Genomic DNA, 57,479 nt, shown 5'->3' on the forward strand with positions numbered 1-57,479 from the left:
ACGCCTTGACGAGGGCGAGCGTCGCGCGAGGACTGGCTCCGACTTCGACGAGCGGATGAAGTCGTGTCTCTTGGATGAGGGCGAGCAGATAGGTGACGACGTCGTCATGGATACGGACCTCCTCAACTGCTCGCTGCGCTGCTAAAAACGTTTCGGACGACATGAGGGCATGAACGATGTGGCGTGTCTTAGAAATTGTCTGAAGAATCAACTGTCGCTCCTCTCCTGCTTCAGGATATCCGACTTGAAGGGACATCAAGAAACGGTCGAGTTGAGCGTCGGGCAAGGCGAACGTCCCTGCCGATTCGATCGGGTTTTGCGTCGCGATAACGAAGAACGGTTCCGGCAGTTGATACGTGACTCCGCCGATCGAGACTTGCCGCTCTTCCATCGCCTCGAGCAAGGCGGATTGTGTCCGGGGGACGGCTCGGTTCACTTCATCAATCAATAAGATGTTGGTAAAGATCGGTCCTGTCCGATTTTCGAACGTCTGTGTCTGCACGTTGAAGAAGTCAGAACCGATGATATCGGTCGGAAGCAAATCGGCCGTGAATTGGATGCGCGTGAAATCAGCTTCAAAACTCTTGGCAATACTTTTGGCAAGTAACGTTTTCCCGGTACCCGGGACGTCCTCTAACAAGATGTGCCCGTTCGCGAGTAGCGCCGTGCAGCAGAGGCGCGTGATTTCAGGTTTTCCGAGATAGATTTGGTCCAATTGTTCCAATACACGTTTGATGGTCATAAGGGTGGCTCCTTTTCTAAACGAAGTAAATAGGCATCAAGCTGTTGTTTGAACGCTTCTTCACGTTGTGGCGTGATCTCGACTTTGTCATAACGGGTCTCTAAATAGCTCCGAAGCGAGGCGTCGAGTTGAATGCGGCTCGCCCAGGCGGATAACGTCTCGAACGTCCGTCGACGTTTTTCTGGCGGTAGCGCTTGTTCGAATTGAATCAAATGTTGCCGCAACGGGGAATCTGGTAGCGGATGAGCGGAGCGTTTTGCCTCTTCGAACGTTTCGTCTGTCTCTTGCCTTGAGTGGATCCTCTCGTCTATCGGAACGGCTTCCCTCCCCTTTTTGTGGAAGGGTCTACGCCACATCCATACACCAATCAAAAGAAGGAGGAAAGCGCTGACAGTGTAAGGCAACAGGGAAAGGCGATCGGATTCGCTTGTAGATGGTGTACCATATGACGGAGACGAGTTATTCTCATCTTCCCTTGGTGTGCCGCCTTCATCATCTGATGGCCCAACAACCGCTCCTGCTTCAGAAATACCGGGACCGGGATCTGCGTCACTACCATCTCCACACCAAACATCCGTATCGACGACCTCAATTATCCCAAACAACTTTCGCTTGTCATGACAATCCGTGACCCAACTTGTGATGGGGCTCCCTGAAATGTCCAACCCTTTGAAGTAGGTATAAGCAAGTTGACCTGAAAATGAAATAAGTGCGACAACCAGTAAAGAAATCAAGACTGCTGATACAAACAGAACTTTGGCTTTTCTCATGTAACGACCCGTATGTGAATATGTAGATTCGACTGCATCCCATTCAACGACTCCTTTCATTCATCGATTCCATTTAATCCTTTTTTTGGAAAATGGATTTGAAAGGATTATAGCATACGGATTAATGGAATATTCAGTTTTTTAGCAAAAAAAGTTGCCCGCTTATTGTACACGAGCAACCAGACTTCTCCACTATGCATATAATCTTCATCTTGAATCAGTTCGTGAAACCGATGCACCTCGACGTTCGCCGGAAGCATGAATCGCTGTAGGCACACAGAGCCCAGTGGCAAGCGCGTCCATGTCTGCTCAGACGTATCGCGTTCCATGAACGCCTTTAGTCGTGCGTCGCTTTCAAACACGAGAAGTTCGGACTGCCAGAGCGTCGGCAAATCGAGTAAGACGACGACCTGGTATCGCTCCTCTTCTCGGTTATGCACTAGACGTGAGGCCCCTTCCATCATCACCTCGATAATCGCACGTTGAATCCGGCTGTTCTCCTGTACAGACGATAAGAACGATTGATCAATCGGGATTTTGTTATGCTAATACCCGTCGTGAAACGTCGTCGGGAACGAATAGGTCTGTTCGTCGACATCCATGCGCAACCGTTTCAGTCTTCGTCTAACACCGCGTACTTTCGCTCGTCTCTTCAAGACGTTTTCCCCAAGATGCTGTCGACTTGTTGCTGATGGTGCCGGTCGTGTTCGATGAACTCGGTGACGATATAGGCAAGTGTGTACGGAACACCGTCATGCGGAGAATGGGTCGTTCCGTTTGCCATCGTGTGAGAAGTCAGCGTCTCTTGACGTAATGACCGAAGCGTTTCTATAAGCAAGCTCCGACTCGTTTTGGCTAACTGGAACACGTTTTCTCCCGAAAGACGTTTCGCTTTTTGGGTCGCTCGCGCGTTAAATGAGTCGAATTCAGGGAAAATCATGGCTTCCCCGGTCTTGACGGCCGGGACGATGACGTTCAACAGATGATTGTCCCAATGGGCGATGTGAAGGACGATTGCTTTGATTGACCATTTGTCGGTTGCAATCGATTTTTCCCACATCGATTCATCCAATCCCGACAATGTGTTTAACCAGTCTATATAGGATGCAAACTCGTCGATGACATCTGAGGTTTTCGTCATAAAAGTATCCTCCTTCGGTTATAAGCTAAGAAAATTGTATCATGTTCCGGCCGCTTAGCACTGAGCTTCGTCAATCAAGGAATGCTTGATTGAGGTGATTGAGCCTCACTTATGCATATAACGGGATAGACCTCTTCATATTGGTTTGAGGAGTCATCCCGTCGATTGAAATTGAACCGTAAGTTACCATCACGCCTTGTGGTGACGGGACCATAAAAAGAGGGAACGTATCCAACCAGTCCGCTGATGTCGGAAACGCATCAGGTGCCCAGTCGAGCTCAAGTTCGTGCCCGGCAAGCGCGTACGAGAATGGCATATGGCGATACACGTCAACGAGCAGTCGTTCGATTTTCTGTGTGAACACGGGTCTCGATGCAGGGTGTGAGACGATATCATTCCACTTTATATCGATGAGAATCCCGACATAGGTGTCCATCTCTTGAAGGGACACGGTCATCGTCATGTCCACGTCTCCAAAATAGTTGCTTCGTAAATGGATAGATCCGTAATGCCCAACCTGAGCAAAGTCGGTACCTGTCGTTGTCGTCCAACTAGTGCCCGCCTTATCCTGACTGTATGTCACGTTTATGATTTCGCCACCGCTACTTAACAGTTCCACACATACATTTTGAGCAAGTTCAGGTAACGGATAATGGCTCGGATAAGCCATCCCGATGGAAATGAATCCGCCTGCTTGATCCATTCAAACACCTCCTTTGTCTCATCATACAAAAAAGCGGCACCGTCTACACGGTACCGCCCTATCTTACAGCCAGACTGGTAAAGAAAAGAAAACCAAGAACAATACGGTCAAGACACCGACGACCGGACTGAGCGACCGATAGCCCTTCTTGAACAAGACGATCATCGTGTAGGCGATGAATCCGAGCCCGATGCCATCGACGATGGAATACGTGAACGGAATCATGATGATGACGAGAATCGCCGGGAAGGCATGCTCCCAATTGTCGAGCGGGAGATGCTTCACGTTCTGGAACATCATCATGCCGATAATGATCAACACCGGCGCAATCGCCGTCACCGGAATAATCGCGAACAACGGCAACAACAAGAGCGAGACGACGTACAGGCCTGACGTCACGAACGAGGCGATGCCGCCCCGAGCGCCGACCGAGATGCCGGCCGCGACCTCGACCGTCGAGACGGTCGGGCTCGAGCCGAATAGGGCACCGGCCATCGTCGATAACCCTTGGGCGACGAGCCCTTTCGGGGCATCCGCATCCTTGCTGATGGCGCGCGTCTGATTCTGGATCAGGCTGATGTTCTCGATCAGCAAGACGAGCGTCAATACGCCGACGGCGACCAAGAAAATTGGTGACGCCGACTCAGCGAACGAGACGTTGCCGAACACGGTCCCGAACGACTCGAAGAACGGCGTGAGCGCGAACTCACCGGTCCAGTCGAGCGTACCCATGACGGCGCTTAAACCGACCCCGAACGCGATTGTCCATAAGAAACTGCTCGGTCCCATCTTCAAGAAGAGCAGGATGGCGACGAAGAGCGACAGGAACGCGACCTGTACCGGCCGTTCCCCGAGGTCTCCGATATGAAGCAGTGCCCCACCACCGCCCGAGACGATCCCCGCCGCCTCGAGTCCGATCAAGATAAGGAACAGGCCGAGCCCGACCGTCAATCCGTCATGAATGATCGGCGGAAAAGCGTTCGCGAGTTTCCTCGCCACTTTCGTTACCGTCAATAGGACGACGAGCGCTCCTGAGACGAACGAGACGGCGAGCGCGCCTTGCCAGCTCAGCCCCATCTGCAGGACGAGCGTGTACGTGAACAACGCGTTGATGCCCATCCCTGGTAACAGGAGCAGCGGCAAGTTGAACAGCCCTGCGATGAACGTTCCGATGACGCTTGTCAAAATCGCTCCGACGAGCGCTCCCTCGAACGGGAGTCCGGCTTGTGTCAAGATTGCCGCGTGAACGGCCGGGATGTATGCTGTCGCCAGAAAGTTCAGCACGCCCCCGTATGTTTCTGTTTTCCATTCTGTTTGTTTTGCCATAGGAATCAATCCTTTATTGGCACCCTCACCCACCCATGTGGTTATACACACGAGATTGATTATATCCTGTCTGACCTCTGACATACAAGCTATTATTGGTTCAAATCCATCTTTGGACCCAGTCATGAGACCCATTCGGACGAAAGGTTCATTTTATAAAATAAGAACAAACGTTCCTGTTTTTAGCATCTTTTTTGACAAGAATCTGCTATAATGAAGAGGCAGGTTAACGCAGCAATAGTGGGGTCAGCCGCCAAGTCCACAATGGAGGAAGGCGGTGGTGCGGATGGAACAACTATGGACCTGGGTCGGCGATTATGTGATCGTCCCGATCCTCGCTCCGATCATCGTTCACTTGGTGTTACATCAAACATCCGATCGTGCAACGTCTGAACGCACAAAAAAATGACCCCCTCGGCGCAATGAGATGGGTCACTTTCTGATTCACTAACCATTGTGGCGGCTGGGCCACTCTTAAAGTGGTAACCTGTACGCCAGAGGCCGGTGTGTCCAGCACCGGTCTCTTTCTACTTGCATCATACCATACTTGTTCCCATTTTTCAGTAACAGAAACACGAAAACGGTGAAGTTGACGTGACGAATGATATCGGGACGCCCGACATTATTCCGAGAGCAAGCTTCTTGATTGATTGTTCTACAGTTCGAGGCAACGCAAAGCGCTTTGCCTTTTTTAGATTTCATTTATGACTCCTTTAAGAATTCTTTAAATCTGCCATCTACACTGAAGACAGTTCAAATTCTTAGGAGGTTTATTCCCATGTATAATCAGAATTATTCAGTTATGTTCACAATCGAATCAGGAGTCGTTCTCATCCCACTCGCCATCCTCGGACTCATCACGTTACTCGTCTGGTCGTTTCGCAAGAAACATGTAAAAGTCACACAAACCATTTTGCTTCTGTCATTCGGGATATACTTATTAGGTGTCCTTCACTTCGTGTTTTTCCCGATTGACGTCAATTTAGGAAAATATGCGAACCAAGTACCATGGTGGAAAACGATTAATTTTATTCCGATTTTGACCATCGATGTGTATTCGTTTGTGTTGAATATCGTGATGCTCCTCCCGTTCGGCTGTTATCTTCCATTTTTGAAACCGTCGATCACGAAAAAAGAAGTACTTAAATTAGGATTTCAGTTTAGTCTGATTCTTGAACTGATTCAATTATTGGTGCGTACGACACTAGGCAGTGGACGAAGCACGGATGTGAATGATTTATTGGCAAATGCGTTCGGCGCGCTCTTAGGGTTCTTACTCGTTCGCTTCGTCGTCCAATACGCTCCGTTCCGACGTTTGTATCAGAATTTCCAACTTTAATTCGCGAGGGAGTTTCAAGCATGACAAAAATCTTGTTAGTGGATGATGATGTCCAAATCGCAGAACTGATTGATGTGTATGTAAAAAATGACGGGTATCACACGACGATGGCAACCGACGGGGAAATGGCGCTTGACTTGTTCAACCAAGAATCGTTTGACTTAATCATTTTAGATTGGATGATGCCTCGGATGGATGGGCTTGAATTTTGTAAGCGGGTGCGCCAGACGAGCCAAATTCCGATCTTAATGGTCAGTGCCAAAGTTGGTGATATGGATAAGATATTGGGATTGACGACGGGAGTCGATGACTACATCATCAAACCGTTCAATCCGCTCGAGTTGATGGCACGTATTAAAGCATTGCTGCGCCGTTCAAACTATAACCGACCAAGCGAGTCCTCAAGTGTACAAGCTGGCCCTTTCCTCATCGATCGAGCCAGCCACACCGTCATGATGCAAGAGCAGACGATTCGATTGACTGCACGTGAATTTGAGATTTTGTATTTACTGGCGAAACATAAAGGCCGGGTGTATAGCTCTGAAGAAATATTTGAGGCTGTCTGGCAAGAGCATGGCGTCGGGTCGAATCAGACGGTGATGGTTCATATCAGTAACATCCGTGAGAAATTACATGCCGTCGTGCCACATGAGGTCATCATTCATACGGTGTGGGGAGTGGGATATAAAATTGAGACATAATATATGGCGCGTCATAACGTTCATCCCGATGTGGAAACGTCTGCTGTATGTATTGATTGCGTTTGGGGTCGCCACACTGAGCGGTGCTCTGTTACTGCCTGCCGTCTGGTACTTCGAGGAGTCATCACGATTTATGGAGAGTCTGATCATCGTGTTGTCGTATTTCCGGGAAGGTGTCATCGTCATGTTTTACAGTCTGATGGTCATCGTTTGTCTCGTGTTGATCTATCAATATGAGCGTAAACGGTATTTACAGTTTCACATTGAGCGGATGACTTCACTTGTCGAAGAACTCCACGCCGACCGGGATTCGGTTGAACCATCTGTCCCGCCAGAGCTAGAACGATTGATGGCAACCGTACGCGCCATCTCGGACAGTGCGGCAAAAGCGGAGCAGGAAGTGCTTCAAGCGGATCGGTTGAAACATGAGCTCGTGACGAACGTCGCCCACGACTTGCGCTCCCCCCTCACGTCAATCACGGGTTATCTTGACTTGATTCACAGCGACCGTTACCGGGACGAGGTGGAGTTGCGTCATTACATCCAAGTCATCCATGAGAACGCGACCCATCTGAAAGGCTTGATTAACGATATCTTTGACTATACATTTCTACAAAACGACCGGATTGCCCTCCAGACAAGCGAGGTCCGTCTCGATGAATTGCTCAATCAGCTCATCATGCAGTCGACGTTACGTCTCTCGGAAGTTGGAATGGAAGCTCGATTCAGCTCCTCAGCCGAACGTCCCATCGTGGAAGGGGATGCGTTGAAGCTCGTCCGTGTGTTTGAGAATATACTCGAGAATGCGATTCGTTACGGGCGTGACGGAAAGTATATCGATACATTTGTCGAAGATACGGATGAAACGGTTCTTATCAACATGACGAATTACGGCGAGGAGGCCATCCCCTCACGTGACATCCCATACGTGTTTGAACGATTTTTTAGAGTGGAAAAGTCACGCGCACATTACACCGGCGGATCAGGTCTCGGTCTCGCCATCGCCAAGTCCATCATCGATTTACATGAGGGCGAGATTCACGTGACGAGTCAACCAAGAAAAACGACGTTCACAATCATTCTCCCAAAAGTCTCTTCCAATGCTGTTCATGAAAAATCATGGCCCGTGTGACCTACACGCGCCATGATTTTTGCATTCACACAAAAGAGGATCAACTTCAAGCTTATGTCGGAGCGAGCCCCTCAAGCCGATTTAAAAAGACGAGCCCACTTGCAACACGCGAGTGGGCTCGTCGATCACCTGGCCGGGCTATCCGTTAGCCCGGTGTTTTCATGTCTTCCTCTACCGTATAACGGGAGAACCACTTCAACATGGCTTCTGCCTCGTGTTTCGGGATGTCCTCGATCATCTCATTCGATAACAAGCCACCCCGTGTCGAGAACAGGACGTTACATACATCGAAACGGCGTTGGAGTGGCGTCTGTGTCACTTGGACCTGTTCGATCCGCGGCTTGTCCGTCAAGAATGAACTGACGTTGAAGGCCCCTGTCCGCAGCTCGATGAACTGACCGTTGCGAGCGTAGCGCGTCGTCATATAGCTCAATAGGCGACCGCCGATAATGATGGCCCACAGGAGGACGAGCCACCAGGCGTAATCGCGGAAGAAATACAAAACGACACCCGAGACGATGAGTCCGACCCAGCTGATGCGTAGCAGTTTGACCCAGAGCGAACGTTTTGGCAAGCGATGAAGCGTGTCAGACCAGACGAACTGGTCGAAGTGCTCGTTCAACACGGTCATCGCCCGCTCCCGTTTCACGAACGGGAGGATGGTTGACGATTCGTCTTTCAACTCGTCCATCGTCCCGGCCGCGACGAGTTCGACACCGACGATGTTGAACCAGCGCCGAATGAACGTCTCTTTGACCCGGACCGCTTGAATCTTCTCGTATGGGATCTCTTTAGCGGAACGGTTGAGCAGTCCTTTCTCAACGCGGATGCGGTCCCCGCGTCGTTCGAGCCGGAAGTTCCCGTATTTCAAGAAGTTGATGACCATGCCGATGACGACCGACAATATCAGGACCGTCAGGACGAGCACACCAATCGCGATGATTGACGCATGGACGACCCAATCTCCGATCGTATCGAACGTCCCGTCGAGATTGATGAAGTCATCAATCGACGAGATGATCGTCGAGGCGACCGGGAAGATGGCGAACACTGACAATGACGTCAGCGAGGCGATGATGATCTCCCGGGTTGAGAGGGCGTACAACAAACGGCTCGCCGGTTTTTCAATCGCCACCGGTGCAATTGTCCCGTCCGTCTCCCCTTCTACCGGTATGTCGGTCTCGGTCTTGCGATGACGGACCTGGTCAAGGATGTCCTCGAGCCGCTTCGCCTCGTTCGGGAAGACGCCGGCCAGTTTGAACGAGGCGTCGTCACTGTTCGCGTTCGTGTCGAACGTCAACTCGACGACCCCGAGCAACCGGTACAAGAACGGGCTGTTCGAATGGACGCTTTGAATCTTATACAGCGGAAGCGACTTCTCTTTCTTAATCCAATTGCCATCGATGATATATACCGTCTTCTCATCGAGCGCATACCGGAAGTTGAGCCAGCCGAAGAACTTCTGCAGGACATCGAGCCCGAGGAAGAGCAGGATTCCGACCCGTAAGATGATGCCGAACGTGGACTCCCAATCGTTGTTGACGACGAACAATAACACGAGTGGGATGGAGAACGACTTGATGACCTCTAATACCCGTAACAGTAAGACGCGACTCGGCAGCCGATGCCACGTGAGGGCGGCTTCCGTCATACGACATCCTCCTCTTTGATGCGAGCGTAGACCGCAATCTGTTCACGGAGCGTCTTCGCGAACGATTCTTCAATCGCGTAGATGTCGTGTGACCCAGCGGCCGTTCCGATGGTGATTGTCTGCAAGCCGTATTTTCGAAGCAGCGGTCCTTGCTGGGCGTGGACGTATTGTACTTTCGTCATCGGAATCAAGACGTCGTGCGTCGTGATGATGCCGTGATGCAAGCGAATCTCGAGTGGTTTCACGTCATACGTGAACCGCTCTTGCTTCCACTTTTGGAAGACGACGATATCGATCACACTATAGATGAGGTCGATGGCGAGTAAGGCGTACATCATATATTGCAGCCATGTCGGCCAGTCAAAATAAAACGCGGCCGCGACGAGTCCCCCTGTGATGACGAGGCCGATGAGATAAAAGATGGCGCTCGACAGTCGGAAGACGACGCGTGCCTCGATTGGCAGTGTGCCGCTGAATGATGTCGGTGTTGTTTCTATGTCTGACATTGGTGTTTCCCCCTAACGATTCGGAACTGATGTCCGTTCTACCTCTAGTATACGGGGCGATTCCTAAAAAAGTTTCAAAATGAGGTCGGGAAACTGTTCAACTGCAAGCTCATCGATTCAAACCGCGGTCTGCCTTCTGATTCGACTTGCTGGATGAGGCGCTCGAGTGCGGAGACATCTTGCTCTTGTAGCGCAGCGTCTAGATGACCGGTCAGTTTAATCGACGTGAACGCACTCGACATGACGGCGACGTCACAGTCGAAGCCGTATTCATATGTCGCCCAGTCGTCAGGGCTCGATACATCCCGCTCCATCCAGCCTGAAGCGATGTCGTACGCACCGACGAGGAAGTCGATGTTCCGGTCTTTTCGGATTGCGTCCTCGAACATCACGAGCACGTCGGCACCTTCATCGCTCCCGAATCGACTATATTCATCCGTGCAGTCCAAATAATAGTCATCTTGGAAGTGAGCATTGAACCGAGGGTGTGTCGTGAGTCGGTTCGGTCCGACTTCAGGGTCGTCGACATAAATCAAGTCGTCCCAATCGGTATCGGTCTCGACGTACCCTTTCCGGAGTTTCTGACGAATCAGCTTGTCCGCTTCTTTGCGGCAGATACCGTCGGATTCAAAATACTTAATTTGAACTTTACCAATCGTCCCGAGTTTTCCGTAATGGACGGCGAACTCGTCGGAACCGACGCGGATGTTCCAAAACTTCTTGGTGTGTTGTAGGTACGTTTTCATCAAAACCTCCAGAATGATATATGAGTTCAGTCAAGTGCGGGTAGAACAAAGAGACGTTTTCTTGGTTTGAACTTCAGAATTTCCTCATGAGTTTTCCCTTCTTCTTCTACAGAAATTCGTAGCGTGTAGACACTGGTCGGATTCGGTTCAGCACCTAAAAATGCAAATTCATACGAGTTGCTTTGATCCATCTCAATTGGATGGGTCATAATATCCCCCGTCAGTTGGATGTCGTTCTCATAAAAAGATAGATTGACGAGGACACCGTCTGACTCCTCCCATTCCACCTGACCCGCCCACGTCTCTTTTAAGGAATGAGAAACCGTATAAACCGCATCAAACTTCCCGTCACTTGAACTCGCAATAAGCTTGGGCGGAAGGGTCAATGAGACAACCATCCAAATTACAAATAAAAGAATAACAAGGCCTATACTTACTTTCTTATTCATCATGCTGATCCCTCCCTCATTACTGCACGCCTCTCATACATTCAGCGACAACTTCCGGTATTCCTTTTCGCTCCATAAAAAAAGCCAAGCCGCTTCTGCGACTTGGCGATTTGTTAGTCTTCAAAGAACCACTTCTTACGCGGTTCCACTTTCAGGTTGTCCCCGTGCTTCTTCATCTCGGTGATGAGGTAGCGTTCGAGCTCATTCATCGCCTTGACCCAATCTGTCATTGTCGCGACGAGCGGGACGACGGTCAGGATGAGGTCCTCCTCCTCCTCACGCATTCTCTCAATCATTAGCTTGGCGAAGTCGAAGTTCTCGTGAATCAAGTCCTCTTCCCGGTCGATGATGTGCTCGTTCTCTAATTCATAAGCCGAGAATAGACGCTCATGCCGTCTGAGCAAGTGCCGCATATGACGCATCAGTTCGTCCTCGAGCTGAGGTGGTAGATGTTCGAGTGTCAGAAAATCGTCATGCAGCTTGTCGAGCACGTGGATAGCGGCACTGTTCGTATCAATCATCTTCGACTTCAAGACGGCCCGGCGATAAATCGGCGTCTTCTTCTCGAGCCAGCGGTTGGCTTTAATCTCTTCTTCAAAGAAGTCGTACGTCGTCTTTGAGGCTCGATGTTTCTTTTTCGTCTCATCGAGTGACTCAAATGACGAGCGTCCTCCCTCTGTTTCCGAGAACAGTCGCGCGATGCGGACGGCCATTTGGGAGACGGTCGCGATCTCGTCCTCAAGCTTCCGCTCATAGCGCGGCGGGAACAAGAGCGCATTGACGACAAGCGCCACGGTGATCCCCATCATGATGAGCAAGTAACGTTCCCCGGCGAACATCCAGACGGGCATGTCCGACTGGTTCGCCCCTTCCATAATCAGAATCGTCGTCAAGATGACGGTCCGGGTCGTCGACTCGAGGTTCAAAAAGAGAAGGATCGAGATGGCGATGATGATGACGACTCCGATGGCGATCGGTGTCGGGTTCGGCGTCAACATTAATGAGAAGACGGCGAGCAAAGCCCCGATCAAGTTCCCTTTTAGTTCTTCTAATAGCCGGACACCCGTCTGATAAACGGACGGCAATAATGCGAGCGAAGCCGCGAGTGCCGGTACGACAATCTGTTGAAATTGAAATGCCTCGGCGATGAGCAATACCAAGGCGACGGATATCCCGGTCTTGATGGTTCTAGCTCCAAATCTCATGCGGTGTCGACAACGAAGTGTCTTCCTCCCTTATACACGTCTTAACTTTTTGTATCCCACTTACCCTGCCCTGAAACCTCACAACTTCAAGCCGTTGTCTCCTGTTTCGATAGCGCTTCCGTGGTATGATGGCGTTGGATATTTTCTTTAATCTTGATTGGGAGGGGTTTACTTGTCAACCATTGCTTTATTTGGAGGGAGCGGCCGCACGGGGATGCGGTTGCTCGAACGTTTATTAGAAGACGGACACGACGTCCGACTGTTGTCACGCCGCGAGGTCGAACCGAGGGATCGTCTCACAGTCATCATCGGGGACGCGACCGATGCGGATGCCATCGCAGAAACGGTGAAATCGGCCGACGTCGTCATGTCGGCGCTCGGTACGGATAAGCAGGACGTCTTGTCCCACTTCACACCGCTCATCATTTCAGCGATGCAAGCAGCCGGGATCACGCGCATCTTGACGGTCGGGACGGCCGGCATCTTGCAGGCACATGATTCTGACAACTATCGTTTCGAGACCCGCGAGTCGAAACGGTCGATGACGACCGCGGCCGAGGATCACGCCCGGGCATATGAACTGCTCGATGCATCGCCGCTCGATTATACAATCGTCTGCCCGACCCAATTGATTGAAGACGCGTCCGTCGGGAACATCGTCATCACAGCTAACGTGCTCGGGACACAGAACTCGGGACCAATCTCGCGTGACGATGTGGCGGATCTCGTCATTCAAGCCTGGGAAAACAGCACATATCGTAGACACCGCGTCGGCATCACGACGGAATCATAAGTAGGGGATGGGGATTTATGAACGAACAACGCATGCGCCTCGCGCAATTGACTGACGTATTTGACATGCAAGCTGAGACCGAGTCGGCTCGTCTCGCCAAGACCGCGCTCCGAAAAGTGACACAAAATGAGATTTGGATTGCCGTCTGTGGCCATTTCTCGGCCGGGAAGTCGACGCTCCTCAACAATTGGCTTGGGGATGGCGTGTTACCGACGAGTCCGATTCCGACGAGTGCGAATATCGTGACGCTTCGACATGGGGAAATCGGGGCATCCGTCGCCGTCAACGGCACAGATTGGATTCGACTCGCGCCGAATGAACTCGACCGTTTGAGCGACTACTGCAAAATCGAAGAGATTAAAGAAGTCGAGTACGCCCTGCCCCGCTTCCCGTTCGGAAGCGACGTCGTCCTTATGGACACGCCTGGGATCGACTCGACCGATGAACGGCACCGTCAAGCGACGGAACGCTCGCTCTTTCTCGCCGACCATCTGTTCTTCATGATGGACTACAATCACGTCCAGTCCGAACAAAACATCAAACTGATGAAACAGTTTAGCGCCGAAGGACGTCCCTACTCGATCATCATCAACCAAATCGATAAGCACGATGAAGGAGAGCTTCCATTCAGCACGTTCAAGCGTTCGCTCGAGACCGCCTTCACCCGTCACGCCATCAATCCGGACGATATGTTCTACATCTCGCTCCGTGAGCTCGATCACCCGGAAAATGAGGTCGAACGCCTCCGGACGTACGTCCAAACCGTCATCGACGCCGCGCGGGAACATGCGGAAGCACGCGCCGACTTGCTCGTTGACACGTTGCTCGCCCGGTCCACTGGTGCGCACGACGCGCTCCTGAACGAGTTGCCGGTCATCGAGAAGCAGCCGACGGAGATTCAAGCCCGCCTGCAACGTCTCGACAAAAAATCGATATGGCTCACCGCGTTCCGCCGCGAGTTCTTCAAACACCAGACACCGATTGTCGCGAGCGCGCCGATCATGAACTACGAGTTCCGCGAACTGTTGCGGGACTATCTCGAGAGTTGTGCGCCGGAGTTCAAGGTCGGCCTCTTCTTCTCAAAAGACAAGACGCGCCAGGAACGGCTGCGTCGCGAAGACATCGCCGTCAAGGAATTCAACCGGTTGATTGATACGAACCTTCGCCCCCACTTGATCAAGTACGCCGAAGACATCGTCCGCGATTTGAAACTGCCCGAGGCGATTTTGTCCCGTCCGGATACGTTACCGACTGCACCGAGCACGCTCATCAGTGACCAAGTGAAGTCCGGCGCATCGCTCAGCGGTGACACGGTGCTTCAATTCAGCCGCGACATCGAGTCGGCTCTCGCCTCTTGGGTGACGAAAGTGTCCGAACCGTGGGTCACGTCCGTCGAAACGTATCTTGAGGCCGAAGGTAAAGACCGAATCCATGCCATCGAGACCGAGCAAGACGAATTATATGACATGCTCGACACGTTGGCGCTACAACGTCAGCTGGCCGAACAGAGAGACGAGCTCACTCATTACACGACACGTGACCTCTCGGATTCGCGTTTGACGGACCTTGAGACCCGTCACTACGTCACGGCCGACCAATTACCGCAGAAACAAGTCGAACATCAGCAACAAGAAGTTGCCTCGACCTCGCTTCTGGTGGATGATATCACCGCTTTGTCGTTTGATTTTTCGTATGAATATGCGGTATGTGAAATATTAGAGAACCATCCGTTATTCAAGTCACGCGTCAAGTCGCTCCGTCATAAATTGGCCCGGGCCGAATCCGAGACATACACGCTCGCCATCTTTGGGGCGTTCTCGTCCGGCAAGTCGTCGACATTGAACGCGTTGCTCGGTGAGACGGTGCTCCCGACGTCACCGAACCCACTGACGGCGTCGATCACGAAAATCGTGCCGCCGAACGGCCGCGCCAACAAGAGTGCGTTGATCACGTTCAAGACACGTGCCGAACTCGAGGCCGAGCTGAACGGTTACGGGGCGTCACTCGACGCACTCCATCTCGACCACCCGTTCGTAAACGCCGTCAAGAACGCTCCCCTGTCCTATCTCGGTAGCCAGGAGACGGTCGACTATGACACGTTCTGCTCGTTCGTCACGGAGGAAGAGAAGAGCTGTATCGTCAAAGAGATCGAGCTCGCCATCGACTCCCCTTGGGCCGAGCGTGGCATCATCTTCGTCGACACGCCAGGTGCCGACTCGCAGTTCAACCGTCATAGCGAAGTACAGTTCGGTTATATGCGTGACGCCGACGCCGTCCTGTTCGTGACGTATTACAATCACGCCTTCACCGAGGCCGACCGTGAACTCGTCATCCAGCTCGGACGTGTGCAAGGGACAGGTGACCATCACATGTTCTTCCTCGTCAACGCGTCCGATTTGGCGGCGGATGAGGCGGAACGGCTCGCCGTCACCGATTATGTGTCGAACCAGTTGACGAAGCTCGGAGTCCGTCATCCGACGGTGCTACCGATTTCGAGCCGGAACGCCATCCAAGGCACGGACGCCGGGTTCGACCGATTCTCGGCCAAGCTCGAGCAATTCGTCGACCACGATTTGCGTCAGGCGAACGCGGTCCGCATCAAAGATGAGGCACATACCCTCGTCACCGCGTTCGAGGACGTCGTCCGCGAGGCCGAAGCGGATGCGAGCGTCAAGGCGGCCCGCCGTGACAAGCTCGAACAAGTGCGCACGTCTGACAATCGTCTCAACGTCACGACGCTCGAAGACCCGTTCAAGCGTGAGACGGACGAGTTGCTCGCCCACCTCGAGACCCGCTCGCTCCTCCGGCTGTCGGACTTCGTCAAAGAGACGTTCCATCCGGTCGAGGTGGATGGGTCGAAGGCGAGCCTCGAGCGCGCCCTCAGCCGGACACTCGACAAGTATGCGTATGACATCCATCAAGAGCTGCAAGTGTTCCAATATCGGCTCGAGCGCTTCTTGAAACGGGAGACGGAACGCTTGATCGAGCGCGAGACGCTCAAACTGCGTTCGCTCCTGCCGACACTGTCGTTCGAGGGCACTGTCGACATCGATTGGCTCCGCGACGCCGTCGACCCGGTCACGTTCGAGGCGGCCCCGTTCCGTCACGTCTTGAAGCACTATAAGAATGCGAACCAGTTCTTCGAAGGCGACGGCCGGACGAAGTTGCGCGACGACTTGAGCGCCTTGTTGAAGACGGCGGTGCGTGAGCAACTCGCGCGCGTCGGAAGTCATCAAGTCGAACGGACGGCGACGCACCTTGCCGCGCTCGAGACGACGCTCAGCCAGGACTGGGACCGTGAAGTGAACGACCTCGTCGCCGGTGAATTGAGCGTGCTCTCGGACGGACAATTGTTCCAAGACATGACACAGCGCCTCGCTGCGCTCAGAAAGGACTGAACGCATGGGTTCTTTGTTGCTCGTCGGATTGATTCCGGCCGTCATCATGACGGTCGCACTCGGCTTGTTTATCCGCCATCTGTATTTGAATAGAGAGTAGACTTTGAAGGATGGGACCGAAACCGGCCCCATCCTTTTTTCACGTCGTCATAAACCGACTTCAAACCACTCGTTGACGGTCCCAAAGCTTTTCGACGCTCAATAGTTCTTGTTGATTGAACGTCACTTTATATACGTCCGGCATATCGAGTTCTTTCCAGAACGTATAGCCATACTGTCCATCAAAATAATTAAGGATCAGCACCATGATATTCCCGTGCGTACCGATTGCGATTCGCTTTCCTTCGTATTGGTCGAGTAGTGACTGAATCGCACGGACTCCCCGCTGTTGAGCGACAACGTTCGATTCGCCGCCTTCCCATGCAAAAGTAGGATCTTCCCACACTCTCGTCATCGCCAGGGTAAAATTCTCGGCCGGCTCTGTCGTCAACATCCGTTCCCGCAAATCGTCCATGAGTAGCACTTCTGTCCCAATCTGGTCAGCAATCCCTTGGACGGTTTGAATAGCTCGTTTATATGGACTCGAAACGACGAGATCAATCTTTTCTTCACTCAAGGTGTTCGTGATGTTACGGACGTCTCTCTCTCCCTTTTCAGATAAGGGTCTCGTCCATTCATCGGCTGTATATGTAGAGTGTGCATGTCTTACGAAATATAAGGTCGTCATGTCATCGTCTCCCGTTCTATGGATGTCATCATTCACTATTATTCCACTGAAACTTATTGTAAAATTATCCAGCGTGACTTCATTATAATCCTCAAAAAGAGGATAACGCCTACATATTTTTTTCCGATGAAGACGGACATCGAAGTTGGAACGGTGAGAATATACCGTGGGAGTTCACGATGTAAGCCGCAAAAATATAGGTTGATGGGAGAGGCAAACATGAGAAGCAGAATTCACATACTCGGCGCTTCGGGCTCCGGCACGTCAACACTTGGCGACGCGTTGGCGAACGTCCTGCCGCATACTCATCTGGATACGGACGATTATTTCTGGATCAACAAGTTCACCGAACCGAGACCTGTCCCTGAACGACGCGAGATGCTCAAGGAAGAGTTGCTACAATCTGAACGGTGGATTCTATCAGGATCTCTCGCAGGTTGGGGCGACTGTTTCATGCCCTATTTTGATTTGGTTATCTTTTTATGGATCCCACCAGATGTTCGTTTGGCCAGATTGCAACAACGGGAGCTCGAACGCTATGGAACGGAGGCACTCGCTGGCGGCAGCCTATACGAGGAATCACAAGCGTTTTTGAAATGGGCCGCCCTGTATGACCATGCCGGGACGGAAGTGAGAAGCAAGACGTTACATAACCAATGGCTTGCTGAATTGTCTTGTCCCATCCTAAGAATCGAGGGCGACTATTCGACTGAAGAACGGATAGCGATGGTGCTGAATTTTCTAAAAGAGGATTTTAGTCATAACAAATGAGCCCCGAGCACAATGCACGAGGCTCTTTATTATGCGTCAGCCGGGTACCGCACGTCGATGCGCTGCCGGATATCGGTCATGACGTCCGCGAGTGTGAGCATATCGTCAAATGAGTGAATCTCGGTCTCCCGCTCCCCTGCTTCAATCATGTTCACGAACGTCTGAATCTCATACGTCATATGGCTCGCCTGTTCTAAGCCAAGTTCGACGGTCGTCCCGTCGCGGCCAACGAATGTCAAGCGATCGAGCGAACCGATATCGTCAATCACGATGCGCCCCGCTTCCCCGATAATCTCGGACGGGGCGTCCGTGCCATGGATCTTCGAGTGGAGCACGATGATGTCCATACCGTCATACGACAAGATGGCCGAACCACTGCCGTCGACACCTGACTCGAGCTTGACCGCGTTCGCCTGCACGGTCTCCGGTCGACCGAACAGTTTCAAAGCCGGGCCGAGGCAATAGACGCCGAGGTCCATCAGCGAACCGTTCGAGAAGGCGGGATTGAACGTGTTCGGGTTGTCCCCGCGCTTATACAAGTCATAGCGTGACGAGTATTGCGACTTGTTCAAGATGACACGCCGGACCGGTCCGACGCGATGGAGTTCTTGACGCAACACATCGAAGTTCGGCATGAACAGGTTGCGGAGCGCTTCGAGCAAGACGACGTCATGTTCGCGCGCCGTCTCAAGCATCTGTCTGACTTCCTCGACGTTCGAGGCGAACGGTTTCTCACAGAGGACGTGCTTGCCGTGGCGGATGAAGAGCAGGCTCTGCTCGGCGTGGAGCGAGTTCGGGCTCGCGATATATACCGCATCAATCAACTCACTGGACGCCATCTCCTCGAGCGAGGTGAACGTATGTGGAATATCAAATTCTTCAGCGAACGTTTTCGCGCGCTCGTCTGTCCGGGAATAGACGGCGGACACGGATGCGCCTTCGACTTCATGGGTCGCTTCAATGAAAGAACGGGTGATAAAGTTCGTGCCGATGATACCGAATCGAATCATAGGAAAATCCCTCTTTTCTTTAAGTTGTGATGACTTTGATAAGCATGATTTCGTCATGGAGCGGGATACGGTGCTCCCCGATGACGGGAATCGACGGTTTATGTAGCCTGGCCGCATCGACCGCACCCGGGATGATCCGTGCGAAGCGCCAGCCTCGGCGTTGGTAAAATGCGAGCGCTCCCAGATTGTCGTTCGTCGTGATGAGCGACAGCCGTTCGAGCTGATGTTGCTTGGCCACTCTCTCCACTTCATCGAGGAGCGCCGAGCCGATGCCACGCTTCTCCTGGAGGCTGTCGAGCGAGATGATCTCAATCTCGTCTTCCCGAATGACATACGTGACGAGGCCGATGATGACGTTCGTTTCCGACCAGACAAACCCGTCAAGCGTGGCGCAATCATACGTCCCGGTCGAGATCACCATCTCAGGTGTGCCCCAGGCATCGATAAAGAATGCACGGACCGCGTCACGCGTCGAGGAGGTAATCGGTTCAATCATCGCAAATCACTCCGCCTCTCGGGCAAGTGACGGTTTTGATGCACTCGCCTCGGTGTAGATGCGGAACTGTTTAAACTGTTCATCGTAAATCAGGCGAATCGCCCATTTGAACGCCTTCACATATAGGGCATATAGCCAGGATGAAGGGATGAGTGAAATCCGAATCGTCACATCCGTCCCGTCCGTTGTCTCGCTCAACGTATACGTCGCAATCGACACCCCTTGATTCGTCACCGCCTGCACCTCGCATTCGTGAGGACGATTGACATGGGTCAACTCGGATTCGACCCGAATCTCTTTTTTCTCGAACTGTTGGACCGAGATGAACCGTTTTCCCGTCACGAGTGAGGCGTCACCGTCCTCATAAATATTTTCGATCAAATGGTCGTTCCATTTGATGATATGTTCGTCTTCTGCGAGACAAGCGAACGTGTGGTCAATCGGTGCGTCGATTGTCATCGTATATGTAGCCACTTCGAGTTGTTTCACATCAAATCCTCCTTCATCGATCGACATTCTTTTTTTCATTACGTTAGACAAGTTCTTTTTCAAAACAGACATACCGTTCATGCCCTTTCGGTTTCGAATCGAAATGGACGCTTCCACGTTCCATGTAGCCGTGTCGTTTGTAAAAGCTGCAGGCTGCCTCATTTCCTGAGAAGCTGTCGAGCCGGATGCTGGTGTAACCTTCCGCTTTCGCCAACTGTTCCGAGGCATGCAACATGGCTTTTCCGATGCCTTGACCTTGCCGCTCCGGGTGCACCATCAAGGAATGGATGACGAGCGGATGGTCGTGACGCCAGTCGATCGCCTCCCATTCGTGCGACTGCCATTGATCGAGTACAACGACTCCGAGCAACTCCTCACCGTGTTTCATGATATAGACAAAATCGTCTTTGATACATTCCTCAAAATAGGCGCGGTTCGGATACGTGTCGTCCCATTGAAAAATCTGTCGGGTGAGCAAATCGTCTTTACAAGCGAGATACAGTTGTTCAATTGCAGTTAAATCTGATGGTTTGGCTAATGCGATTGTGTTCATTCCAATGCTCCGTTCTTTAGGGTGACTATCTTTTATTGATGATCCGCTCGTATTTTTTATACTCGTCGTGGTCCATGCTTAGACCGAGCAGCTCAGCGATTGTGGATGGTATCAATCAACTCATACCCGATGAGCATGTCCCATCGGCTGTTATCGGTCGGGTCCATCATCACATGATCAATCAACATCTGCTCGATGCCTCGGGTTTGTTGAAGGTAATGTTCAAGCTGTTTGAACTGGTTTGCCTCAACGTAGGCGTCGATGGGATCCATCATCGCCTGTTGCTCCACCGAGAGGGTCTCGTTGCCTGAATACAGCTCAAAGATATTCCCTACGTTATAATCATTCAAAGATGTGTTCTCCTCTCCCACGTCGCTTTCCACGATGAGCGCTAGTAATTCTGTCGATATGATTGCGTTTTTAGAAAAAGAATTTATCATATTCGTTGCTATATTTTTTAAAAAAGATATCACATGCGGTATTTGAAATAAAATTATTCAAAATACTCTAGAATGGTTTCTGGGTCATATTCCAACCCTACCAGCTCGCTCGACCAATCGAGGCCGCACAGCAGCTCATCATCCGACATGTTCGGCAACCAGCGTTCAAGGAATAGCTCGACCGGCAACTCGATCACATGATAGTCGGCCCATTCTTTAACCCGGCACGCGAGCGCAAGCTCTCGTGACGAAAAGAATAACAGGACGTCTGTGTCTTCGACGTGCGATGGTGCGTACGCCCACCCCTCGTCTTGCTCCGCAGATAATCCGAAGACGAGTCCATTCTTCTCGACTCGTTCGCAAAATGTCTCGAGCACGTCGCTTTCCGCCTGCGTCACTTCGACGAACGCCTCAAACGAATGCGCCGCCACCTCGAGGTCATTTATCTCGTGCCACCAGGCGTAAATCGTCTCCCGGTCGTCTTTCAAAAAACCGAGCTCATCACCGGATCCGTTCGTCGCAAGCGTCACGAACCCATGCGGTAACTCCTCTTGTTTCAATTCGTTGGCTCGAATGACGTCATCCCATGTCTTATTGAAAAACCGCTCGTCCTTGATCGGATAAAAGAACCAATCCCCAAGTTCGAACTTGTTCTCATGACCCCATGCGTCACGTAAGCCGTCCGGGAAGCGTGACCCCACTTGTTACTCTACCTGTTCAATCGTTTCGACCGAAATTCCTGAAAGATTCGTATCAAGCCTCATCTCATCGCCTTCTTTCTAACATCAATAACATGAGTATACTGAATTTACAAAAAAGAGGGAATTGATTCCGACAAGTTGATTCAATAATGATCACGATTCTGTTGCGCCAAACGTTTGTAAAACGTAAAAAAGGACCTATAGACAAGGTCCATCGTCACGAGAAATCATTCGGTTGTAAGTTGTAACTTCTTAGTCGATTCACCGACTACCTATACGCGTCATCACTCGTTAACGAGCTGAACGCCGCTCACTTCATAATCACCGATTTGAATGAAGTGGAACCGTCCGTCCTCGGCTAACCCTCTAGCAGTTCCCGAAAACTCAGCTACAACGTCAGGGCGTTTGCGTGCACCGAACGGCCACTTGTACAACAACCCGTCTTTTACGAAGTAGCCGACCTGTCCTTGAATCGTCAGCGCCGAACTGTCGTGAAGTCGCTTCGGCGTCTTATACTTGTTGAGTCGACCGGTTGAATCAACATGAATCAAGTCATACCAAATCGACGGACAGAGCCAGACCCCGGTTCGATTTGCTTGCAACAATTCGCAGTCGACAATGGTCGGTGGACGTACAAAATCTGACTGATAGCGTTGTAACACTTCACCTGTCCTCGAGAAACAGACGAGTGCCTCGGTGGATATCCCTTCCCCGAACACCCCTTCATCGGCATAGCCGATCCAAACCCCCGTGTCGTTGACGGCGACCGCTCCGATGGCGTTGCCCGCATGGAACGAATGAAGTATCGACCCTCGTCCATCGATGACCCAGACATTGCCGGGTGTACCTTCGTGCGTCACATCGACGACGAGAAACGTTTCTGAATCAAGGAGACGGATGAATGGCGAACTCAAATGAAACGGCAGTCGTATCGTCCGCTCATTCCAATAGACGACCGGGCCATCCTGATCCACCAGAACAATCACTTCACCACCTGATAAATCGGCATCAAATACTCTTGATTCATCGGTTATAAATATCCTCTCAATCTGCAGTTTCATCCAGTTTCACCTCCCATATTCACCGCTATCTTGTTGTTCAATCAAACACGATGAATCGTTTATACGTTTACTCAACGAGTTAGACGGTCTTGAAACTGCTCGAGCCTTCTGTGGAAGCGGTCAACTTCTTCCCGAGTCACCGAATCTGTCATTCCATAGCGCTCGTCCAAATATGGCTTGAAATCGATGTCCGTCAATTCGATGCGCCGTGCCCACTCTAAAACCGTTTCTGTCGGCAACCATTTCTTCGCCGGCGGTAACGCCTGATTGAACGCGATGAGAGCGTCCCGAATCGTCACACCTGTCCAAGCCGGTTCTTCGACACTCGTTATCGAGCTCGGGACTGAATGACGCGAGAACGTCCGCGTCGTGAACGAAGCTGTTTCGTCAGCTCGCTTGCGGTGCTGAAAACGAATGTTAGCGGCAAAAATCACTCCGCTAAGCAATACACAGGCTAGTAACAACACCCAATAGAAGAGGCCATCGCCTCGTTCGATGACGGTAGTCACAGAATCAATCGTATAATCCAAATAGTCCAGTTTCAGACGAGACTGTTCTTCTTCTTTCGGTATCCTCATCTTTCCTTCGGACGACTCCATCAAATACTCAGATTCTGCCGGTGTCGGTCGCAACTTTAACCCCGAGGTCGGAGGCTCATACCACCATTCCATCAACAAGCTGATGAGACGAAGTCCAATAAAGACCGTTCCTACTGTCAGCACTGCGGTCAAACCAAGCCGAATCATCCAACGCATGTTGTCGCCTCCTCTAGGGATGACTTACATCACATTGTATCATTGGACGTTTCCACTTGGAATAATCATTCAGCACGACTCTAGTCATCGTTTTACAGAAGATGCATCTTAGCGACCTGACTTGTTGGCCGCAGCTTTAGAATCTCGGTCGCTAATTCGTTCGCTTCATCATCCGTCATTAATTTGTCGGGAATCGCATTGAAAAAGAGCAAGTATTCCTTTAGATCTATGCGACTAGAATCAAGCACGACAGCACGTTTCGCATGTTCGTAGGCCCGTTCATAGGCATGAGGATGGTGACAGAACGGTTGGCTCATGAGAAGCGACGCAGCCTCTTCCCAATCCGCAGTCTGCTCAACTTGAATCTGATCGCATACGATTTCGTAGACCGCTAAATCATCCGTATCAAACGCAACTTCAAGAAATGTATCTAACACCACTTCGTGAGCGAGCGGCTTCACTAGACGTTGAACGGTCGCTCGGTCATTTGAGAGGATCGCCTTGTGTAGTTGTTTTTTCAGGCTCATTTGAACGCTTGCCCCTTCCTTGATGATTCATCAACGCTCTTTTTTTCATTCATTTCCGTTTAAAACCTAGCGCGATGGAACGAAGAATCCTCGATTTGTTTCCGCAACTATCACACGCTATAATCATTGGCTCATCACCATAACACGTGGTTGCTATTTTAACGACCAAGCTCGAAGCGTAATCTCAAAAAGAAACGTTCGAGGTTTCGGTAGCCATAACCACGGCGTTTGATAAGCTTGATTTTGTTGTTCGTTCCTTCCATCTTTCCGTTCGATAGACTGGACACGATTGTTCGACGCATCGCTTCCTCTCGGTTCTGGATCGATTTCGCGATCTTCGCCAGAGGCCCGCAAGGATGGGACTGATAACGATCCAACCAATCGGTCAGTCGACGTTTCGCCTGTCCATGGCACGTGGCCTTCAGCACATATCGAATATGTTGAAGTCCTTGATAGAGGTCCCGGGTGAACGGATCTTCCCGAAGGCAAGAATCGGCGACCTCCCGGTCTTCGGGGGACAGCGTCTCCGGACGACAGGCGAGAGCACGGTCAATCACACGGACATGATGGTGACGTTTCACCTCGTTCAAAAAACGACGCCGACGGCGAAGGGCGTCCGTGAAGAACTGGATGAGATGGAAACGATCCAGCACATGTTTCGCATCCGGGAAGACATGTGCGACGGCCTTCGCCATTGCCGGTGCAAAGTCACTGACGACAGAACGGATGTCTCCGGCTATGCCTTGGAGTGCAGCCGTGATGGCCGTGACGTCCCTTCCCGGGACAATGGACAGGAGCCGACCACTCTCCGCATCGAGGGCGATTGTCGCATAGTGATGTCCTTTTCGTGTTGCGAACTCGTCGATGAGGACGTCTGTCGTATGCTTCTCTGTCTCTACTGAGGCGTACCGATAAAACCATCGTTCCACCGTCGTGTAAGGTAATCCCTATTCACGCGCTACATCTGAGATCGTCCTACCGTGGCAACGTTCTGCGATGCCTTTCCGGAACACCTCGGTGGAGGTGCGGACGAGCCCGAGACCGTAGTCATACACGAACGTCAAATCACAAGAGAAGCATCTTTGACGTGGGACATCCAGCTCAATCCAGAGTATACCGACGTTCCATGCGTGACCGTGTCGGAAGCGACGTCGCCTTTTCGAATGCAGGACTGTCTTTCTCTGGCAAAGCGGGCAAGGGATGTCGTGTCGATCCGGGATGACCGGGAAAACGTTCGGTTCTTCGTCTGAAGACATCTGGATCTGAAAAAGGTCTGGAAGTGGAAGAAGTAATTTGATAAACTGTTGGGACAAAGCGAAAACTCCAATCGTGGTTTGTCTAGGCAACAATTACGATACCGGGGTTTTCGCTTTTTTTCTATGTTCAATTCAAAATCTGATGGATTTTATGCGTCAACCACGCCTTATGGTGATGAGCCTCTTCTATACCATTTTCAGCTCTTCTAAAGATAGAATGCTTAACAAGACATGCAGGCATTGGCCATACTAAATTTCAATTTGCCTTGCCACTTGTCGCTCCCTGTTCATTCTAACAAGCATGCCCAAACATTAAAACAATCATTCGAATATATAATTGACAATCTAGCGAAATCTTTGTACACTTGCATTAATCAAACGTTTGTTTGAATGTATAACTATCAGAGGGTATCACTTCACACTAGGATATCCGTAAAGGAGATGAGGGTGCTGTTAACCACGATTTTTACCGCGGTTGCCGCTTATGTGGCGACCAGCATTGATTACGTCATTATTTTGCTGATCCTGTTTTCACAAACGATGAAAAAAGGCCAGTTAAAATCCATTGTCATCGGACAATACCTAGGAACAGCCATCTTGGTGGGCGTCAGCCTGTTGGCTGCGTACAGCCTGACGCTTGTGCCGTCCCACTGGGTGGGCTTGCTAGGGCTCATTCCGATTTACCTGGGCATCCGGGTCTGGAAGCGAGAAGAAGACGAGGACGACGAAGAGAATCTCCTGTTTCGTTTGTCTTCCGGAAACCCCAATCGCTTGTTTGTCACCATTACAGTCATTACCCTGGCGGCTGGCGGCGACAACATTGGCGTCTACATACCCTACTTTTCAACCTTGAATCCAAGTGAAACTGTGGTGATGCTGGTTGTCTTTGCCATCCTGGTCGCCGTCTTGTGTTACCTCAGTTACCGGTTGGCAGCCGTTAAAACGATTTCTGAAACGATAGAAAATTGGGAACGGTGGATTGTGCCGATTGTCTTCATCGGGCTCGGCATCTTGATTATGGCGGAGAATGGGACTTTCCGATTCCTTTGGGGATTGGTGAGTTGAAATGATTCTTTGCACTCTTTGTTTTATATAGAAGAAAATCACTTACTTGAAAAAACGAATGAGTAAACAGAAGTGAGAAAAAGGAGTGAATGAAAATGGCAAAAGAGATTTGTGATGTGGTCTGTGTAGATGAAGAAAAGGTGGAACGAGTCCAGCAGCAACTGTCTGAACAAAATCCATTGGAAGTGGCGAAGATCTTCAAGGCGTTGTCGGACGATACGCGTATCAAGATCGCCTACGCCTTATCGCTGGAGGACAAACTGTGTGTGTGTGACGTTGCGAATATCATCGGTTCATCTACCGCAACCGCCTCCTACCACCTGCGACTACTGAATAATATGGGGTTGGCGAAATACAGCAAGGAAGGCAAGTTGGTCTACTACTCACTGGATGACGCGCATGTGAAACACTTGGTGCAAGTGGCCTTCATCCATCAAAAGGAGGTTGTTGAAGTTGGTTGAGAAAACAAAGATAGATGAGGAAAAAAATGTCTTCCGGGTGGAGGGTTTTTCGTGCGCCAACTGCGCTGGGAAATTTGAGAAGAATGTCAAAAATCTTCCCGGAGTCCAAGATGCGAAAGTGAACTTCGGGGCTTCTAAAATTGCGGTTTACGGCGAGGCAACGGTCGAGGAATTGGAAAAAGCCGGGGCGTTCGAGAATTTGAAAGTTGCACCGGAAAAACCGAAACGTCAGTCGCTCCCGGAAGTGAACGTGGCTAAAGAGGACAAAAACGTTTTCCGGGTCGAAGGCTTTACCTGCGCCAACTGCGCCGGGAAATTCGAGAACAACGTCAAGCAGCTTCCCGGTGTCCAAGATGCCAAAGTGAATTTCGGCGCTTCAAAGATTTCCGTTTACGGGGCAGCCACCGTCGAAGAATTGGAGAAAGCCGGGGCGTTTGAAAACCTGAAGGTCGCTCCTGAAATTACAGGTCGGCCAGCTGGTTCGAAAACGGAAGCCGAAAAAGTGACAGTCAAAAAAGAGGACAACGTGCCGTTCTACCAAAAACATAGCACTTTGCTCTACTCCACCCTGTTGATCGTTTTCGGGTACATTTCCCAGTACGTTAATGGAGAAGAAAATTTGATAACCTCCCTCCTATTCGTGGCAGCCATTGTCATTGGTGGGTACTCGCTCTTCAAAGTCGGTTTCCAGAATTTAATACGCCTGGATTTCGACATGAAAACCCTCATGACCGTTGCCGTCATCGGGGCGGCTTTTATCGGCGAATGGGCGGAAGCGTCTATCGTGGTCATCCTCTTTGCGATCAGTGAAGCACTGGAACGCTATTCCATGGACCGTGCCCGCCAATCCATCCGTTCGTTGATGGACATTGCCCCGAAAGAAGCACTCGTCCGGCGGAATGGCCAGGAACAGCTGATTTCGGTGGACGACATTGTGGTGGGCGACACCATGATTGTCAGACCCGGACAGAAGATTGCCATGGACGGCACGGTGACCAACGGCTATTCGGCGGTCAATCAGGCGGCGATCACCGGGGAATCCGTGCCGGTCGCCAAAACGGTGAACGATGACGTCTTCGCGGGCACGCTGAATGAAGAAGGCTTGCTCGAAGTCAAAGTCACGAAGTTGGTTGAAGACACAACCATTGCGAAAATCATCCACCTGGTTGAGGAAGCACAAGGCGAACGGGCTCCTTCGCAGGCGTTTGTCGATAAATTTGCCAAATATTATACACCGATTATCATGGTCGTTGCTGCGCTTGTAGCCATCGTTCCTCCCCTTCTGTTTGATGCCAGCTGGGAAACCTGGGTCTACCAAGGATTGGCTGTGCTAGTCGTAGGCTGCCCGTGTGCTTTGGTCATTTCGACTCCGATTTCGATTGTATCTGCTATCGGGAACGCAGCGAAAAAAGGCGTTTTGGTAAAAGGCGGCGTGTATTTGGAAGAAATGGGCGCGCTGAAAGCCATCGCGTTTGACAAGACCGGCACCTTGACCAAAGGGGTTCCGGTTGTCACGGACTTTGAAGTGCTGAACAAGGGAATCAGTGAAAAAGAGCTGCTTTCTATCGTCACAGCACTGGAGTACCGCTCACAGCATCCCCTTGCTTCGGCCATCATGAAAAAAGCGGATGCAGAAAATATTTCTTATTCTTCGGTCTTGGTCGAGGACTTCTCATCCATTACCGGCAAAGGGATTAAAGGAACCGTCGAAGGAACCACGTACTATATCGGCAGCCCGATCCTCTTCAACGAGCTGGGCGCCGCAAGTGCGGATAAGAACTTGGAACAAAATGTCACAGCTCTTCAAAATCAGGGCAAGACGGCCATGATCATCGGAACGGAACAAAACATCCTGGCGGTCATCGCCGTGGCCGATGAAGTCCGGGACTCCAGCAAGGAAGTCATCCAGAAGCTGCACGACATGGGCATCAAGAAGACGATCATGCTGACGGGTGACAACAAAGCGACCGGTCAGGCCATCGGCCGAGAGGTCGGCGTCACCGAAATCCAGGCCGAGCTGATGCCGGAGGACAAATTGAATGTCATCAAACGCTTACGGGCCGAGTACGGCAAGGTGGCGATGATTGGAGACGGCGTGAACGACGCGCCGGCACTCGCCGCTTCTACGGTCGGGATTGCCATGGGCGGAGCCGGAACGGATACCGCTTTGGAAACGGCGGATGTCGCTTTGATGGGCGACGATTTGAGCAAGCTGCCATTCACGGTGAAATTGAGCCGGAAATCCCTGAATATCATCAAAGCGAACATTACGTTCGCCATCGGCATCAAAGTGATTGCACTGCTATTGGTCATTCCGGGTTGGCTGACCCTGTGGATCGCCATCATGTCGGATATGGGCGCTACCCTTCTAGTCGCGTTAAACAGTTTACGGCTGATGCGAGTGAAAGAATAAAAAGCAAAAGGGGTTTCCGATTATCTGGAAACCCCTTTTTTATGATGAATTATAAAATTAAGTGCAACATCTGAACGTGAACGCAAAAAAAAGCCCACAGCGATGGCCTCGTTTAGAATGAAGTTACGACACAAACATTCAGACGGAGGAATCGCTAAGAGCTACACCCATCTTACCACAACGGTGCGCGTGAAAATAGAGACCTATCTGGAGCTCGGGATGTCCATCCGGTCCATCGCGAGACGGATCGGGCGACAGCCCTCGACCGTCTCGCGGGAGATCAGACGGAACCCCGGCTACGAGTCAGGACGTGCGCAGAAACGCTACGAGAAGGCGAAAACCCATTGCGGCGTCAAGACGAAGCTCGACGACACGATGCGCCGGACGATCGTCGAGAAGCTGCGTGCGACCTGGTCACCAGAACAGATCGTCGGCCGCCTCTACGCAGGAAAAATTGCCTTCTCCACCATCTACCGCTGGATCTATGCGGGACGGATCGACGTGCCCGTGACCGTGCTCCGCCAGAAGGGGAAACGTCAAAAGCCGACCGAGACGCGCGGTCGCATCAACGTCGGTCTCCCCATCTCGAAACGACCTCCAGAGGTCAGGGGTCGCCGGACATTCGGGCATTGGGAGCTCGACACCGTCGTCTCCGGACGTGGGAAATCGAAGGCGTGCGTCGCGACGTTCATCGAGCGGAAGAGCCGGTTCTATCTCGCCCTGCCAATCGCGGACCGCACCGCGGCCTCGATGGAGGGGGCGATCCATGCGGTGCACGGTGCCTTCCCGGAAGGCACGTTCGAGACGGCGACGACGGACCGGGGCAAGGAGTTCAGCGGTCACGAGCGCATCCAGGCGTCGCTCGGCGTGCCGATGTATTTCGCCGACCCGTAACTCATCGTGGCAACGGGGGAGCAACGAGAACGCCAACGGGCTCCTCCGCGAGTTCTTCCCGAAAGGAACGGACTTCGCGCAGGTCGGTGACGGTGAACTCGCGGATGCGCTGGCCAAGATCAACGGGCGACCGAGAAAGTGCCTGGACTGGAAAACCGCACACGAGGCCTTCACCGAGGAAGTGTTGCGCTTAATTTGACAAACCGTCTTATAAAAAAGAAATGTGTTTAATTTTTATCATAAAATCCGTTTGTGAAAAAACTATGCATTTTTTGATTAAATCTCTTGTCAATTTTTGAAATGAATTTGATATACTTTTTTGTAATATAGTGATGCTATACTCCTTTTAACAAATCGTTCGTCACTGTATCTTTATCTTTAAAGGAGTACAACTAATGAAAAACAAGGTAATACTTATCGCTTCTAGTGTCTTACTCACAACAACTTTTTCGATGCATAGTCCAAAAGTCGAAGCAAGTAGTGCATATAACGTAAAAGTGAAGACAGACGATCTTCGTGTTCGGACTGGTCCTTCTCTCAATCACAAAATTGTCGGCATCACTAACACTGGGCAGACCTTTTCTTATTTAGGAAAAAAAGGAGCTTGGACAAAAGTCCTTTACAAAGGAAACACACGGTATATCTATAGTTCTTACCTAAAAAAATATAAGAGCCACGTTGCCAAAAAAACATCATATAATAACTCTCTTTTTGCTTCTCCTACAGAAGGTCGGCTGACCCAAGGATACGGAAACTCTAATGGTGCTTACGGTTATACATTCCATAATGGCGTTGATCTAGCTGCAGCAAAAGGCACACCCGTCTACGCTTCTGCCAGTGGAAAAGTCATTACATCTAAAAACAGCGGTGCATACGGTAAACACGTTATGATTTCACATAGTCTACAGAATCAAAAATACGTAACCGTTTATGCTCATATGAACAGCCTTTCGGTAAAAAATGGTCAGACAGTCTCTAAAGGTATGAAGATTGGAACAGTTGGGAATACAGGAAACTCGTTCGGAAATCATTTGCACTTTGAGATTCATAAAAACAGTTATAAATACAGCAGTTATTCTGCAGCGAATAGTGTCAACCCAATGAACTATTTGTAACCTAAAAAAAAAGAAAAGATTAGACTGACCTAGCTGTATGAGACACTAATAAAAATACCTTGATTAGGCTACCGCCACACCATATTTTATCGGTGTGAGGTAGCCTAATTTTTCTTGGATACGTTCTTCGTTGTAGTAAGTTAAGTAATTATTCACCCGCTCACGCACTTCATAGTCGCTTAACGAGTTGAACTTGACGTACTGGAACACCTCAGACTTCAAGTTCGAATGAAACGATTCGATCACCGCATTATCCCAACAGTTGCCTCTTCGAGACATGCTGCTCGTCAGATACTTCCTCTTTACGAAATCTTGAAAGGCATATGATGTATAGACACTTCCTTGATCTGAATGGATGATAACCCCTTCGGGATTGTTCCGACTCTCCAACGCCATCCTTAACGTATCGATGACGAGGGGCGTCTGTTGATGATCGTATAGCTTATAGGCAACAATCTCATTGTTGAATAGGTCGATGATCGTGGAGAGGTACTTCGTCGTGCCCCCGTATTGGATGTAGGTGATGTCCGTCACCCACTTCTTATTCGGTCTACTGGCAGTGAAGTCTCGCTTGAGAAGGTCAGGGGCGATGACGATACTCTCACCCTGAGACTTCCATTTTCGTTTGGGTTTGATCCGACACTGGAGATGGTGCTTCTTCATGATTCTCTTCATTTCGAGACTCCGCTAGGATTACAGAAATATGGCCCCTGGCTTCATCGTGATGTGGTCGACTTCTTCCTTCACTACTGCGAAACCATGTTTACTCGATATAAAGGTAAAGTCCGATATTGGATTCCTTTTAATGAAATCAATGTCATGTCGACAAAACCATGGATGGGGGGAGGAATCCCTTCTTCAACGAAAGAATCACAGTTTATCGGTGCATTCCATCAGATGTTGGCGAATGCCAAAGCCGTGACACTTGCCCACGAAATTGATTCAGAGAACAAAGTGGGGATGATGTATAATGGCCACTTCGCATATCCAAACTCCCCAGACCCAGATGACGTCCAACGAACTGAGGAATTCATGCATAAAATGCAGTACTACTGTGAAGTACTTTGTCGTGGCAAATATCCGAACTACATTAAAAAAGAATTAGAGCGCGAGAATATCTCTTTGCCGTTTGAAGAAGGAGACGCCGATACATTGTATCGTGGTCCTGTTGATTTTATTTCATATAGCTATTACTTAACTCACGTTATCGTCAAGGAGTCGCCTCTCGAATTCTCTGGTTTGAATGGCGTGAAGACAGGCTATAAAAACCAGCATGTGGAGCAAAGTGAATGGGGATGGAGTATCGATCCGAAAGGTTTACGCTATTCCTTAAATTACTTGTATGATCGATATCAGTTACCACTTATGATTGTTGAAAACGGTCTTGGGGCCGTTGACACGCTCACGCCGGACAAGAAAGTACATGATGACTATCGTATCGCCTATCTTCGGAGTCATATCGAAGAAATGAAAAAAGCAGTCGCGATTGACGGGGTTCCGTTACTTGGCTATATGGCATGGGGTCCAATCGATCTGATTGCAGCCAGTACGGGAGAAATGAAGAAACGGTATGGGTTCATCTATGTAGACTTGGACGACGAAGGGAACGGGACCCTAGAACGGATTAAAAAAGATTCGTTCTACTGGTATAAAAAAGTCATAGCTTCAAATGGAGATGATCTGACTTGAATTAAGACGGAGGTATGGAATGATTCGTATCAAAAAAGTATTAAATTCAAGTGTCGTGATTGTCGAGGACAAATCAAAGCTTGAGTACATTTTAATTGGAAAAGGAATTGGTTTCGGGCAGAAAATCGGAAATGTTGTCGCTCCACCTGAAGCCTCCCAAATGTTCATACCCGCTGACGATGTCCGTATTAAAGAGTTCATAGGACTGGTGACTGAAATTCCTCCTGAATTCGTCGAGTTCACTCGAGAAATCGTTGCATATGCTGAGGAAAAGCTAGCTACAAAGCTCAATGCCGGTATCTTTTTAACACTGACAGACCACCTTCACTTTGCGGTAAAACGTTATTATAAAGGTATTACTATCAGCAACCGAGTATTTTGGGAAATTCGAAACTATTATCCACAGGAATTCAAGATTGGAAGTTATGCGGTTAATCTCATGAATGAACGATTTAAAATCGAACTGCCTATTAAAGAGGCAGCCAATATTGCTTTTCATATTATCAACGCGCAAGGAGAAAGAGAAGAAACACGTGATGGCATGCGCTACGCCAAGATGATTGGGAGTATTGTGAACCTTATTCGATATGCTTACAATATTGAAACCGATGAAGAAGATATTCATTATTCATGATTCATCACACATGTGAAATATTTCGCTGAACGCTTTTATGCTGGAAAAATATTGAATGAAGAATCCGATCAACTATTTGAACAGATTGCGAACATCTACCCAAAGGCCATGAATGGTTCATTCAAAGTACGGGACTACCTTAAGCAGTTGCACGGTGTGACAATTCCTAATGAGGAACTAGCTTATCTAGCCGTTCATATTCATCGACTGACAACTAATATGGATTTGAATAAACAATAACTTTCTTAATTACCTGGTTCTTTTTGACGAAGACCAGGTTTTTTCTATACTGAACAAAAAAATATCCATTTTTTATAATCGAGCAGCTATAGGCCGCATGACATATGTGTGTTTTTCACCACTGATTCGATTTCTTTAGATCGGCGTGACGGGCTCCTTTAATAACTTTTTCAGAAAAGATAAAAGGAAAGAACAACTTTGCTCTTTCCTACAATTTCAGTCAAGTGTTAATAATTATTTATACATCGCACGTCTTCATGCTTAGTTTTGGGATGACAGGGCTTCTGCGGTTCGGATTCCACTACAATCCAACGCCCTCGGCTGAATTGAATCCAAAGGACGATCGCCTTAAAGACGATGTCTAGACCGATGGCGATCCACACTCCTGCAATGCCCATCTGCATCTGAATCGCCAATACATATACTGCCCCAGTCCGGATCACCCACATACCGATCGTGGTCAGATACATTGGAAACTTCGTATTGTTCGCTCCTTGGAATCCACCGGTCAATACAAGGACAACTGCTAGGAAAGGCTGGAAGACCGCTGCTATTTTTAACGCGACATCGATGTCTTTGATGACTTGGGGATCGTCGGTGAAAAGTGAACCTGCCCATCCTCCGAAGAAGAATAAGACAACCCCGAATAAGGACATGAAGCCCATCGCCATGAACGTGCTCAATCTGGCATATTCTTTGGCGGTCTCGTGGTCTCCCGCTCCGATGTTGCGACCGACGAGAATGGTTGCTGCTGTCGCGAAACCATATGCCAACATATAAGAGAACACCTCTAGATTCCCTGCAATTTGATGCGCGGCGAAGGTGTTCGTCCCGAGTACCACGATGAATCCGAAATACACGATTTGTCCGGCTCTCATGACCAATCGCTCGATAGCCGCCGGGCTTCCAAGGTTCACGAGCTCCAACTGGTGTTCGAGATCCGGTCTCCAGAAATCTTTCCTGAAGGCGATGACTTCCGTCTTACGAATATAGTTCATCAATAAGAGCGTCCCGACGAGCCGGGCGATGACGGTCGCGAGTGCCGCTCCGACGAGACCAAGTTCGGGGATGATCCAAAAACCGAAAATCAACATATAGTCGAGCACAATATTGACGACATTGATGACGATACTCACCTTCATCGGTGATTTTGTATCTCCCGCACCTCGTAAGATACTACTGAGCACAAACATCAATGCCATCACGATCGATGGGATCCCGACAATTTTGAAGTAGGTGCTACCAGCTTCTAAAACGTCATTCTCCACCCCCATCAACCGCAGGAGAGGCTCAGCGAAAAATAGCGTCACGACCCCAAAGGTCACCCCGACCACGACAGATAGGACGATGGCCTGCTGCGCGATATGTCTCGCGCGCTCGATTCGTTCTGCGCCTAAGTTATTGGCGACATAAACGTTTACTGCCACACCGATTGCCATAAAGACAGCTAAGTAGATGGCGAGGACGGCATTCGTCACTCCTACCGCTGACACTTCTGCTAGGCCGATTCTTGAGACGAACAGCGTATCGACAAATCCGAGCAACGTTTGGAAAAAATTCTCGGCAACCGCTGGTAACGCGAGTAGAAGGATGAATTTCATCTTGGTTTTTCGATCACCATGAGTGTCCAGCCGCTCACTTTCTATCATCTGAGTCCTCTCCTTCGAAAATTATGCTTACAACGATTACAGGAAAGCGACCCAACGAGGAACCATGGGTCGCTCATGGTCAATCTGAGACACGAATGACGAAAGGATAGGTGTGCACAGTCCCATGGAACTGGAATTCGGCCCAGACCTTGTATAGGCCAGGTTTATGGAAGACCGTCTCAAATTCCGTCGTATCATGAGAAGAAGGATGCACATGGATAAACTGTTCTCCGGCTTCATCCAAGATGACGACATGACCAAGTGCTCCAAGGTATGGCTCCGGGTTACTTTCTTTGGTGTCATAGCTGAAGACAGTCGGGACATGCGCTTTTAAAGAGTCAATCGACAGCTCGACGGTATGACCTTCGATCGTCTTCGTCAGACGCTCATCCACTTTAAGTGACGATTCGATAGAGGAAGAGGACTGATGATCAATCTGTAAGTGAACCGGCTTCACTTGATATGCCAGTCCCTTAGGCTGAATATCCACGAAGAGTTTATACGCCCCTGCCTCAAGTTGGACGGGTTGCTCGAATCGACCCTCACCCTTTTTAAACGGATGGAGGTGTCGGTACTCAGTTAGGTCTTCGTTCACGAGAATCAAATGGAATTCCTTTTCATGGCTGACTTCGAGTTCCGGGGCTTGCTGATGTTGATCCTTTAACTCGATACTGATTTTCCCGAATTCATATTTAGCTTCTACAGACACTTCATTTCCCGTCAAGTTCTTCATATGATGATGTCCATGGTCTTTCACGTTTAACACTCCTTTGTGTAGTCCTTGATCGCACCGTCACTCGACCTCCATTACTTGCAGCAAGAACAACCGATTTTAACGGTCGCCTCCGTTACCTCGTAGCCAGTCTCTTGAATTGCGGTTTCAATCTCAGAAAGTGTGAGTTGGCTTTCATCGAACGTCCACCTCTCCCGCCGAAAGATTGACCTTCACTGATTCAATACCCGCTAACTTTCCAACGTGTCCTTCAATCTTATTGATACAAGATCCACAAGACATGCCCGCTACCTGAAATGTTGATTTTTTCATTATATGTTCCTCCTGATTATTTAATTACCATACATGGGTAGGGTGTAAAAGTATCGATTTTTTTACACCCTCGCCACCTTATGTTCGTGTCCCTCATTGCGCGACACGCTTTCAACAGGTTCTGAGAGTGAGCTATCGTTGCTTATCGTAGCAATGTTAGAATCTCTTCTTTGTTGTTCTCGAAGCCAACAAAGTACTTCACTACTCTTCTTTTTCTGAGCATCCCTTTTTTGTAGAAGACAAACAGTGGTACGATTCGATTCCCTGATATCGCTACCATTTCTTGTTCAAGGTCAAGGTTCGCACCCACATCTTTGTTCACATAAGGGACTGTGGTTGTTTTTAAATATTTTTTGGCATCCTGACAATCTGAACACGTCGGACGCGTGTAAAGCTCGAGCTGTAGGGCTGTATCCATCCCACTCCCTCCTTTTATTTGATCATCGAAGGCTTGAATCGTTTTAAACGGAGTGCGTTCACCAGGACCGAGACTGAGCTTAAACTCATGGCCGCTCCGGCAAGTATCGGGTTCAACAAGGGCCCGCCGAGTAGATAAACAATCCCCATCGCAAACGGGATACCCATGACATTATAGGCAAATGCCCAAAACAGGTTCTGTTTGATGTTGCGGATGGTTGACTTGCTCAATTCGACAGCTGTAGGTACATCCATCAAATCGCTTCGCATCAAGACGATGTCTGCAGATTCGATCGCAACGTCAGTACCCGAACCGATCGCGATTCCGATGTCTGCTTGGGCCAAGGCTGGTGCGTCATTGATTCCATCACCGACCATTGCGACCTTCTTCCCTTCGGCCTGTAACTTCTTCACTTCGTTCGCTTTATCTTCAGGTAACACTTCACTCAGTACCCGATCGATCCCGACCTGTCTCGCAATCGCCATGGCCGTACCTTTGTTGTCTCCGGTGATCATGGCTACTTCGATACCCATTCGTTGAAGTTTCTGAATGGCTTTACGACTGTTTTCTTTGACGGTGTCTGCGACAGCGATGATCCCTGCGATTTGTTGGTCAATCGCGATATACATCGGCGTCTTGCCTTGGTGTGCGAGTTTGTCTGAAGCGCCTTCAAGGACATCCAGTGAGATGCCGCGGTCTTTCATCAATTTTCTGTTTCCGGCAAGCAAGACTTTTCCGTCGATCAGTACTTCGATCCCGTGCCCTGGGATGGCTTCAAAACGATCGATATCCATGACACGCATCATTCTGTCCTCTGCCGCTCTTACGATTGCTTCGCCCAATGGATGTTCAGACCCTTTTTCAGCGGAAGCGGTCAAGCGTAACAACTCATCTTCTTGATGTCCATTCACTGTCACGATATCTGTCACTTTCGGTTTTCCTTCAGTGATCGTCCCTGTCTTGTCGAACACGATCGTCTGGACTTTATGGGTCGTCTCCAAGGCGCCGCCACTCTTGATCAACACACCATTCTCAGCACCTTTGCCCGTACCCACCATGATTGCTGTTGGTGTGGCCAAACCTAGTGCACAAGGGCAGGCGATGACCAGTACTGAAATCGTGATCGTCAAGGCGAAGAGGCCGGTCTGACCGCCTAAATACCATGCAATTCCTGAAAGGATCGCGACGACGATGACAATCGGTACAAAGTATCCGGAGATGATATCGGCCAGTTTTGCGATAGGAGCTCGAGAGCCCTGTGCATCCTCGACCAATTTGATGATTTGAGATAGCGCTGTATCCTTACCGACTTTCGTGGCTCGGTATTGGATGATCCCGTTCTTGTTGATGCTGGCACCGATGACTTGAGCACCCACATTTTTTTCAACAGGGATACTTTCACCGGTCAGCATGGATTCGTCTACAGACGTATTACCTGATAGAACCACGCCATCCACCGGAATCTTCTCACCAGGCTTTACGATAATCGTGTCGCCGACGATGACTTCGTCGATTGATACTTCTAACTCTTGTCCGTTGCGGACGACCTTTGCCGTCTTAGGTGCCAGTCCCATCAATTTTTCAATCGCTTCGGATGTTTTACCCATCGACCGGACTTCAAGATATTTACCTAATGTGATCAGCGTGAGAATGACTGCGGCTGTCTCATAGTAGAGGCTATTCACGTATCCCTCATAACCTGAGAGGATAGCCATGGTGGCACCGACGCTATAGAAGAAGGCTGCGCTCGTCCCTAGGGCGACAAGTGAATCCATATTCGGATGCCCTCGGAACAATGTCTTAAATCCTACGGAGAAGAATTTCCATCCGAACAACATCACTGGGATGGTCATCATGAGCTGCAAGACAGCGAACAATTCTGGGTTCATCGTTGGATCCAATGCCATCGGTAGGGGTAGGCCGATTATATGCCCCATCGCCACATAGAGTAATGGAATCGTGAAAATCGCCGATCCTACAAATCGGTTCCACATCGATTGAATTTTTTTCAGTTTCTTTTCTTTCTCTGTATCTTGGCCATCCGTTGATTCTTGATCTTCTCTTGCCTCATATCCGACGTTTGCCACCACTCGGACCACATCTGATACAGTCACCAGCTGAGGATCATATCGAATGACTAATTTTTCTGTCGCCAGGTTCACATTCGACTCAGTCACACCCACCATTTTCCTCGTGGCCTTCTCAATCGTCTGCACACACGAGGCACAAGTCATCCCTGTGATGACAAATGATCTTTGCTCGGTCTCGGTTGAGGCCTTGTAGCCAGCCTTCTCGACGGTCGTCTGAATATCCAGCGGCGAGATTTTCGTCTCATCGTAATGAATGCTCAATTTCCCAGTCGCTAGGTTGACGTTGGAGGTCACTACGCCAGGCAATTTTTTTGTTGCTTTTTCAACTGTCTGAACGCAGGACGCACAGGTCATCCCTTCCACGGCAAATGTCTTACTCTCCATATCGTCTTACCTCCATTATTATTGGGCTGATTCGACTTCGTAACCGACCTCGCCCACAACTTCTTTAAATTCATTCACATCTAGTCGTGTTTCATCGTACTTCACTTTTGCGATGCCTTTCTTTAAGTTGACTTTCGCACTTTCAACCCCATTCAGACCTTCAAGTGCTGACTCGACTTTGTTGACACAATGAGCGCATGACATACCTTTAATCGTTAAAATCGTTTTTTTCATCTTGAGTCTCCTCCTATTCACTACATTCATGACATCATTTCAAACTCAATGTCTGGATCCACAAGAATGGTCCTGACATCTGCATTGACCCGGGGTACAGGTGCATGGAATGTCCTCCACCGCTTCACTTTCCTTCATCTCAAGGATTTTTTTGAGATTCTCGATATCCTGTACACTCAGTGTCGCCTGTGTGATCATCGTTCCGATTGTGTTCCCGACATCCCTGTCACAGATATGATCGAGTAGATCGTGTAACGTCTCTCTGATGACGTCACCTTCAACGACGTTCGCGGAGTAGATGAATTTCTTCCCCTCGGCCTCGGTTGAGAGCATCCCTTTTTTCACGAGCCTTCCAATGAATGTCTTCGTCGTCGCAGGCTTCCAGCTCATCTTCTTTTCCAATACCTCGATGATTTCTTTACTGGTCACGTGATTTTGGGCCCAAACGATACGCATGACTTCCCATTCTGAATCCGTGATTTGTTTTTCGACATGTTCAGCCATTTGTCTAACCTCCAAATTTTAAGTTTACAATCGTAAACATTTTGTTTGATTTAAGTTTACAATCGTAAACGTCGTCTGTCAACCATTATGTTTTTGGGTTCGCTATTCAGTCTTCATTGGCTATATTCTTGTCTAGAAAACGCATCTGGATATCCTTCAGCAACGCTTTCAAATAGTAGTGCGAGCTGACGGCATCCCGGGCACCAATCGGTGGTGAACTTTAAGACTACAGGCTGCGTAGAGTGATTAACCATTTGCAAATCAGATAATTGAAATTTCGAAAGCATTTTTTCTCCTCTCTTTTCGTTTACGTTTGTAATCGATTTAAATTTACAACTGTAAACGTTATTTGTCAATCTATATATTCGTGTCCATTTTGTATGTTTCTTTAAGCTTATTGTTTCTCTCAAAACACTAATTCGATTCGTATTTAGTTGGGTCGTATTTATTTTGAACTCATACAGCTTTAAATTGTTAACTACTGTCATCTCTTATATGATGTAATAAAACAAAGTAGGAATTGTCTTAAGCGTTTTGTTGCTTAGTCGCTAGGATTAAATAGATGATTCGACTACTAGCTTACTATTGAGACATTCTCATAAGTAAAAAGTGTAGGAAGGTATACATTTCGACGTCGAAATGTATACCTTCCTACACCACAAAGTGCCAGTTTATGAGTGATTTTTTTTATAACAACTTGTATTTAAATGATTTAAATATAGGAACTACATATGCTGTATACAAAATAATAACCAAATGAGGGATTAGAATTGGAATCAAACGAGACCAAGGTGACGTCATTCCGCGTGTCACAAGAAGTGAAAGAACATATTCAGCGTTTAATGGAGCAACGTCAAATATCAACCAACCAATTATTCGAGCAATTAATATCATTGGCCGATAAACAGTCACCGGACCCCTTAGTCGTCAAGGAGAACGAATCACTCGAAGCAGCACTGAATCAAGTGCTTGCCCTGTTCAATGAACGAGCCACTCGACTAGAAACGCAACAAAAAGAACATGAGCGAATCAACGCGCGATATAAAAATACCATTCATGACCTTGAACAAAGCGTAATTACAGAAGCTGAACCACTCCAAGAGGAGTATGAGCGAAAGGTGTCGTCACATGAAATTGCACTCACTCAATTACAAGATCAAATCAACCAACTAATCGCTGAAAAGAGAATCGTTGAAGACGCATTGGAAACAGAACGTGTGTCTAACAAAGAAGAACTAAAAGAGCAGAAAAAAACAGTTTTTCATCTAGAAGGAGACATGAAAAAGCTAGAAGATGAACGTAGCCAGCTCTATCGGCAAAATCAAAGTCTTATGGACGCTGTCGACGACTTAAAAGCTCGTACACGCCGTCTTGACCAGCTTGAAGAAGAGAACCAGAAGCTGCACTTAGAAGTCCAGCTCCTCCGTCGAGAGAAAGAGACATTCGAGAACCGGTTACAGGAACAGGTCGAGCTCGCGGTCCTGCGTGAGCGGAGCACCCAACAAAATAAACAATGATACGAAAAGGGTACTAGGTTGAGTCAACCAGTGACTGAATCTAGTACCCTTATGTTTATTACAAACAAAGTATTTAACGGTTTGAAGAAATCGTCTGATACATGTTCAATGACTTGACCAAAGATGCTTCATTCACACGTAGAATCATAACCTCATGAGAGTATAAAGAATGACTCCGCTTGGTCCAATTAAGATTTCACCTGCAATCCACGCACCTTGAATCGATTACGCTTTTCTTCTAATTTCACTTTCATATCTACCGAGAACGTATTTTCAGGAGTGTTGTAGGCACGCCGTGCTGCCATACTAAGCATTTTTGCCACATCCTCTGCCCGGTCGTCCTGTAAATCATGCAGTGAAGATCGAACATACTGGCGAGCCATTTCTCGGTCACGTAGCGATTCAGGGACCGATACATGACGACTTAATGCCAGGGCCAATTGAGCCGTCTCTAAGCGATAGCTTGTCCCGCCTGCCTGCATACGATTCAGTTCATCCGCTAGCTCGCTTTGCAGAAGTACATGATTACTGTCTGACATCGGTCACCCTCCTCTACTCTTCTTTTGATTTATTATATACCCTTTTCCTGAAAAATTCGACTCAAGTCATGCACGTTACAAAATGGATTGTCCCACGTCATGTTTGCTTTGTATTCCTCTACAAGGTCGAGAAGTTTATCTTTATCGCAAAGTGCCAATAGATTCGTTTTTTCGAGATCCTCTAGATCCTTTTGGCGAGAGGAGAAAATCTTGGTACATGCTAAAAGTTCAATGTCGGGGATATACACATCAATCGCCTCGAACAGCCCTTCAATCTTATGCCGGAATTCATTTTCCCTAAAGTCTTCACGGGGTGGGAACTGAATCACCCCTTCGACAATTTCAATTTCATATTCATGAAGCGCCTCTTTCAATTCAGGTGTCACGACGCCCTCCGTCACGCGAATATCAATATCTCGCGTCGGACGATACTGAACTGCCCCCCGTCAAGTAGACAGGGCAAATAATGAAAACCGAACTAGGCGGCTTGAGACCTGTATTCGACAGGGCTCAAGCCGTTTAGCCGTTTCTGGAAACGGTCATGGTTGTAGAACGATATGTAGGTCTCGATGGCCGATGTGAGTTCGCTATAGGCCTGAAACTCACGCAGGTAGTACATCTCGACTTTCAGGGTACCCCAAAAGCTCTCGATCGGGGCGTTGTCGATGCAACGTCCGACCCGGGACATGCTGTGGGTCAGTCCCGCGTCTTCCACCATGCGTTTGAACCCTCTCGAGGTATATTGGCGCTATGGATCATCGGACGCGCTCCTGTGCGAGCCCCGTGATGGCTGGCATCATCGTCTGGAAGACGAGAACGTTGTTGTTGGACTTTCCGATGCGATAGGCGACGATCGAGCCGTCGTACAGGTCGATGATTGCGCTCAGGTATGCCTTTTTCCCGGCACCATATTTAAACTCGGTGACGTCGGTGCACCATTTCTCGTCCGGTCGGGACGCGCTGAACTCTCGGTTCATCAGATTCTCGGCCACGTGCTGCGGCGTTGACTTCTTATGCTTCTTCCGCTTCCGGCGGATGACCGATTGGATCCCATGGATATGCATCAAGCGATAGACTCGCTTTTCATTGAACGGGGACAGTCCTTGTTGTCGGCGCAACCGGTTGATCGTCATCGTGATCCGACGGTACCCGTATGTGCCGTTCGCCTGGTCATAGAGTAGACGGATGTCCTCCAGAAGCTTCTCGTTCTCTTCTTGACGCACCGGTATGGTGCGATTCAACCATTTGTAATAGGCCGCACGTGAGATGCCAGCTGGGAAACCTGGGTCTATCAAGGATTGGCGGTTCTAATAGTGGGTTGCCCGTGTGCCTTAGTCACTTCGACGCCGATTTCGATTGTTTCCGCCATCGGTAATGCTGCCAAAAAAGGGGTCTTGATTAAAGGCGGCGTATACCTGGAAGAAATGGGCGCGCTGAAAGCTATTGCATTTGACAAAACCGGTACCCTGACCAAAGGTGTACCTGTCGTCACAGACTTTAAAATCACGAACAAGCAGGTAAACGAGAGAGAACTGCTTTCTATCGTGACGGCATTGGAATATCGTTCTCAGCATCCGTTGGCCTCTGCCATCATGAAAAAAGCGGACGAGGAAAACATACCTTACACCTCTATCAGAGTTGAGGACTTCTCTTCCATCACAGGAAAAGGCATTAAAGGAACGATAGACGGCACCACCTACTTTATCGGAAGCCCGCTTCTCTTTAACGAGCTAGGTGTTGAAAGTATTGATAATAATCTGGACCAAACCGTAACGGCTCTGCAACAGCAAGGTAAGACTTCGATGATTATCGGAACGAAACAAAGCATATTGGCGGTTATCGCCGTAGCCGACGAAGTCCGGGAATCCAGCAAAGAAATCATCCGGAAACTACATGATATGGGTATTAAAAAGACAATTATGCTGACGGGTGACAACAAAGGGACAGGCAAAGCTATCGGCCAGCAAGTTGGCGTCAACGAAATCCAGGCAGAATTGATGCCAGAGGATAAATTAAATGTCATTAAACGCTTGCGAGCTGAGTACGACAATGTCGCGATGGTCGGGGACGGCGTAAATGACGCTCCGGCACTCGCTGCCTCTACTGTTGGAATTGCCATGGGTGGTGCTGGAACGGATACCGCTTTGGAAACAGCAGATGTCGCCCTGATGGGCGACGATTTGAGCAAACTACCGTTTACGATAAAATTGAGCCGAAAATCCCTAAATATTATCAAAGTGAACATCGCGTTCGCTATCAGTATCAAAGCGATTGCATTACTCTTGGTCATCCCGGGCTGGCTCACCCTATGGATAGCTATTATGTCCGATATGGGGGCAACTCTTCTGGTAGCACTGAACAGTTTAAGACTGATGAATGTCAAAGAATAAAAAAACAAAAATATTCATTTTTATATCCTCGAATTTGTACTGGGTATGATAAAAATAAATGATCTCTGTTTTTTAAGACGGCTTTAAGATGACTTCGGTATTGTTCCCGAGTCATCTTTTTAGGTTTCATTATCAGCTTTTTTATCATCAGACAGTTTTAATCGAGGCCGAACCTTATTCATTGACCGGAATATTCTCCGAAGTATGGAAAGAAAATCCGGTCGATAGGTCTACTAAACTATGACAATTAAATCTAAATATTTGAACGTTCGTTTTGGAATCATTCATTCATTCGAATACATCCTATTTTAAGAGACGAAATTTCGATAGTGTTCAAAAAAAAAACGAATGAGGGGGTTTCTAAATATACCCTCATTCGATATTCAGTTTCCTTGCACGTAGAAAAGTATTTATTGGTATCAGACGGTATGAAGTATAGAATTTTTACTCATATGTCGAACCTCAGTGTGGATTTGGTGCAAGGATGACTTATTTCTTTAGTTGTGTTTTTTTGATTCTAACTCTATTGTAGAATGTTTAATATCTAGTTTTGAAGTCACTTCTTTGACTTTTTGTTTAACAATAGTTGAATCCTTTAGATTCATCTCTTCTACTATTAAGTGTAAATTCATGGCGTTATCTTCGCCATCAATTGACCAGACATATAGGTTTTGAACAGAAATCACTTCTTCAATACCTTCAATCTTTTGCTTCACCTCATCGATGTCAATACCATCAGGGACAGCACCTAAAAGTATTTTCATTGTTTTAACTAAATTACGAAACACATTCACTAATATAAACAACGCAATAGCAATTGATAGGATGGGGTCAAGTATATGTATATCCTTGAAGAGTAAAACTATCCCTACTACAAGAACGGCAATCCAACCTAAAACATCTTCTAAAAGGTGCCAAGATAGTACTCCCTCATTTACTGATTTTCCTTTGTGTAGACGGAATGCCGCAAAACCATTTAAAAGCACACCAAAAATTGCAAACCAAATCATTCCTTGTGCATTAGAATGCTCCGGTTCAAACAGTAGAGGAATTGCTTGAGTAAAAATATATACAGATCCAATTATTAATATTGTCGCATTTATTAATGCTCCTAAAAGGGAAAAACGATTATATCCAAAAGTGAAGTTATGATCGGGTTTTTTGTTCGAAAATTTTTGTAAGAACCAGGACAGGCCCAATGCAAGAGCATCACCTAAATCGTGAATGGCGTCCGACATGATTGCAACACTATTAATCAAAAATCCCCCGATAAATTCACCAATCGAGAAAACAAGATTAATTATAAATGCTAGTTTGATATTTTTTGATGCCTTATCAGTACTCGCCATTGTTCGATCTCTCCTCACTTGGTAGTCCATCCTTAAAAAGGTTAGTTGTTAGAATAATACTGGTCTCTAGCGTTCTGCAATATAATAAATTTCTTTGCCTATTGATTGTAAACAACGCATACTTGAGAACTTAAGCGCAGTTCTTAATATTTTAATAAACAATCGAAGGACGTAATTTTTGAAAGCGAAATTAAATACATGTATCTAATTTGTTAGAACCATTTAGGCACTAATTTTATATATAAGACTTCTCCGAACAATTCGGTAACGGTCTGTAAAATGATCACTACAGCTACTTGTGTTGATAGGGGCTCTGGTAATATAGATGCTAATGGAAGAACTACAAGTGAATTCCTTGTTCCCATATTAAATGTAATTGCTCTTCTTGAAGCAATATCTAGTTTGAACAACTTACCAAGGGACTTTGACACCCATGGTATGATAAGTAGAAATAAAATATAAACTGGTATTACATCTATTAATGTCCCGAGGTCACTATACACTTCCCTAATTTGAGAGGCAACTACCACAAAAAGTACAAAAGACATAAATGGAACGGGAATCCATGGCGGCATTTTCATGATACGATTACCTAAAGAACTCTTTTTAGAACACAATTGTGTCATTATCGCTAATAGAAGCGGTATAAAAATCAAAAATAGAAATGCATCTAGAAATGGACCCATCCTAACGATACTAATAGCCTTTTCTCCTAATAATACGAATAAATATATGGGTAAGAGTATCGTCTGTAAAATTAAAAGAATCGGTGTTACTTTTAACAATATTGATTCGTTTCCCTTTCCCATCTTTGTAAAAACAATCACATAGTCGATGCACGGTGTTAACAACACCAAATACACCCCCAGCATTAGTGATGAATCTTGAAGAAATATGATAACCAAAACCTAAACTATTAAAGGAACGGCAACAAAATTTCCTAATAAAAGAGCTACCACAAACCTCATGTTTGTAGCAGATCCATTCGATTTCAGAAACGGAATTTGAACGAACATCCCATACATCAAAACTCCTAAAAGGGGAGAAATAAAAATATCGAGATATACAGCTTCTGTATTCAATAGACCAAAGATTACTGCCAACATCAAAAAAATGATGTATATACTGACTTGGTGGGCTTCCACCTTCTCTAGCACTTGAATTCCGAATTTGCTTTCCTTCTCTATCAAAATCACCCCCAAAATTTTCAGGAAATTTCAGAATGAAATAGATAACTCCACGATTTTAATTGCCAGGGCAAGAGGTTTTATATTTTTTCTTCTAGTATTTTTATTTATCCAACAGTAAAAATACCGACTGAAAGTAAATATAATTAAGGCTCATTATTTACACTTCCGAATATAGTTAGTATCTTGAATATATATCAGTCAAAAAATAAAGTGATAACCATTAAAAAAATAATTATTTTAGCCTAAAGCCACATCTAAAATCATCATGATTGTAAAGCCAAACATTAAACAAACAGAAGCCAAGTCCTTGTTTCCATTTTCTTGAGATCCTGGGACTACCTCCTCCACTACAACAAAAATCATTGCTCCTGCAGCAAAGCTTAGCGCAAACGGAAGTAAAGGCTCCATTATGAGTACTGCTACTACTCCTACCAACGCCGCGAACGGTTCAACCATACCAGATAACTGGCCATAGAAAAAACTTTTACGACGAGATAATCCATCTCGTCTCAATGGCATTGACACAGCAGCACCCTCAGGGAAATTTTGTATGCCGATTCCGATTGCCAGCGCGATAGCTCCCGTGATTGATGATGAAGGGAATCCTGCTGCAACTGCTCCAAATGCAACGCCTATGGCAAGTCCCTCTGGAATATTATGCAATGTTATTGCTAACACCAGTAACGTGCTCCGCTTTCTCTTCTTAGGGTTTATACCCTCAGCCTCATCCATCGGTGAAGTGGGATGCAGATGTGGAATCACTTTATCAACACCTGATAAAAAGAATCCTCCAAGTAAGAAACCGATTGCAGCTGGTAACCACGCCGGAAGAGAATCTTGTTCCGCCATCTCAATTGCAGGTGAGAGTAATGACCAAAAACTAGCGGCAATCATTACTCCTCCAGCAAAACCGAGCATCCCATCCATTAGCTTTTGATTCATTGATTTTGTCATAAACACTAACGCGGCACCAAGCGCCGTCATCCCCCAAGTGAATAAAGTACCCAGCAATGCTTGAGTAAGGGGTTCTAACGAAGAAATATATTCAATCATCTATCAAAACTCCGTTGCCAAAAATCGAGTTTCTATACATGCTCAAAATTAAGTAACTATTATCCAAAATCAGCATTGCTGTCTCCTCCTCTTGATTGTCAATCCTACTCAACAGGTGATTTTTTTAATGTTGATGTACTACTTCCCCTACCTTCAGTTTGCAAAGCAATTCATCGCTGTGAGGATGAGAAAGAGTTTCGAATTGAATCGTAGAGTGTTGAACGTTCAGATGTGCTAAATCGTGTTCAATTTCTTGAAGTAGATTCTCACTGTCATAGATTTGTAAATTACCATCAACGACAACATGACATGAGAGTGCATTCATTCCACTTGTGATACTCCAAAGATGAAAGTCGTGTATACTCCGTACCCCCTCCTTGTTGTGAATGACTTGAAGAACCTTTTCGACATCAACGTTTTGTGGTGCACCTTCCATTAATACGTTCAATCCGGATTTCGTCACGAAATAACCACTTCGTAAAACAAGTCCCGCTACAATGATTCCTGCGAGCGGATCTGCCCAGTTCCATCCAAATGCCATGATAAGAAGCGCTGCCAGTATTGCACCGACTGAACCCAACGTATCGCTTACAACATGTAGATAAGCACCTCGCATATTCAAATTATGTTCTACGTCTGCACCTCTTAACATAATCCATCCAACAAGAAGGTTTATAGCAAGGCCAATACTGCTAACAATTAACATTCCTACGGATGCGACCTCAGGTGGTTGAATAAATCGATTGATGGCCTCATAAAAGATATATATGGAAATCAGTATGAGTGTGACCCCGTTTAAAACAGCTGCTAGAATCTCGAAGCGTCTATATCCGAACGTTTTACGATTGTTCGCTATTTGTTCACCTAATTTAAAGGCAAGTAATGCAATAGCGAGCGAAGCCGCATCACTAAGCATGTGACCTGCGTCCGCTAAAAGTGCTAAGCTATTTGTAAGGTACCCTCCAATCGCCTCTACAACCATGTATGCCGAAATAATAAAGAATGAAATGATCAAAATCTTTTTGTTAGAGGTATGAGAATGATCATGTGCATGATTATGTGCCATAAGATTAACTCTCCTTACTATATTTAGTGGTGTTTCGCATGCTCAATCGCCTGTCTTAGTAAGTTCATGACATGGTGATCATCTTCTGAATAAAATAGAGTAGTTCCTTCTCTTCTAAACTTGACAAGTCGAAGATTTTTTAAAAAACGTAGCTGATGAGACACGTTTGATTGACTTAAGTTAAGAAGATCAGCTATTCCGTTGACCGAATGTTCCTTTGTGCATAGCAGGGTTAATATTTTAATTCTTGTCGGGTCACTAAGTGCCTTGAACGTCTGAGATACAATAAATAGAGTCTCATCGTCAATCTGCGCCCCTATTTCTATTTCATTTTCTGTAGTATCTTCAATCGGTTCATCCATAAGTCAGTACCTCCGCTCATGATAACTATACATGTTCATATGTTCATATATAACTTATTAGACTTTTGCTGTGCCGTCAACACTTAATTTAAAAAACATTTATTCTATCAGCTCTACATACTTGAAGATTTGAGATACTTTCTCTGGTTTTGCGATTATTTCTTATTTTTAGCCATACAAAAACTACCTATTAGAGAGCTAGTTAGATCTCATACTCGATAGGTAGTCACGCTTTTTCAAAAAATCAATATAGTACACTAACGTTTTAAGAAAACGTCAATTGAATTATTTACTGGGTATTGTCTAATCTATTTTCCAACTTCAAAAAGCTTTTCATGTTTTTCTAAATCAAAGCTGTTTTTTAGTAAGCATACCAATTTGATACAATTAGTTCTTCATTTTTCAAATCCAAATCAAAAACTACTGTTTGGTACTGATTCGTCCAAGAATGACTGTAATCAGAAAAAAGGCGGTCAACGCTAAAAACGGAATTGTGATAAAACCCATCCAGTCAATGTACTGTGCATTACAGGAAACTCCTTGTTCACATGGTCTGACTTCCGAAAAGCCGGGCACCTTTTGTACAAGATAGTGGTAAAAAGAGATACAGAATCCGATTATTGATAAAGGGAGAACATAAAATTTGATTGAGCTATCTTCTCTGAAAACTGCAATTGCAAGAATCAAAGCTATTGGGTACATAAAGATACGTTGAATCCAACAGAGTTCACAAGGTATAAAACCACGAATTTCGCTAAAATATAGACTTCCAAGTACTGCAGTAATTGAAACAACCCAGGCGAGGTACAGTCCATATCGGTTTATTACTGAAGCGCTCATTGGGTTAGCTCCTTTTCAATTTGTTTTTTTATAGAGGTATAGTCGAATGGATTTTCAAGGATGACCCCATTAACTGCAATCGTCGGGGTCAGTGTAACATTGTATTTTTCTACGAGCGCCGCATCCATTTTAACTGATTCTAATCTAGAAGAACGACTTGATAGGTCTTCTCTAAATTTATTTAAATCTAGAGAAGGGACAGTCTTCGTCGCAATCTCTTCCATTTTCTCCACCGTAACCCATGGATTATCGTGTATTTGCACGTCAGGTTGAGCTTCATAAATAGCTTTGTGAAATTGCCAAAATGATTCTGGGTGATTTTTGTAAACAGATTCTGATGCAAGGGCAGCTAAAGTGGACTCATCTCCGTGAAACAAAACATTAATGTAACTAAAGGAAGCTTTCCCACTTTCAATGTAATCTTTTACAAGTTGAGGATAGATTGTTTCACCCCACTCTTTACACGAAGGGCATTTATAGTCTCCGAATTCTACAATTGATATCGGCGCTTCCTTTTTACCTATTGTAGGTTGATTATTAACTGATATCTTTTCATCTTGAACAATTTTAGTCTTTGATTTTTCGGAACTTTGATCATTTAAAAATAAAAAAGCTAAGACTGCAATTACTAATACGGATGTAAAAATAGTCAATAGTTGATTAGTTTTCAAAACAATTCACCTCTTTTATAAATTCGTTATTTCTTTTATCAGAATTATAGCTAAAAATACTAGAGTATCCTTAGTTTTTCAACATTGAATCCATGGACTTCTAAAAACGAAATCTATGAGTCAAACAAGTTACATTCTAACACATTCATGCAACTAAACTTTTATGCAGATGAAAGGAGGGCCAATTTATTTCTTAAAATACGTCTATTCCCCTTAATAATAGTGCATTTTAAAACAGGGCAAGAAAACTTTTAACTGTAGATAGACGAAAGCCAATAATCGTTGCATAGAATGACTAATATTTAAAGGATAAGTACCATACAGATAGTAAAAAACCATTCATGGGTCTTTACAACCAAAAAAACTACATATGAGGAGTCTATTATGAAGTCTAAACATAAATTTCGAATAAGCTTAGTAATTTCCTTGGCTTTATTAACTTCTTTTTTCTATCCCTTTAAGCTTTTAACTAGTGTTAACGTCCTAAACGTCGTACATGCAGAGGAATCTCTATTCATAACAACTGAAAATTTGAATTTGCGTTCCTCGTTCTCTTCAAAAAGCAAAGTCCTTTTGACGATTCCAAAAGGAAAAACCATTAAGAAGATAGGTGTATATGGAGAAGATAAATCCTGGTTTAAAGTTTCATTTAATTCAAAAATCGGTTATGTCTCAACGAAGTACGTGACGCCAAAACCTATACCTAAAAATTCAGTCAGTTCAATAAACACAATATATAAAACTAAAACTTCACTAAATCTGCGTAAGGGCCCATCTGTCAAATCACCCGTTTTAATGACTATCCCAAAGTCCAGCCCACTAATGTACCATGCTGCCTCAGGCCCTTGGTATAAAGTATCATACAATGGGACTCAAGGCTATGTGGCAAGTCAGTATGTAACCATATCGCCCTCGGCTATGAAGTCACGAAGTAAGCAAACGACCGAGATTCGCTCAAGCATGTCTTTAGTGAACTCAAAGGTCCTTATTACGATTCCAGCATCTACTGAAGTGACTGTACTAGGAAAATCGGGCACAACGGGTTCTTGGTTAAAAGTTATGTATAACGGTATTACAGGATTCACACCTGCTCGACATTATATAGTGCAAGTGGCACCGGGGGATTCTTTATCCACTTATCCAACATATATTACTATCGAAAATCTTAATTTACGTAACCAAGCGAGTCGTTACGGATCTATTTTGACAACAATTCCCTCAGGCACTTCGATTTCTGTCATATCGAAAAGCGCCAGTTGGTACAAGGTGCGATATAACAATCAAGTCGGTTACGTATCATCTGGTTTTGTGCAACCATTTACCGGAAAAACTCCTATAAAATCACCGGTGATTCCAGCTAACAAACACGTGATTTTAATTGACGCTGGACACGGTGGGGGAGATGCTGGTGCAGTGACTTCAAACGGTACAGTTCAAGAAAAAGTACTCACCCTAAACATTGCTAATCGTGTGGCCGACGAACTAAAGAAAAACTATGAGCTTTATGAAGTGAAACTAACGCGCTCAAATGATAGATACTTGTCACTTGTTGAGCGGACCAATCTATCAGAAAGGCTTGATGCTGACGCTTTCATAAGCGTCCACATTAATTCTTCACCTTCTTTCGCTACAGGTCATGAAGCACTCGTCCCTACTTCTAGCGCGTACACCACAAATCCATATGCGAACGCTAGCCGCAGATTAGGTGAAGTAATTAATCAAGAAATCGCCATGAACGTTCCAGATTTTAAAAATCGAGGCGTTAAGCGACAAGATGTCTATGTGGTAGGAAGAAACACGGTACCTTCTACTCTCATCGAATATGGCTTTATTGCTAACTCAGTAGATCGCTCCTATATGTCGGGAAGTAACATGATCAAAGCAACCGCCAAAGGAATTGATAAATTTATGAAGAGTTACTACTAAATAAACACCAAACAAATACTAACAAACGATTTGACCACTGAATTTGAGACAAAATGTCCTAAATTCAGTGGTCATCATTCATTTCCTCATCAAAATGGCATTATAAGTATTTCTCTTGATATACTCGAATGACAATAAACTCAAAAGAACAACTGACATAGAAATGAAAAGAAATAGAAATATAGATGGTGAAGTAATATTGATACAATGATTCCGGTTCGAGTTTTAATCATGATACGAATACTTTTATCCAGCAACGCATTTTTTATAATAGAGATAAGTTACGGAGGCAACAACATTGTTTACCATGAAAAAAATTATAGCTTCAACTTTACTTGGTGTTATGTTAGTTCAAAGCGCATCCCCTTCTTACGCTTTAAACTTGACTGAAAAACAAAAAAATATCCAGCAGAAGCAAGCGCAAAATTCTACAGAGCAACGTAAAGCTAATACGTCAATTCAGCAGCGTGAACAAGATATCACACTCGAAGAACAGAAACTGAATGACTTGGAATCCGAGTTACAGGATATTATCAATGAGGTCACCCAGAAGAAGGCTGAAATTCGGACAACCCAAAAGAAAATTGCTCAGATTCAAACTCAAATTAAAGAATTCCAGAAAAAAATGAGCTCTCAAAAGACATTGATGGAAGAACGCATGGTCACGATGCAAAAAAACGGTGGTTCTTCTATAAACTGGGCTGAATTTATTTTTGGTTCAAAAGACTTTGGTGATCTGGTTTCACGCATGATCACCGCAGGGACGATTCAAGAAAATGATCAAGAACTTTTCAAAGAATATCAATCAACAAAAAATAAGCTTCAAATTGCTAAAGCTGAATTGGACACTGAAAAAGATAAGCTTATTAGTCAAAAAGAAGAGCTAGAGAATAGTCAGAAAAAATTGAACGGCAAAATTAAAGTGCGGGCTGCTCAAATAAAAAAATTAGAGGCCGAAAAAATCCAGTTCACATCTAAATTGGTAAGCTTGCAACAAATGGAATCGACGCTTCAAGAACAAGAAAAATCAATTCAAGCAGAGATTGAAGCCCAAAGGCTTGAAGAACAAGCTAAAATTCGTACCAAAGAGGCTGCGCGTAAAGCTGCAGAAGCAAAAAGTGCCGAAAAAAATGAAATCAGCGAGAATAAAGCCTCTCTCGAAAAATCACCAAACTCTGAGAAAGTGGTAAACACTTCAAAGACTACGGATTCACTCGCTTCTCCAACAAGTGGCGGAGTTTTTCAACGTCCAACCTCAGGTATCGTAACCCAAGGATGGGGTCCAGCAGGCGGGGCCAATGGCTACAGCTTCCATAATGCACTAGATACAGCTGGACCAGTAGGAACTCCTATTATGGCTGCTCAAACAGGAACTGTAACTCGAGCAGGCTGGGGTGGACCTTATGGAAATCATGTCATCATTACGCATGTCATAGGCGGTCAAGTTTGGACTACCCTTTATGCTCACATGAGCTCATTGTCCGTTTCCGCCGGACAACGTGTGACCCGAGGACAGAACATCGGTGCGATGGGGAGTACCGGAAATTCGACCGGTTCTCATTTACACTTTGAAGTCCATCGAGGAAACTATTCGTACTCAGCTACAAGTGCAGGGAATACAGTCAACCCATCCCAATTTTTCTGAATTTCAGAGGCGAAATTGTTTAACACTATATAATTACTTCAGTAAATCACTTAATATTTAGACCACAGAATATTAGATGCCCCGTAAAAGTTGGACCTGATAATCTAATTTTTATGGGGCGATTTTTATGTCCGAAAGCTTTTAAAGTCTCGGTGACCAAACGCTAACTGACTCGCAAGAAAAACTTCAGAAAGTTAGGATGAGCTTTCGTTCGTGCCCCCACCCCCCTACGAGTGCCTGGGGAATACAATCTCAGGTGCGACATACACATTCACTATGTAGATATTAAAAACGATATGGATGGGTAGACAATCTTTAATCGATTCAATCTTGAAGTACAGACTCTTCTCTCCTTTGATGACCTTCAACTGGCAATATACGTCGAGACGAACCTTAGGTTACTAAGGCCGTGTCTAACGGTCGATGATAAATTTACGGATATGAAGGTCCAAATTCAAACCTAGGTTGTCGAAGTCACCAGATGATCTATTTCATGATCCAACTTTTTGGATTAAGTTCAATTAATATCTTTTGAACTTAATATATAAAATTGAACTTAATATATAAAATGTACATTTCTTTATTTTTTATATAGAAAAGTAAACCAATCGAGCATACGACGCTCTATAAAGTCTTGAACCTTAAAAGTGACATGGGGTCTATGCTCGATAGCTAATAAGATTGCATGATCAGGTCACTTTTAATGTAATAATCAATACATCACATTTTCGTGTATGTTAATATTAAATCGTTTAAAGGAGAGAAAAAAGATGGCAAGGTTTTTTTCACTGTTGATTGTTTTGTTAGTATTATCTGGTTGTGGAAGTACAGTAAGCAATAATGGACCTGAAGTGATTCCAGAATTAATTGATGTACAATTTAAAACAGATCCTGAAATAGTAAAAGCAAACGAAGTTATTGAACTTATAGCAACTGTTTCTCAAGGAAACGAGAAAGTAGACGATGCGGATAAAGTTGAATTCGAGATATGGAAAGAAGGCCAAGAGGAAAGCCAACACGAAAAAATTGAAGCCAATTATCAACAAGACGGACTGTATGTAATTTCTTATATTTTTGAAGAGCCCGGTAAATACTTTATATATTCACATACGACAGCAAGAAGCTATCATTCTATGCCCAAAAACGAAATATTAGTAAAATAATAAATTTTAATTATTACAATTAATAATATAGACGAGCTAATCCATGATGAAAAAACTCGTTTTTATTGAATCGCGCGACAACATCAACCTTGTGATATATGCTCGAAAAATACCAATTTTATGATATATCCTTTCCGCTCCAATGTCTGATACGTCCATTCCGTCGCTCCACCTTGGAAACTACCATCAGTTGTATGCTTATATGTAGGAATATAAACGCGAGTCAAATAGAGTCACATTGCTCAAACGCATCCTCAAAAACTCGAAGGATGCGTTTTTTGTCCTGCTGAGTATTGCGGATACAGAGAGCCACTAGTGCGGACGACTGAGCGAGTCAATATGAAGAAAAAGGCCATCGACTCATCGATGGCCAAGATCTTAGCTTATCCCTAGCCCGTGGTGTTCCCTCATTGAGGTTTCGCCATCGACCAGGATTTTATAGGAGTCGTGTACGATCCTGTCGAGAATTGCGTCCGCGATTTGGGCCTGTCCTAGATTCGAATGCCACTCCGCGTGGCGTTAGACGCGCCCACGCTCTTGCTTTTGACGTTGCCCTTACGCTCCGTGCCTCCCGTTAGAAAGGGCCAGGAACATAGAGATGCGGCGGTGAGCCAGCAGCTCTTGTTATCGGGCCGTCAGGGGGGCAGCGGTGCGATGAGCGACTTCGCCTCCTGGCGTTAGACGCTCACGCATGAGCCCGGATCACCATTCCTTCTCCCATGCCCCGTCTTCAGACACGCCCCAATCCTCGAACCGATACTTGATGAGCCAATGGACATGCATCACTTCATATTCGAATACACCCTTGGATAGCTCTGAGACGACGAAGCTGACTTCTCCATCCGCCACCACCCATGTCCCGTATAGATACACTTTCTTGATCGGACGCTCTTCTGCATCCAGATAGATCAGCACCCGGAAGTAAGGCGAGTTCCGTCCGTCATCGAACCGGACGACCTTCTCGACGCAATGTTCCCTGTCGACGACACGCATCCATTCGGGATGTTCCATCAGTTCCGAGAACACCGTCCGGACGAACGGATCCAATCCAGCGAACGCATAGTCATCAAGCAGCCCCTCATCCATCACGTCTCCCCCCTTCCGCTTCGCTATAGAACGATTCCCCCGTCCAGAGCCAGTTCAGTCCTTGTTCATGAAACTACAGAAATGACGACTTTAAAAAATGTATACATGTATACGCGTATACAAATCTACATGTATACATGTATACAAATATTTTTGTTCTTATGTACGACGATTCCGTCGAATCATATTGGTATTGAAAAAGACGGTGAGGTGGGTCAAGCGTTCTCCTTCCTTCACATCACAAAGAAGATCCATGCTCACAAGTTTTAAGTCGTCAAAATCTTCTTGGAGCCGGTCAGGAAGGCGTCGAAGTGTGTAATGCAAAATAGGAGTGCAGAAGTGTGCAACGGAAACGTACACAACTCTGCACTCCTATTTTAGAAAAGAAAAAGGACTTGCCAGCAACCATAATCTCACCCTAACGTTTAAGTTGCGACACAAGAACGTTAGGAGATGGAA

At 46.9% G+C, this 57,479-nt stretch carries 56 protein-coding genes and 6 pseudogenes (1 of these 62 only partly in view); 19 read left to right on the forward strand and 43 right to left on the reverse strand.

Features of this window, described 5'->3' with window-relative positions; genetic code table 11:
- From ACZ2GZ_RS07565 to ACZ2GZ_RS07590, 6 genes are all read right to left on the reverse strand, one after another.
- A protein-coding gene (locus ACZ2GZ_RS07565; RefSeq protein ID WP_214716248.1) for an AAA family ATPase crosses the window boundary here: on the reverse strand, positions 1-742 show its 5' portion. Its footprint begins 182 nt before the window's first position; only the first 742 of its 924 coding nucleotides appear in the window; the start codon lies at positions 740-742; its stop codon lies beyond the left edge, outside the window.
- On the reverse strand, positions 739-1,512 hold the full coding sequence (locus ACZ2GZ_RS07570; RefSeq protein WP_251130046.1) for a hypothetical protein: 774 nt from the start codon (positions 1,510-1,512) through the stop codon (positions 739-741). Before ACZ2GZ_RS07570 ends, ACZ2GZ_RS07565 begins: the two co-directional genes overlap by 4 nt.
- Before the next feature lie 107 nt (positions 1,513-1,619).
- Positions 1,620-2,048 carry a DUF3916 domain-containing protein gene (locus tag ACZ2GZ_RS07575; protein WP_214716261.1) on the reverse strand — a complete coding sequence of 143 codons (429 nt, stop codon included), beginning with the start codon at positions 2,046-2,048 and terminating at the stop codon, positions 1,620-1,622.
- Between the two features lie 116 nt (positions 2,049-2,164).
- A complete protein-coding gene (locus ACZ2GZ_RS07580; RefSeq protein WP_128122488.1) occupies positions 2,165-2,653 on the reverse strand; it encodes a DinB family protein in 489 nt (162 codons plus the stop codon).
- Positions 2,654-2,762: 109 nt separating this feature from the next.
- A complete protein-coding gene (locus ACZ2GZ_RS07585; protein WP_214716246.1) occupies positions 2,763-3,356 on the reverse strand; it encodes an Imm64 family immunity protein in 594 nt (197 codons plus the stop codon).
- Positions 3,357-3,419: 63 nt separating this feature from the next.
- Positions 3,420-4,682 (reverse strand): NCS2 family permease, encoded by a 1,263-nt coding sequence (locus tag ACZ2GZ_RS07590; RefSeq protein ID WP_214716244.1) that lies wholly within the window; start codon positions 4,680-4,682, stop codon positions 3,420-3,422.
- Positions 4,683-4,968: 286 nt separating this feature from the next.
- On the opposite strand from ACZ2GZ_RS07590, the gene ACZ2GZ_RS07595 reads away from it, so the two are divergent.
- From ACZ2GZ_RS07595 to ACZ2GZ_RS07610, 4 genes are all read left to right on the forward strand, one after another.
- Positions 4,969-5,091, forward strand: a complete 123-nt coding sequence (locus tag ACZ2GZ_RS07595; protein ID WP_255417482.1) for a hypothetical protein — start codon at positions 4,969-4,971, stop codon at positions 5,089-5,091.
- Positions 5,092-5,460: 369 nt separating this feature from the next.
- Complete coding sequence (locus tag ACZ2GZ_RS07600) at positions 5,461-6,021, forward strand: VanZ family protein (RefSeq protein ID WP_214763118.1); 561 nt, start codon at positions 5,461-5,463, stop codon at positions 6,019-6,021.
- A 20-nt stretch (positions 6,022-6,041) separates the two neighbouring features.
- On the forward strand, positions 6,042-6,722 hold the full coding sequence (locus tag ACZ2GZ_RS07605) for a response regulator transcription factor (protein ID WP_021067428.1): 681 nt from the start codon (positions 6,042-6,044) through the stop codon (positions 6,720-6,722).
- On the forward strand, positions 6,712-7,854 hold the full coding sequence (locus ACZ2GZ_RS07610; RefSeq protein ID WP_214716240.1) for a sensor histidine kinase: 1,143 nt from the start codon (positions 6,712-6,714) through the stop codon (positions 7,852-7,854). Before ACZ2GZ_RS07605 ends, ACZ2GZ_RS07610 begins: the two co-directional genes overlap by 11 nt.
- Before the next feature lie 145 nt (positions 7,855-7,999).
- Here the strand turns inward: ACZ2GZ_RS07610 and ACZ2GZ_RS07615 are convergent, their stop codons facing one another.
- The 5 genes from ACZ2GZ_RS07615 to ACZ2GZ_RS07635 form a co-directional block, all read right to left on the reverse strand.
- Entirely contained in the window at positions 8,000-9,505 is a 1,506-nt protein-coding gene (locus tag ACZ2GZ_RS07615) for a PH domain-containing protein (protein WP_214716238.1), read from the reverse strand.
- A complete protein-coding gene (locus ACZ2GZ_RS07620) occupies positions 9,502-10,011 on the reverse strand; it encodes a PH domain-containing protein (protein WP_214716230.1) in 510 nt (169 codons plus the stop codon). The genes ACZ2GZ_RS07615 and ACZ2GZ_RS07620 overlap by 4 nt, the downstream gene beginning before the upstream one ends.
- A 74-nt stretch (positions 10,012-10,085) precedes the next feature.
- Positions 10,086-10,757, reverse strand: a complete 672-nt coding sequence (locus tag ACZ2GZ_RS07625; RefSeq protein WP_214716220.1) for a WGR domain-containing protein — start codon at positions 10,755-10,757, stop codon at positions 10,086-10,088.
- A gap of 26 nt (positions 10,758-10,783) precedes the next feature.
- Positions 10,784-11,209, reverse strand: coding sequence for a hypothetical protein (locus ACZ2GZ_RS07630; protein WP_214716218.1), 426 nt, complete (start codon positions 11,207-11,209; stop codon positions 10,784-10,786).
- A 110-nt stretch (positions 11,210-11,319) separates the two neighbouring features.
- Complete coding sequence (locus ACZ2GZ_RS07635) at positions 11,320-12,411, reverse strand: FUSC family protein (RefSeq protein WP_214716211.1); 1,092 nt, start codon at positions 12,409-12,411, stop codon at positions 11,320-11,322.
- A gap of 172 nt (positions 12,412-12,583) precedes the next feature.
- Between ACZ2GZ_RS07635 and ACZ2GZ_RS07640 the strand changes: the two genes are divergently transcribed.
- A complete protein-coding gene (locus ACZ2GZ_RS07640; RefSeq protein ID WP_131472727.1) occupies positions 12,584-13,204 on the forward strand; it encodes an NAD(P)-dependent oxidoreductase in 621 nt (206 codons plus the stop codon).
- Positions 13,205-13,221: 17 nt separating this feature from the next.
- Positions 13,222-16,602, forward strand: coding sequence for a dynamin family protein (locus ACZ2GZ_RS07645; RefSeq protein WP_214716209.1), 3,381 nt, complete (start codon positions 13,222-13,224; stop codon positions 16,600-16,602).
- Between the two features lie 160 nt (positions 16,603-16,762).
- On the opposite strand, the gene ACZ2GZ_RS07650 is transcribed toward ACZ2GZ_RS07645, so the two are convergent.
- The gene (locus ACZ2GZ_RS07650) at positions 16,763-17,329 is read right to left on the reverse strand and encodes a histidine phosphatase family protein (RefSeq protein WP_131472731.1); all 567 of its coding nucleotides are present in this window, start codon (positions 17,327-17,329) and stop codon (positions 16,763-16,765) included.
- Between the two features lie 219 nt (positions 17,330-17,548).
- Between ACZ2GZ_RS07650 and ACZ2GZ_RS07655 the strand changes: the two genes are divergently transcribed.
- Positions 17,549-18,100: an ATP-binding protein gene (locus tag ACZ2GZ_RS07655; protein WP_131472733.1), complete on the forward strand. Its 552-nt coding sequence runs from the start codon at positions 17,549-17,551 to the stop codon at positions 18,098-18,100.
- A 29-nt stretch (positions 18,101-18,129) separates the two neighbouring features.
- Here ACZ2GZ_RS07655 and ACZ2GZ_RS07660 read toward each other — a convergent pair whose 3' ends face one another.
- From ACZ2GZ_RS07660 to ACZ2GZ_RS07705, 10 genes are all read right to left on the reverse strand, one after another.
- On the reverse strand, positions 18,130-19,110 hold the full coding sequence (locus ACZ2GZ_RS07660) for a Gfo/Idh/MocA family protein (protein ID WP_131472735.1): 981 nt from the start codon (positions 19,108-19,110) through the stop codon (positions 18,130-18,132).
- A 19-nt stretch (positions 19,111-19,129) separates the two neighbouring features.
- Positions 19,130-19,606, reverse strand: coding sequence for a GNAT family N-acetyltransferase (locus ACZ2GZ_RS07665; RefSeq protein WP_214716207.1), 477 nt, complete (start codon positions 19,604-19,606; stop codon positions 19,130-19,132).
- A gap of 6 nt (positions 19,607-19,612) precedes the next feature.
- Entirely contained in the window at positions 19,613-20,095 is a 483-nt protein-coding gene (locus tag ACZ2GZ_RS07670; protein ID WP_034777574.1) for an SRPBCC family protein, read from the reverse strand.
- Positions 20,096-20,138: 43 nt separating this feature from the next.
- Entirely contained in the window at positions 20,139-20,648 is a 510-nt protein-coding gene (locus tag ACZ2GZ_RS07675; RefSeq protein ID WP_131472741.1) for a GNAT family N-acetyltransferase, read from the reverse strand.
- A 92-nt stretch (positions 20,649-20,740) separates the two neighbouring features.
- Positions 20,741-20,998, reverse strand: coding sequence for a hypothetical protein (locus ACZ2GZ_RS07680; protein ID WP_029595493.1), 258 nt, complete (start codon positions 20,996-20,998; stop codon positions 20,741-20,743).
- Between the two features lie 143 nt (positions 20,999-21,141).
- Complete coding sequence (locus ACZ2GZ_RS07685; protein ID WP_131472743.1) at positions 21,142-21,789, reverse strand: DUF2750 domain-containing protein; 648 nt, start codon at positions 21,787-21,789, stop codon at positions 21,142-21,144.
- Positions 21,790-22,073: 284 nt separating this feature from the next.
- Complete coding sequence (locus ACZ2GZ_RS07690) at positions 22,074-22,850, reverse strand: hypothetical protein (protein ID WP_125318011.1); 777 nt, start codon at positions 22,848-22,850, stop codon at positions 22,074-22,076.
- 71 nt (positions 22,851-22,921) lie between these two features.
- Positions 22,922-23,605, reverse strand: a complete 684-nt coding sequence (locus ACZ2GZ_RS07695; protein WP_470295595.1) for a hypothetical protein — start codon at positions 23,603-23,605, stop codon at positions 22,922-22,924.
- Between the two features lie 92 nt (positions 23,606-23,697).
- A complete protein-coding gene (locus ACZ2GZ_RS07700; protein WP_051627722.1) occupies positions 23,698-24,132 on the reverse strand; it encodes a hypothetical protein in 435 nt (144 codons plus the stop codon).
- 158 nt (positions 24,133-24,290) lie between these two features.
- Positions 24,291-25,061, reverse strand: a complete 771-nt coding sequence (locus ACZ2GZ_RS07705) for an ISL3 family transposase (RefSeq protein ID WP_084158416.1) — start codon at positions 25,059-25,061, stop codon at positions 24,291-24,293.
- 777 nt (positions 25,062-25,838) lie between these two features.
- Between ACZ2GZ_RS07705 and ACZ2GZ_RS07710 the strand changes: the two genes are divergently transcribed.
- The 5 genes and pseudogenes from ACZ2GZ_RS07710 to ACZ2GZ_RS07730 all read left to right on the forward strand — a co-directional run bounded on the left by ACZ2GZ_RS07710 (position 25,839) and on the right by ACZ2GZ_RS07730 (position 31,336).
- The gene (locus tag ACZ2GZ_RS07710; protein ID WP_470295607.1) at positions 25,839-26,453 is read left to right on the forward strand and encodes a CadD family cadmium resistance transporter; all 615 of its coding nucleotides are present in this window, start codon (positions 25,839-25,841) and stop codon (positions 26,451-26,453) included.
- A 95-nt stretch (positions 26,454-26,548) separates the two neighbouring features.
- Positions 26,549-26,914: an ArsR/SmtB family transcription factor gene (locus tag ACZ2GZ_RS07715; RefSeq protein WP_214716202.1), complete on the forward strand. Its 366-nt coding sequence runs from the start codon at positions 26,549-26,551 to the stop codon at positions 26,912-26,914.
- Positions 26,907-29,327, forward strand: coding sequence for a heavy metal translocating P-type ATPase (locus ACZ2GZ_RS07720; protein ID WP_214716194.1), 2,421 nt, complete (start codon positions 26,907-26,909; stop codon positions 29,325-29,327). Before ACZ2GZ_RS07715 ends, ACZ2GZ_RS07720 begins: the two co-directional genes overlap by 8 nt.
- 117 nt (positions 29,328-29,444) lie before the next feature.
- Positions 29,445-30,420, forward strand: a pseudogene (locus tag ACZ2GZ_RS07725) (IS30 family transposase).
- Between the two features lie 196 nt (positions 30,421-30,616).
- Positions 30,617-31,336: a peptidoglycan DD-metalloendopeptidase family protein gene (locus ACZ2GZ_RS07730; protein ID WP_029336161.1), complete on the forward strand. Its 720-nt coding sequence runs from the start codon at positions 30,617-30,619 to the stop codon at positions 31,334-31,336.
- A gap of 63 nt (positions 31,337-31,399) precedes the next feature.
- Here ACZ2GZ_RS07730 and ACZ2GZ_RS07735 read toward each other — a convergent pair whose 3' ends face one another.
- Complete coding sequence (locus ACZ2GZ_RS07735) at positions 31,400-32,011, reverse strand: IS3 family transposase (protein WP_029596456.1); 612 nt, start codon at positions 32,009-32,011, stop codon at positions 31,400-31,402.
- Here ACZ2GZ_RS07735 and ACZ2GZ_RS07740 point away from each other — a divergent pair.
- Positions 31,985-33,025 (forward strand): glycoside hydrolase family 1 protein, encoded by a 1,041-nt coding sequence (locus ACZ2GZ_RS07740; protein WP_214755135.1) that lies wholly within the window; start codon positions 31,985-31,987, stop codon positions 33,023-33,025. The two genes, ACZ2GZ_RS07735 and ACZ2GZ_RS07740, sit on opposite strands and share 27 nt — an antisense overlap.
- A gap of 19 nt (positions 33,026-33,044) precedes the next feature.
- Positions 33,045-33,899, forward strand: a pseudogene (locus ACZ2GZ_RS07745) (PRD domain-containing protein).
- Between the two features lie 227 nt (positions 33,900-34,126).
- On the opposite strand, the gene ACZ2GZ_RS07750 reads toward ACZ2GZ_RS07745, so the two are convergent.
- From ACZ2GZ_RS07750 to ACZ2GZ_RS07785, 8 genes are all read right to left on the reverse strand, one after another.
- On the reverse strand, positions 34,127-35,548 hold the full coding sequence (locus ACZ2GZ_RS07750; RefSeq protein WP_034781866.1) for an MATE family efflux transporter: 1,422 nt from the start codon (positions 35,546-35,548) through the stop codon (positions 34,127-34,129).
- A gap of 79 nt (positions 35,549-35,627) precedes the next feature.
- Positions 35,628-36,305 (reverse strand): hypothetical protein, encoded by a 678-nt coding sequence (locus ACZ2GZ_RS07755; RefSeq protein WP_235420268.1) that lies wholly within the window; start codon positions 36,303-36,305, stop codon positions 35,628-35,630.
- A gap of 150 nt (positions 36,306-36,455) precedes the next feature.
- Positions 36,456-36,593 (reverse strand): heavy-metal-associated domain-containing protein, encoded by a 138-nt coding sequence (locus ACZ2GZ_RS07760; RefSeq protein ID WP_353048059.1) that lies wholly within the window; start codon positions 36,591-36,593, stop codon positions 36,456-36,458.
- Between the two features lie 142 nt (positions 36,594-36,735).
- Entirely contained in the window at positions 36,736-37,011 is a 276-nt protein-coding gene (locus ACZ2GZ_RS07765) for a glutaredoxin family protein (RefSeq protein WP_034781864.1), read from the reverse strand.
- Positions 37,012-37,025: 14 nt separating this feature from the next.
- Complete coding sequence (locus tag ACZ2GZ_RS07770; RefSeq protein ID WP_214716442.1) at positions 37,026-39,485, reverse strand: heavy metal translocating P-type ATPase; 2,460 nt, start codon at positions 39,483-39,485, stop codon at positions 37,026-37,028.
- An 18-nt stretch (positions 39,486-39,503) separates the two neighbouring features.
- The gene (locus tag ACZ2GZ_RS07775) at positions 39,504-39,719 is read right to left on the reverse strand and encodes a heavy-metal-associated domain-containing protein (protein WP_029336168.1); all 216 of its coding nucleotides are present in this window, start codon (positions 39,717-39,719) and stop codon (positions 39,504-39,506) included.
- Positions 39,720-39,764: 45 nt separating this feature from the next.
- Positions 39,765-40,223, reverse strand: a complete 459-nt coding sequence (locus ACZ2GZ_RS07780) for a CopY/TcrY family copper transport repressor (protein ID WP_034781861.1) — start codon at positions 40,221-40,223, stop codon at positions 39,765-39,767.
- A gap of 113 nt (positions 40,224-40,336) precedes the next feature.
- Positions 40,337-40,711 carry a thioredoxin family protein gene (locus ACZ2GZ_RS07785; protein WP_214763113.1) on the reverse strand — a complete coding sequence of 125 codons (375 nt, stop codon included), beginning with the start codon at positions 40,709-40,711 and terminating at the stop codon, positions 40,337-40,339.
- 282 nt (positions 40,712-40,993) lie between these two features.
- On the opposite strand from ACZ2GZ_RS07785, the gene ACZ2GZ_RS07790 reads away from it, so the two are divergent.
- Positions 40,994-41,740 carry a hypothetical protein gene (locus tag ACZ2GZ_RS07790; protein ID WP_214716444.1) on the forward strand — a complete coding sequence of 249 codons (747 nt, stop codon included), beginning with the start codon at positions 40,994-40,996 and terminating at the stop codon, positions 41,738-41,740.
- A 188-nt stretch (positions 41,741-41,928) separates the two neighbouring features.
- Here the strand turns inward: ACZ2GZ_RS07790 and ACZ2GZ_RS07795 are convergent, their stop codons facing one another.
- The 3 genes and pseudogenes from ACZ2GZ_RS07795 to ACZ2GZ_RS07805 form a co-directional block, all read right to left on the reverse strand.
- The gene (locus ACZ2GZ_RS07795; RefSeq protein WP_029336171.1) at positions 41,929-42,279 is read right to left on the reverse strand and encodes a hypothetical protein; all 351 of its coding nucleotides are present in this window, start codon (positions 42,277-42,279) and stop codon (positions 41,929-41,931) included.
- Positions 42,280-42,311: 32 nt separating this feature from the next.
- Positions 42,312-42,698 (reverse strand): annotated as a pseudogene (locus ACZ2GZ_RS07800) (DUF6036 family nucleotidyltransferase); the annotation flags it as partial.
- Between the two features lie 59 nt (positions 42,699-42,757).
- Positions 42,758-43,553, reverse strand: a pseudogene (locus ACZ2GZ_RS07805) (IS3 family transposase); the annotation flags it as partial.
- Here ACZ2GZ_RS07805 and ACZ2GZ_RS07810 point away from each other — a divergent pair.
- A pseudogene (locus tag ACZ2GZ_RS07810) lies at positions 43,545-44,669 on the forward strand (heavy metal translocating P-type ATPase); the annotation flags it as partial. The pseudogenes ACZ2GZ_RS07805 and ACZ2GZ_RS07810 sit on opposite strands and share 9 nt — an antisense overlap.
- Positions 44,670-45,166: 497 nt before the next feature.
- Here ACZ2GZ_RS07810 and ACZ2GZ_RS07815 read toward each other — a convergent pair.
- The 7 genes from ACZ2GZ_RS07815 to ACZ2GZ_RS07845 form a co-directional block, all read right to left on the reverse strand.
- On the reverse strand, positions 45,167-46,018 hold the full coding sequence (locus tag ACZ2GZ_RS07815; protein WP_029336174.1) for a cation diffusion facilitator family transporter: 852 nt from the start codon (positions 46,016-46,018) through the stop codon (positions 45,167-45,169).
- A 212-nt stretch (positions 46,019-46,230) separates the two neighbouring features.
- Positions 46,231-46,923, reverse strand: coding sequence for an arsenic resistance protein (locus ACZ2GZ_RS07820; protein WP_285801053.1), 693 nt, complete (start codon positions 46,921-46,923; stop codon positions 46,231-46,233).
- Between the two features lie 522 nt (positions 46,924-47,445).
- Entirely contained in the window at positions 47,446-48,261 is an 816-nt protein-coding gene (locus ACZ2GZ_RS07825; RefSeq protein ID WP_029336175.1) for a ZIP family metal transporter, read from the reverse strand.
- Between the two features lie 124 nt (positions 48,262-48,385).
- On the reverse strand, positions 48,386-49,327 hold the full coding sequence (locus ACZ2GZ_RS07830) for a cation diffusion facilitator family transporter (protein WP_029336176.1): 942 nt from the start codon (positions 49,325-49,327) through the stop codon (positions 48,386-48,388).
- Positions 49,328-49,350: 23 nt separating this feature from the next.
- The gene (locus ACZ2GZ_RS07835) at positions 49,351-49,689 is read right to left on the reverse strand and encodes an ArsR/SmtB family transcription factor (RefSeq protein ID WP_029336177.1); all 339 of its coding nucleotides are present in this window, start codon (positions 49,687-49,689) and stop codon (positions 49,351-49,353) included.
- A 420-nt stretch (positions 49,690-50,109) separates the two neighbouring features.
- A complete protein-coding gene (locus ACZ2GZ_RS07840; protein ID WP_029336179.1) occupies positions 50,110-50,529 on the reverse strand; it encodes a disulfide oxidoreductase in 420 nt (139 codons plus the stop codon).
- Positions 50,526-51,200: a thioredoxin domain-containing protein gene (locus tag ACZ2GZ_RS07845; RefSeq protein ID WP_029595508.1), complete on the reverse strand. Its 675-nt coding sequence runs from the start codon at positions 51,198-51,200 to the stop codon at positions 50,526-50,528. Before ACZ2GZ_RS07845 ends, ACZ2GZ_RS07840 begins: the two co-directional genes overlap by 4 nt.
- A gap of 384 nt (positions 51,201-51,584) precedes the next feature.
- Here ACZ2GZ_RS07845 and ACZ2GZ_RS07850 point away from each other — a divergent pair, with 384 nt between their 5' ends.
- The 3 genes from ACZ2GZ_RS07850 to ACZ2GZ_RS07860 all read left to right on the forward strand — a co-directional run bounded on the left by ACZ2GZ_RS07850 (position 51,585) and on the right by ACZ2GZ_RS07860 (position 55,934).
- A complete protein-coding gene (locus ACZ2GZ_RS07850; RefSeq protein WP_081828362.1) occupies positions 51,585-53,126 on the forward strand; it encodes an SH3 domain-containing protein in 1,542 nt (513 codons plus the stop codon).
- A 307-nt stretch (positions 53,127-53,433) separates the two neighbouring features.
- A complete protein-coding gene (locus ACZ2GZ_RS07855) occupies positions 53,434-54,771 on the forward strand; it encodes a murein hydrolase activator EnvC family protein (RefSeq protein ID WP_029336183.1) in 1,338 nt (445 codons plus the stop codon).
- Positions 54,772-55,541: 770 nt separating this feature from the next.
- On the forward strand, positions 55,542-55,934 hold the full coding sequence (locus tag ACZ2GZ_RS07860) for a FixH family protein (protein WP_029336184.1): 393 nt from the start codon (positions 55,542-55,544) through the stop codon (positions 55,932-55,934).
- Between the two features lie 378 nt (positions 55,935-56,312).
- On the opposite strand, the pseudogene ACZ2GZ_RS07865 reads toward ACZ2GZ_RS07860, so the two are convergent.
- Positions 56,313-56,441 (reverse strand): annotated as a pseudogene (locus ACZ2GZ_RS07865) (ATP-binding protein); the annotation flags it as partial.
- A gap of 195 nt (positions 56,442-56,636) precedes the next feature.
- A complete protein-coding gene (locus tag ACZ2GZ_RS07870; protein WP_029595509.1) occupies positions 56,637-57,020 on the reverse strand; it encodes a hypothetical protein in 384 nt (127 codons plus the stop codon).
- Positions 57,021-57,479 lie beyond the last annotated feature (459 nt).

Source organism: Exiguobacterium sp. KKT215 (genome assembly GCF_055635335.1).

Excerpts from the sequence above, each read along its gene's own strand:
- ACZ2GZ_RS07715 (WP_214716202.1), top strand. The coding sequence starts at position 26,549 with ATGGCAAAAGAGATTTGTGATGTGGTCTGTGTAGATGAAGAAAAGGTG.
- ACZ2GZ_RS07650 (WP_131472731.1), bottom strand. The coding sequence starts at position 17,329 with ATGACGACCTTATATTTCGTAAGACATGCACACTCTACATATACAGCC.
- ACZ2GZ_RS07620 (WP_214716230.1), bottom strand. The coding sequence starts at position 10,011 with ATGTCAGACATAGAAACAACACCGACATCATTCAGCGGCACACTGCCA.
- ACZ2GZ_RS07695 (WP_470295595.1), bottom strand. The coding sequence starts at position 23,605 with ATGCGTTGGATGATTCGGCTTGGTTTGACCGCAGTGCTGACAGTAGGA.
- ACZ2GZ_RS07765 (WP_034781864.1), bottom strand. The coding sequence starts at position 37,011 with ATGGATACAGCCCTACAGCTCGAGCTTTACACGCGTCCGACGTGTTCA.
- ACZ2GZ_RS07770 (WP_214716442.1), bottom strand. The coding sequence starts at position 39,485 with ATGGAGAGTAAGACATTTGCCGTGGAAGGGATGACCTGTGCGTCCTGC.
- ACZ2GZ_RS07700 (WP_051627722.1), bottom strand. The coding sequence starts at position 24,132 with ATGAGCCTGAAAAAACAACTACACAAGGCGATCCTCTCAAATGACCGA.
- ACZ2GZ_RS07570 (WP_251130046.1), bottom strand. The coding sequence starts at position 1,512 with ATGAGAAAAGCCAAAGTTCTGTTTGTATCAGCAGTCTTGATTTCTTTA.
- ACZ2GZ_RS07785 (WP_214763113.1), bottom strand. The coding sequence starts at position 40,711 with ATGACAGTAGTTAACAATTTAAAGCTGTATGAGTTCAAAATAAATACG.
- ACZ2GZ_RS07655 (WP_131472733.1), top strand. The coding sequence starts at position 17,549 with ATGAGAAGCAGAATTCACATACTCGGCGCTTCGGGCTCCGGCACGTCA.
- ACZ2GZ_RS07840 (WP_029336179.1), bottom strand. The coding sequence starts at position 50,529 with ATGAGCGCTTCAGTAATAAACCGATATGGACTGTACCTCGCCTGGGTT.
- ACZ2GZ_RS07625 (WP_214716220.1), bottom strand. The coding sequence starts at position 10,757 with ATGAAAACGTACCTACAACACACCAAGAAGTTTTGGAACATCCGCGTC.
- ACZ2GZ_RS07855 (WP_029336183.1), top strand. The coding sequence starts at position 53,434 with ATGAAAAAAATTATAGCTTCAACTTTACTTGGTGTTATGTTAGTTCAA.
- ACZ2GZ_RS07795 (WP_029336171.1), bottom strand. The coding sequence starts at position 42,279 with ATGTCAGACAGTAATCATGTACTTCTGCAAAGCGAGCTAGCGGATGAA.
- ACZ2GZ_RS07730 (WP_029336161.1), top strand. The coding sequence starts at position 30,617 with ATGAAAAACAAGGTAATACTTATCGCTTCTAGTGTCTTACTCACAACA.
- ACZ2GZ_RS07740 (WP_214755135.1), top strand. The coding sequence starts at position 31,985 with ATGGTGCTTCTTCATGATTCTCTTCATTTCGAGACTCCGCTAGGATTA.
- ACZ2GZ_RS07860 (WP_029336184.1), top strand. The coding sequence starts at position 55,542 with ATGGCAAGGTTTTTTTCACTGTTGATTGTTTTGTTAGTATTATCTGGT.
- ACZ2GZ_RS07750 (WP_034781866.1), bottom strand. The coding sequence starts at position 35,548 with ATGATAGAAAGTGAGCGGCTGGACACTCATGGTGATCGAAAAACCAAG.
- ACZ2GZ_RS07675 (WP_131472741.1), bottom strand. The coding sequence starts at position 20,648 with ATGAACACAATCGCATTAGCCAAACCATCAGATTTAACTGCAATTGAA.
- ACZ2GZ_RS07665 (WP_214716207.1), bottom strand. The coding sequence starts at position 19,606 with ATGATTGAACCGATTACCTCCTCGACGCGTGACGCGGTCCGTGCATTC.
- ACZ2GZ_RS07615 (WP_214716238.1), bottom strand. The coding sequence starts at position 9,505 with ATGACGGAAGCCGCCCTCACGTGGCATCGGCTGCCGAGTCGCGTCTTA.
- ACZ2GZ_RS07760 (WP_353048059.1), bottom strand. The coding sequence starts at position 36,593 with ATGAAAAAATCAACATTTCAGGTAGCGGGCATGTCTTGTGGATCTTGT.
- ACZ2GZ_RS07630 (WP_214716218.1), bottom strand. The coding sequence starts at position 11,209 with ATGATGAATAAGAAAGTAAGTATAGGCCTTGTTATTCTTTTATTTGTA.
- ACZ2GZ_RS07635 (WP_214716211.1), bottom strand. The coding sequence starts at position 12,411 with ATGAGATTTGGAGCTAGAACCATCAAGACCGGGATATCCGTCGCCTTG.
- ACZ2GZ_RS07580 (WP_128122488.1), bottom strand. The coding sequence starts at position 2,653 with ATGACGAAAACCTCAGATGTCATCGACGAGTTTGCATCCTATATAGAC.
- ACZ2GZ_RS07870 (WP_029595509.1), bottom strand. The coding sequence starts at position 57,020 with ATGGATGAGGGGCTGCTTGATGACTATGCGTTCGCTGGATTGGATCCG.
- ACZ2GZ_RS07690 (WP_125318011.1), bottom strand. The coding sequence starts at position 22,850 with ATGAAACTGCAGATTGAGAGGATATTTATAACCGATGAATCAAGAGTA.
- ACZ2GZ_RS07590 (WP_214716244.1), bottom strand. The coding sequence starts at position 4,682 with ATGGCAAAACAAACAGAATGGAAAACAGAAACATACGGGGGCGTGCTG.
- ACZ2GZ_RS07600 (WP_214763118.1), top strand. The coding sequence starts at position 5,461 with ATGTATAATCAGAATTATTCAGTTATGTTCACAATCGAATCAGGAGTC.
- ACZ2GZ_RS07830 (WP_029336176.1), bottom strand. The coding sequence starts at position 49,327 with ATGGCACATAATCATGCACATGATCATTCTCATACCTCTAACAAAAAG.
- ACZ2GZ_RS07605 (WP_021067428.1), top strand. The coding sequence starts at position 6,042 with ATGACAAAAATCTTGTTAGTGGATGATGATGTCCAAATCGCAGAACTG.
- ACZ2GZ_RS07735 (WP_029596456.1), bottom strand. The coding sequence starts at position 32,011 with ATGAAGAGAATCATGAAGAAGCACCATCTCCAGTGTCGGATCAAACCC.
- ACZ2GZ_RS07780 (WP_034781861.1), bottom strand. The coding sequence starts at position 40,223 with ATGGCTGAACATGTCGAAAAACAAATCACGGATTCAGAATGGGAAGTC.
- ACZ2GZ_RS07850 (WP_081828362.1), top strand. The coding sequence starts at position 51,585 with ATGAAGTCTAAACATAAATTTCGAATAAGCTTAGTAATTTCCTTGGCT.
- ACZ2GZ_RS07835 (WP_029336177.1), bottom strand. The coding sequence starts at position 49,689 with ATGGATGAACCGATTGAAGATACTACAGAAAATGAAATAGAAATAGGG.
- ACZ2GZ_RS07660 (WP_131472735.1), bottom strand. The coding sequence starts at position 19,110 with ATGATTCGATTCGGTATCATCGGCACGAACTTTATCACCCGTTCTTTC.
- ACZ2GZ_RS07825 (WP_029336175.1), bottom strand. The coding sequence starts at position 48,261 with ATGATTGAATATATTTCTTCGTTAGAACCCCTTACTCAAGCATTGCTG.
- ACZ2GZ_RS07595 (WP_255417482.1), top strand. The coding sequence starts at position 4,969 with ATGGAACAACTATGGACCTGGGTCGGCGATTATGTGATCGTCCCGATC.
- ACZ2GZ_RS07645 (WP_214716209.1), top strand. The coding sequence starts at position 13,222 with ATGAACGAACAACGCATGCGCCTCGCGCAATTGACTGACGTATTTGAC.
- ACZ2GZ_RS07585 (WP_214716246.1), bottom strand. The coding sequence starts at position 3,356 with ATGGATCAAGCAGGCGGATTCATTTCCATCGGGATGGCTTATCCGAGC.
- ACZ2GZ_RS07815 (WP_029336174.1), bottom strand. The coding sequence starts at position 46,018 with ATGGCGAGTACTGATAAGGCATCAAAAAATATCAAACTAGCATTTATA.
- ACZ2GZ_RS07775 (WP_029336168.1), bottom strand. The coding sequence starts at position 39,719 with ATGAAAAAAACGATTTTAACGATTAAAGGTATGTCATGCGCTCATTGT.